This is a genomic window from Faecalimonas umbilicata, assembly GCF_004346095.1.
Taxonomy (GTDB): domain Bacteria; phylum Bacillota; class Clostridia; order Lachnospirales; family Lachnospiraceae; genus Faecalimonas; species Faecalimonas umbilicata.
This window is the reverse complement of the sequence record NZ_SLZV01000028.1, coordinates 1-43,320: the sequence shown is the minus strand read 5'-3', so window position 1 is coordinate 43,320 and position 43,320 is coordinate 1. Positions and strand designations below refer to the sequence as shown.

Annotated in this window: 43 protein-coding genes and 3 pseudogenes; 13 read left to right on the top strand and 33 right to left on the bottom strand. The window is 39.5% G+C overall.

Annotated elements, in window-relative coordinates:
* Positions 1–139: pseudogene (locus EDD74_RS15750) on the bottom strand (IS200/IS605 family transposase); the annotation flags it as partial.
* 88 nt (positions 140–227) lie between these two features.
* Positions 228–1,392 (bottom strand): annotated as a pseudogene (locus EDD74_RS12205) (IS3 family transposase).
* A gap of 327 nt (positions 1,393–1,719) precedes the next feature.
* Between EDD74_RS12205 and EDD74_RS12200 the strand changes: the two are divergent.
* The 9 genes and pseudogenes from EDD74_RS12200 (at position 1,720) to EDD74_RS12165 (ending at position 9,341) form a co-directional block, all read left to right on the top strand.
* Positions 1,720–2,574, top strand: a complete 855-nt coding sequence (locus EDD74_RS12200) for a helix-turn-helix domain-containing protein (protein WP_116442237.1) — start codon at positions 1,720–1,722, stop codon at positions 2,572–2,574.
* The gene (locus EDD74_RS12195; RefSeq protein ID WP_116442236.1) at positions 2,567–3,778 is read left to right on the top strand and encodes an MFS transporter; all 1,212 of its coding nucleotides are present in this window, start codon (positions 2,567–2,569) and stop codon (positions 3,776–3,778) included. Before EDD74_RS12200 ends, EDD74_RS12195 begins: the two co-directional genes overlap by 8 nt.
* Positions 3,779–3,863: 85 nt before the next feature.
* Complete coding sequence (locus tag EDD74_RS15265) at positions 3,864–4,028, top strand: hypothetical protein (RefSeq protein ID WP_008975701.1); 165 nt, start codon at positions 3,864–3,866, stop codon at positions 4,026–4,028.
* Positions 4,029–4,479: 451 nt separating this feature from the next.
* A complete protein-coding gene (locus EDD74_RS12190) occupies positions 4,480–5,208 on the top strand; it encodes a hypothetical protein (protein ID WP_116442234.1) in 729 nt (242 codons plus the stop codon).
* Positions 5,209–5,545: 337 nt separating this feature from the next.
* Positions 5,546–5,674, top strand: a complete 129-nt coding sequence (locus EDD74_RS15510) for a hypothetical protein (protein WP_278320675.1) — start codon at positions 5,546–5,548, stop codon at positions 5,672–5,674.
* Positions 5,675–5,833: 159 nt separating this feature from the next.
* Positions 5,834–6,205: pseudogene (locus EDD74_RS12180) on the top strand (YjdF family protein); the annotation flags it as partial.
* Positions 6,206–6,747: 542 nt separating this feature from the next.
* Entirely contained in the window at positions 6,748–7,344 is a 597-nt protein-coding gene (locus EDD74_RS12175) for a hypothetical protein (RefSeq protein ID WP_242990186.1), read from the top strand.
* A gap of 45 nt (positions 7,345–7,389) precedes the next feature.
* Complete coding sequence (locus tag EDD74_RS12170; protein WP_116442232.1) at positions 7,390–7,863, top strand: DUF6560 family protein; 474 nt, start codon at positions 7,390–7,392, stop codon at positions 7,861–7,863.
* A gap of 182 nt (positions 7,864–8,045) precedes the next feature.
* Positions 8,046–9,341, top strand: coding sequence for a glycoside hydrolase family 1 protein (locus tag EDD74_RS12165; RefSeq protein ID WP_116442231.1), 1,296 nt, complete (start codon positions 8,046–8,048; stop codon positions 9,339–9,341).
* 120 nt (positions 9,342–9,461) lie between these two features.
* Here EDD74_RS12165 and lexA read toward each other — a convergent pair whose 3' ends face one another.
* Positions 9,462–10,079 (bottom strand): transcriptional repressor LexA, encoded by a 618-nt coding sequence (gene lexA, locus EDD74_RS12160; RefSeq protein WP_008975707.1) that lies wholly within the window; start codon positions 10,077–10,079, stop codon positions 9,462–9,464.
* Between the two features lie 201 nt (positions 10,080–10,280).
* Between lexA and EDD74_RS12155 the strand changes: the two genes are divergently transcribed.
* Both EDD74_RS12155 and EDD74_RS12150 read left to right on the top strand, forming a co-directional pair.
* The gene (locus EDD74_RS12155; protein ID WP_116442230.1) at positions 10,281–10,649 is read left to right on the top strand and encodes a hypothetical protein; all 369 of its coding nucleotides are present in this window, start codon (positions 10,281–10,283) and stop codon (positions 10,647–10,649) included.
* A 183-nt stretch (positions 10,650–10,832) separates the two neighbouring features.
* Positions 10,833–11,897: a tyrosine-type recombinase/integrase gene (locus EDD74_RS12150; protein WP_116442229.1), complete on the top strand. Its 1,065-nt coding sequence runs from the start codon at positions 10,833–10,835 to the stop codon at positions 11,895–11,897.
* A 117-nt stretch (positions 11,898–12,014) separates the two neighbouring features.
* Here EDD74_RS12150 and dtd read toward each other — a convergent pair whose 3' ends face one another.
* Complete coding sequence (gene dtd / locus EDD74_RS12145) at positions 12,015–12,461, bottom strand: D-aminoacyl-tRNA deacylase (RefSeq protein WP_008975710.1); 447 nt, start codon at positions 12,459–12,461, stop codon at positions 12,015–12,017.
* Positions 12,462–12,606: 145 nt separating this feature from the next.
* Here dtd and EDD74_RS12140 point away from each other — a divergent pair, with 145 nt between their 5' ends.
* On the top strand, positions 12,607–13,341 hold the full coding sequence (locus tag EDD74_RS12140) for a tRNA 2-thiocytidine(32) synthetase TtcA (protein WP_008975711.1): 735 nt from the start codon (positions 12,607–12,609) through the stop codon (positions 13,339–13,341).
* A gap of 98 nt (positions 13,342–13,439) precedes the next feature.
* On the opposite strand, the gene EDD74_RS12135 is transcribed toward EDD74_RS12140, so the two are convergent.
* From EDD74_RS12135 to mnmL, 8 genes are all read right to left on the bottom strand, one after another.
* Positions 13,440–14,087 (bottom strand): cytidylate kinase-like family protein, encoded by a 648-nt coding sequence (locus EDD74_RS12135; protein WP_008975712.1) that lies wholly within the window; start codon positions 14,085–14,087, stop codon positions 13,440–13,442.
* 90 nt (positions 14,088–14,177) lie between these two features.
* Entirely contained in the window at positions 14,178–15,083 is a 906-nt protein-coding gene (locus EDD74_RS12130; RefSeq protein ID WP_116442228.1) for an RluA family pseudouridine synthase, read from the bottom strand.
* A 3-nt stretch (positions 15,084–15,086) separates the two neighbouring features.
* Positions 15,087–15,626 carry a signal peptidase II gene (lspA, locus tag EDD74_RS12125; RefSeq protein ID WP_008975714.1) on the bottom strand — a complete coding sequence of 180 codons (540 nt, stop codon included), beginning with the start codon at positions 15,624–15,626 and terminating at the stop codon, positions 15,087–15,089.
* A gap of 17 nt (positions 15,627–15,643) precedes the next feature.
* Complete coding sequence (locus EDD74_RS12120) at positions 15,644–16,414, bottom strand: YlmH/Sll1252 family protein (RefSeq protein WP_116442227.1); 771 nt, start codon at positions 16,412–16,414, stop codon at positions 15,644–15,646.
* A gap of 7 nt (positions 16,415–16,421) precedes the next feature.
* On the bottom strand, positions 16,422–16,946 hold the full coding sequence (locus tag EDD74_RS12115; RefSeq protein WP_009261855.1) for a cell division protein SepF: 525 nt from the start codon (positions 16,944–16,946) through the stop codon (positions 16,422–16,424).
* 13 nt (positions 16,947–16,959) lie between these two features.
* Entirely contained in the window at positions 16,960–17,661 is a 702-nt protein-coding gene (locus tag EDD74_RS12110; protein ID WP_008975718.1) for a YggS family pyridoxal phosphate-dependent enzyme, read from the bottom strand.
* A gap of 61 nt (positions 17,662–17,722) precedes the next feature.
* The gene (locus EDD74_RS12105; RefSeq protein ID WP_116442226.1) at positions 17,723–19,111 is read right to left on the bottom strand and encodes a biotin/lipoyl attachment domain-containing protein; all 1,389 of its coding nucleotides are present in this window, start codon (positions 19,109–19,111) and stop codon (positions 17,723–17,725) included.
* A 15-nt stretch (positions 19,112–19,126) separates the two neighbouring features.
* A complete protein-coding gene (gene mnmL / locus EDD74_RS12100; protein ID WP_116442225.1) occupies positions 19,127–20,071 on the bottom strand; it encodes a tRNA modification radical SAM protein MnmL/YtqA in 945 nt (314 codons plus the stop codon).
* 72 nt (positions 20,072–20,143) lie between these two features.
* On the opposite strand from mnmL, the gene EDD74_RS12095 reads away from it, so the two are divergent.
* Entirely contained in the window at positions 20,144–20,350 is a 207-nt protein-coding gene (locus EDD74_RS12095; protein WP_008975721.1) for a DUF378 domain-containing protein, read from the top strand.
* 83 nt (positions 20,351–20,433) lie between these two features.
* On the opposite strand, the gene EDD74_RS12090 is transcribed toward EDD74_RS12095, so the two are convergent.
* The 21 genes from EDD74_RS12090 to EDD74_RS15710 form a co-directional block, all read right to left on the bottom strand.
* Positions 20,434–21,405, bottom strand: coding sequence for a D-alanyl-D-alanine carboxypeptidase family protein (locus tag EDD74_RS12090; protein WP_116442224.1), 972 nt, complete (start codon positions 21,403–21,405; stop codon positions 20,434–20,436).
* Positions 21,389–21,784 carry a methylglyoxal synthase gene (locus EDD74_RS12085; RefSeq protein ID WP_008975723.1) on the bottom strand — a complete coding sequence of 132 codons (396 nt, stop codon included), beginning with the start codon at positions 21,782–21,784 and terminating at the stop codon, positions 21,389–21,391. The genes EDD74_RS12090 and EDD74_RS12085 overlap by 17 nt, the downstream gene beginning before the upstream one ends.
* A 15-nt stretch (positions 21,785–21,799) precedes the next feature.
* A complete protein-coding gene (locus tag EDD74_RS12080; protein ID WP_116442223.1) occupies positions 21,800–22,915 on the bottom strand; it encodes an FtsW/RodA/SpoVE family cell cycle protein in 1,116 nt (371 codons plus the stop codon).
* On the bottom strand, positions 22,912–23,142 hold the full coding sequence (gene minE / locus EDD74_RS12075; protein ID WP_116442222.1) for a cell division topological specificity factor MinE: 231 nt from the start codon (positions 23,140–23,142) through the stop codon (positions 22,912–22,914). Before minE ends, EDD74_RS12080 begins: the two co-directional genes overlap by 4 nt.
* Before the next feature lie 15 nt (positions 23,143–23,157).
* A complete protein-coding gene (gene minD, locus EDD74_RS12070; protein ID WP_008975726.1) occupies positions 23,158–23,946 on the bottom strand; it encodes a septum site-determining protein MinD in 789 nt (262 codons plus the stop codon).
* Positions 23,947–23,987: 41 nt separating this feature from the next.
* On the bottom strand, positions 23,988–26,900 hold the full coding sequence (locus EDD74_RS12065; protein WP_116442221.1) for a penicillin-binding transpeptidase domain-containing protein: 2,913 nt from the start codon (positions 26,898–26,900) through the stop codon (positions 23,988–23,990).
* Positions 26,893–27,411 (bottom strand): rod shape-determining protein MreD, encoded by a 519-nt coding sequence (mreD, locus tag EDD74_RS12060; RefSeq protein ID WP_008975729.1) that lies wholly within the window; start codon positions 27,409–27,411, stop codon positions 26,893–26,895. Before mreD ends, EDD74_RS12065 begins: the two co-directional genes overlap by 8 nt.
* Before the next feature lie 14 nt (positions 27,412–27,425).
* Complete coding sequence (mreC, locus tag EDD74_RS12055; protein WP_116442220.1) at positions 27,426–28,298, bottom strand: rod shape-determining protein MreC; 873 nt, start codon at positions 28,296–28,298, stop codon at positions 27,426–27,428.
* Positions 28,295–29,317: a rod shape-determining protein gene (locus EDD74_RS12050; protein ID WP_016438952.1), complete on the bottom strand. Its 1,023-nt coding sequence runs from the start codon at positions 29,315–29,317 to the stop codon at positions 28,295–28,297. Before EDD74_RS12050 ends, mreC begins: the two co-directional genes overlap by 4 nt.
* 17 nt (positions 29,318–29,334) lie before the next feature.
* A complete protein-coding gene (gene radC, locus EDD74_RS12045; protein WP_008975732.1) occupies positions 29,335–30,030 on the bottom strand; it encodes a RadC family protein in 696 nt (231 codons plus the stop codon).
* 35 nt (positions 30,031–30,065) lie between these two features.
* On the bottom strand, positions 30,066–30,326 hold the full coding sequence (locus EDD74_RS12040) for a DUF4321 domain-containing protein (protein ID WP_009261847.1): 261 nt from the start codon (positions 30,324–30,326) through the stop codon (positions 30,066–30,068).
* Between the two features lie 104 nt (positions 30,327–30,430).
* A complete protein-coding gene (locus EDD74_RS12035; protein WP_116442219.1) occupies positions 30,431–32,017 on the bottom strand; it encodes an NAD(P)/FAD-dependent oxidoreductase in 1,587 nt (528 codons plus the stop codon).
* Positions 32,014–33,261, bottom strand: a complete 1,248-nt coding sequence (locus EDD74_RS12030) for a BaiN/RdsA family NAD(P)/FAD-dependent oxidoreductase (protein WP_016440499.1) — start codon at positions 33,259–33,261, stop codon at positions 32,014–32,016. Before EDD74_RS12030 ends, EDD74_RS12035 begins: the two co-directional genes overlap by 4 nt.
* A 90-nt stretch (positions 33,262–33,351) precedes the next feature.
* Positions 33,352–34,647, bottom strand: coding sequence for a methionine gamma-lyase family protein (locus tag EDD74_RS12025; protein ID WP_008975736.1), 1,296 nt, complete (start codon positions 34,645–34,647; stop codon positions 33,352–33,354).
* A complete protein-coding gene (gene miaA, locus EDD74_RS12020; protein ID WP_116442218.1) occupies positions 34,641–35,603 on the bottom strand; it encodes a tRNA (adenosine(37)-N6)-dimethylallyltransferase MiaA in 963 nt (320 codons plus the stop codon). Before miaA ends, EDD74_RS12025 begins: the two co-directional genes overlap by 7 nt.
* Before the next feature lie 27 nt (positions 35,604–35,630).
* Positions 35,631–36,596 (bottom strand): MraY family glycosyltransferase, encoded by a 966-nt coding sequence (locus EDD74_RS12015; RefSeq protein ID WP_009261844.1) that lies wholly within the window; start codon positions 36,594–36,596, stop codon positions 35,631–35,633.
* Between the two features lie 49 nt (positions 36,597–36,645).
* A complete protein-coding gene (mutL, locus tag EDD74_RS12010; RefSeq protein ID WP_116442217.1) occupies positions 36,646–38,721 on the bottom strand; it encodes a DNA mismatch repair endonuclease MutL in 2,076 nt (691 codons plus the stop codon).
* A gap of 18 nt (positions 38,722–38,739) precedes the next feature.
* Positions 38,740–41,397 carry a DNA mismatch repair protein MutS gene (gene mutS / locus EDD74_RS12005; RefSeq protein ID WP_116442216.1) on the bottom strand — a complete coding sequence of 886 codons (2,658 nt, stop codon included), beginning with the start codon at positions 41,395–41,397 and terminating at the stop codon, positions 38,740–38,742.
* 197 nt (positions 41,398–41,594) lie between these two features.
* Positions 41,595–42,071, bottom strand: coding sequence for a tyrosine-type recombinase/integrase (locus tag EDD74_RS15505; protein ID WP_165851615.1), 477 nt, complete (start codon positions 42,069–42,071; stop codon positions 41,595–41,597).
* A 37-nt stretch (positions 42,072–42,108) separates the two neighbouring features.
* On the bottom strand, positions 42,109–42,840 hold the full coding sequence (locus tag EDD74_RS15500; protein ID WP_116442214.1) for a tyrosine-type recombinase/integrase: 732 nt from the start codon (positions 42,838–42,840) through the stop codon (positions 42,109–42,111).
* A 120-nt stretch (positions 42,841–42,960) separates the two neighbouring features.
* Entirely contained in the window at positions 42,961–43,146 is a 186-nt protein-coding gene (locus tag EDD74_RS15710; protein ID WP_116442213.1) for a helix-turn-helix domain-containing protein, read from the bottom strand.
* Positions 43,147–43,320: the final 174 nt, after the last annotated feature.

Here is a 43,320-nt window from a genome sequence, read left to right as displayed (position 1 = left end):
TGGTCTTTGTCTGTTTCCATAGCAATTATTTCGTAGCCACGAGTATTGGCTATATCAAAAATCTTTTGCTTAACATCGTCAGCAATAGAACCTTTAGGCTGTATTTTCGTCTGTTATGACGATTATATCTATTGTTCATAGGTTACCTCTGATAATTATTGACTTTCACTTTCTATGTTGTGGTCAAGCTTTTTTGTAACACCACAACCTAATTTCTGCCACAGGAGTCATACAACCCCGTAGCGTGCCTCGTAAGGCGTTTTGTAGTTATTGTAAGAATGCGGTCGTACATGATTATATTGTACATACGCAAATTCTTCGATTGCTGTGTAGAGTTCTTTCTCTGTGCGATAATAATGCTGGTAAATAAGATCATTTTTCAAGGTATTGAAATATCTTCCATAGGAGCATTATCATAGGGATAGCCTGCTTTACTCATGCTCTGAGTGATTCCAAGATCCTCACAAAATTCTGTGAACTCTTTTGACGTATACTGGCTTCCCTGATCCGAATGCACCAGAAGCTTGCGCTTGCTTAAGTCAATTCCTGGTTGAGAATGAATTGCTTTTTCTAGCGTTCTTTTCGCTAAATCAGCGGTTATGTTTCTGTCTGTTATACTTGCAATAACGCTTCGGTCATGTAAGTCTATGATCGTGCAATTATAACGCTTGCTGCCGTCTGTCAGGAAAAGATACGTAAAATCTGTACACCACTTTTGATTGATTTCATCTGCCCGAAAATTCTGATTCAGTTTGTTTTCGTATACTTTGTGAGCGACGCCATGTTCATACGTTGGTTTCTTTTTTCTTGATATTGAGAACAACTGCATTTCAGTATTCATATATTTGTGAACCGTTAAGCGGCTGATATCGTATCCTTTGCGAATAAGATACGCATGTATGGTTCTATATCCATCAATTCCGCCATGAGAATGATAGATTTCTCGAATAGAATCTTTGATTTTATCCTTCTGTTGATGATAATCAGCTTTTCGATTTTTTAAATAATTGTAATAAGCATTCGGACAGATGTTAAACTTTCTGAGAAGCCATCTGAGTCCAAAGTCTTTGTTGTATTTCTGAATGAATCGATAAGCCTCTAATCGATTTCCTTCGCAAAGAATGCCGCTGCTTTTTTTAAGAAGTCATTTTCCTTTTGGAGTTCTGCAAGCTGCTTTTTGAGCTGAAGATTCTCCTTCATGTAATCATAATCGGCTTGGGCTTCGTCGTTTGTTTGGCATTCTTCACGAAATTGTTTGGTCCAAATAGAAATGCTTGCTTTTGATACACCGTATTCTTCAGCAAGACCTTTGAGAGTTCTTCCCTCTTTAAGATGAAGATGGACTATCTTCTTCTTGAATTCTGGTTCATAGTATTGACTCATTTGTAACATACCTCGTTTCCTCCTAAGATTATATCTCATTAGGTCGAGTTGTTACAACTATGTTATATCACAACATGGTATCCATTACTATATCCATTCTTATACTCTTGCTGGTATGTTATTTCCTAAGTACCTGGATATTATTTCGAAGATCTATCACGGAATAGGCTCCAATAGGTACCTATCTGATAAATCAGGTAACTATAATAAAAGGAACTAGATGCTTGGCAATTCAATCACTGAGTAGTTCACAGAGGATTTTCAAAATTCGCAATAATTATTAAAACAATCTTCTTTGATTTTGTTATTATGCTTGATGGAAAGGAGGGAACATAAATGGGCAATCAATCAGTCATCAGCATAGAGGCAGTCATTGACTATATCGAAAGTCATCTTGACGGAAAGCTGGAATTAGAAACGGTTGCGGAGGCGGTTCACTATTCAAAATATCACTTACACCGACTATTTACCAAAACCGTAGGAATGACAATTCATGATTATGTGCAACGCCGCCAGCTTACAGAGGCGGCAAAACTTCTGGTCTTTTCGGATAAACCTATTATCGAAATTGCTTTTATCTGTGGATACGAGAGCCAGCAATCGTTTTCATTAGCTTTTAAGGCCATGTATAAATCGCCGCCTGCGGAGTATCGTGAAGAACGGAACTTTTATCCTTTGCAGTTGCGGTTCATTTTACATCGAGGAACGATGGCTATGGAATTTACAATACAGGATATTCGGTTAGCAGAAAAGAAAGATATTGTCGATTGGATGAACTTAATGCGGCTTGTTATTGATGGGTATCCCGTAATGGATGAAGATGACTACTTAGCTAAGTTGGAAGAAAGTATTGACGAAAAGCGTGCGCTTGTGCTAAGGGATGGAGATATTCTCATTGGAGCGATGGCATTTACCTATTCTTCGGGCAGTATAGAATTTCTTGGCGTACATCCGCAATATCGAAATAGCGGACTTCAAAAGTTATTCTTGGATGCCTTATTGGAAACATATCTTCCAGGGCAGGAAATCAGCACGACAACCTTTCGAGAACAGGACAAGGCCGATACAGGGCATCGAGATATGCTATTGCAACTTGGTTTTGCCGAAAAAGAATTGCTGACAGAGTTTGGCTATCCCACGCAGCGCTTTGTGCTCCCTCCTAAAAAACAGGAGGATATACAACATGGATGACACGCAACGCACCGGCTGGCAGAAAAGAATACTCCTTTTCTTAACCAGTCAATGTATCACACTCTTTGGCTCTACACTTGTTCAAATGGCGCTCGTTTGGTATGCAACCATGCAAACATCCAGCGGCGTGTGGGTGGCTGCATTTACAGTCTGTTCCTATCTGCCGCAATTTCTCATTTCATTTATAGGCGGCGTATGGGCAGACCGATACCACAGGAAAAAATTGATTATAGGCGCAGATCTGTTGATTGCATTTGTCACTTTCGTAATGGTATTGGCAATTCCGCATATTTCATCGGAGCCTGCTTTGCTCGGCAGTTTGCTTGTTATGTCGGTCATACGCTCCTTGGGGGCAGGAATACAAACTCCAGCGGTCAATGCCGTTATCCCACAGCTTATCCCGGAAGATCAGCTTATGCGGTACAACGGCATCAATGTAACAATGCAGTCTATTGTTAATTTTGCGGCTCCGGCGGTAGCAGGTGCAGTTTTTGCAATCAGCACATTGAGAACGACGCTTATGATAGACATTGTAACGGCGGTCTTGGGAACGGGCCTATTGTCCTGCTTGGCACTTCCGAAACAAAATACTTCCATTGAGAAGGTCAGTGTTTTTTCTGATATGAAAATTGGTGTCAAATACGCTTTTGCAGACAAACTAATTGGAAAACTTTTAATCATCTACGGACTATTTACTTTTTTTTGTGTTCCAGCAGGCTATCTCGCAGGACTTCTTGTTCGGCGAGTATTTGGTGATACTTACTGGTATCTTACCGCAGTGGAAGTAGTAGGGTTCGCAGGTATGATGGCAGGTGGAATTATTATGAGTACATGGGGAGGTTTTAAGCATCGAGGAAAAACTTTGGCAGTTGGACTTTTTGCGTTTGGCTCTTTTGCAATCGGAATGAGCTTTTCAAAGAATTTTATTTTTTACCTTGGCCTAATGGTATGTTATGGAGTCGCATTAACAATGGTGCAAACAGCAATTACCACTATGTTACAAGAAAAAGCGGACACCTCTATGCAGGGGCGTGTATTTGGATTACTTGGCACGATGTATGCTGGCTTTTTACCGATTGGTATGGCTATGTTTGGCCCTTTGGCCGATATTCTTCCCTTGCAGTGGATTATGATTGGATCAGGTATAGCCCTTATTGTAATTGCAGGTATAGCTTATTATAATCGGGAACTCAAAGCGATTTAAAGATTTGTTCTTTGTTGGTATCAGAGATTGCGTTAAGACATCAAAAAAATATGTCTCTTATTGAACTCTTAAGGAGGTGACACATATGATGCTACCTTTTGAGCAAGTGTCTGATATTGAAACCATGACAATGGAGGAAGAACAGCGGTTTGAACAGGAACTATCGGAACATTTTTTGCAGGAAGAAGAAAAGCATGGGATTTGCTGTCATAAGAATGAGCAGAAAAATTCTATTTTTGCAGGCCCCTGAAATCAATTGGAATGCGAATGTATGGTTTTTGGAACTCTTCCATTTTTCTAAGGAACGGATGAACCCCAGCAAACCTATAGAACTGGTATCTTTTAAAGAAGTGACAAATGCATGTCCACCATGACCGTAGTGTGCCGGAAAGAATCTATACGGAAATTTTATCGAAACTGGCAGAGTTTCCGGAACATCTGCGTTTGATGTTCCTGCAAATCTTCACAGCTGTGCTAAGCAGGAAATCTGAAAAGGCTCCTACTTTTTTGTACCTAAAATTGAATATGGAACTATAAGGCACTTGCTGTTTTCGCTTTGAAAATGACAGGTGCTTTTTGCTTTAGATGAACAAGAAAAAATCTTCTGTTTTTTAGGTTGATGAAGTATAATGTTAGTAACAAATATTGCTAATGTAGAAGTCAAACAAAAAATAACCATATAGCAGAGGAGATTGTGTAATATGAAGGAACAAAAGAAATCTTCCTGGGGAGCGGCTATGGTGTCGTTTTTTAAGGAATATCTATTTAACTTTTCAGGTCCAGGTCATCTTTATTATGATGAAAATTTAACCAATGAAGGAAAAAGAAAGAAAAATTATATTTGGAGAGTGCTTCTACTAGTGACTGCGGTAGGAGTAGCCTTGCTTCCTTTTATAGCTTGGAATATGTTTGTTCCAGATGTACTATGGGCAAAAATAGTTGCCGTTGTAGTGTGTGAAGGCTATGTTGTTTTTATAATAAGTATGGAGATTATCCAAATAAAGGATGAGCTAAAGGAAGATATGTTAAAAATAGGGGGATATAAAATTACTCCCAAAGGAAGTATTTCCCTATTTAAAGAAATTGATTTTAAGATTGTTCAAACAGAGTATTCTTATACAATATTGATTTCTAAGAAACCTTTAAAATGGCTTTATAAGAAGTTTTATGTTACAATCTATGGAAGACATGGAAAAGTAAAAAAGATTGAATTGGTTCGAGCAGACAAAAAGTATTCTACGAAATATGAGACAATGAATGATACAGTCTTAGAAAAGTTGCAAGAAGAAAATAATAGGTTTTTAAGGAAATGCTTAGGCATTCCCAGTAAAAAGAGTATGTCAGGCGTCGAATATCATTATGAGTGGGGACAAATACAATCGTTCTATGATAATCGTTCTTGTCGAATAGGAATTGTAATTATGTTTTAAAATAAGGAAATTAAATTTTCATAGTTTTATTGAGCAGGAAATCTGAAAAGGTCTCCTGCAAAGCAATAAGCTGGCAGGAAACAATTTCTTACATGAAAGATAGTTTGTGTCCGGATCTATGATCCATTCTAAATGGACAAGATGCAACCTATGAGAACTTATATACTTTGTTTGTTGAATATTGCAACAGAATTGATGGACAGATTCATCTGGTTGATCTTTCGTTAGGTGGAATCATATCGATGAATTGTGCATTGGATTTTGCGGAGAGAAGGATCGTGCGAATAAAAAGTCCGTATACTATTTTTCAGAAAATAAAGAAAATGTGGCATTGTGTATGATAGAAAAAACAGGACATGTTGTAAACGAAGAAAATCCAAAAGAATTAGCGAGAATTCTGAATGAATACTACGATGGAAAATGGAAGCGACGTGTATATTTACAGAGTGGAATGATTTCTTTATAATTAGAACTACGATATAAAAGCAAAGATAAAAACGCAACGCATGTAGTGATATATGCCAGAGCTGGTAGGTAGCCCAGCCGTCCTGTTTATCAGGGTAAGTAACCTTCCCCTCCGGGTTGTCCATTTTTTGCTTATGTCAATCATTAAGGAGGGATTGTCATGAGTACAAGGATAGGGAAACTGACAGTATTTTTTGAAGAACCATTTGGGGTAGGCGTTTTTGAGCAAATTGAAGACGGAAAACTTTCGGTTTCGAAAGTAACATTTGGAGCTGAACCAAAGGACTGTGAGATTTATGAGTATGTTTTAAAATACTATAACAGCTTACATTTTAGTCCGGCAATAGAAACTGTTGTGAAAGAAGAAGTTAAAAATCCGAAGAAACGTCAGAAAGAAATTCATAAGCAAATGTCTGCCAAGGGTATTGGAACAAAATCTTAGCAGGCTCTAAATCTACAGCGCGAACAATATAAAAAGCAACGTAAAATTAAGAGCAGAGAAGAAAAACTAGCAGAAGAAAAGCGGTTGTTTTTTAACTTCCAATGTTCCAAATCTGCTTTTGATTGGAATTATGGTATTGAATGTTGTGATTGCGGTGGCAGCAGTAATGTTCCCGGCTTGGAAGATGGGAAGAGAAAATATCATTGATGAGATTAGGGGATAATATCCTCTATTAGTTTTTATTTTTTGCCTCGTGTTTTCGGAAAAATATATACAAAAATCGCCTAACAATATATAATACTACTATAAATTATAAACAAAGAAAGGCTGTAACATTATTATTTATCATATGTAGGAATGAGGATGACTACAACATGAAGTTTTAGCGATGAAGTAAAAAATAAGCAGCAAAATGATACTATATTTAATAATAAAAAATTTTTAAGATTACTTGAAGATTTGATAATTTTGAAAATTTGGAAAACTAGCCAAAAGGTCTGCTATAAGGAAAGTAGATGTGATAAAAAGAAAGGTAATCTATGATTATGAAAAGGATTTTGACATTAGTTGTATCTGCATTGCTGTCCTTAACTGGATACAGTCTAAAAAGTAATTCATTAGGAGGAGAAGCTATGCAAAAGACTTATAAAGAGCTTGCTGAAATTTTTGATAAATATGATATAAAGGGAACGACTGATCAAATGATAGACGATCTGGAACAGGACTATAGAGCAATGCCGCCGGAAGTGGAATTAAATAAAGCTGCGACACTGCTGATTGTACTGGGGCAGGGGGAGTACGATTACGAAAACATGACATGGACTCCTTATGCAAACGGTGTGTACACCTTTGATGTGGAATTCTTCAATGTAGAGAAAATGTATACCGACTTTCTAATAGGTGTTTCGTCACTGGATGAAGAAGAACTTGATTTCAAAAATATACAGGAGGACACCCGCCAGGTAAACTGGGAAGAAGGAACAGGAAAAAGAACAGTTAGTTTTGAATGGAAACACCGGCAATTTACATTGGAAGCAGAAGTGTATGATGACTGGTTTGATGTAAATGTTGCAAATGAATTGAATAAGATTATTAAAGGATATGGAAATGAAAAACAGTTATTCTTTACCAGCGACGGATATCAGGAAGGGATTGTTTTTTATCGTGATAAAGAGTGGGCAGAAGGATTCCAACTGGAAACCGGGTTGGAGCTTGTGGAATTCAATTAGACGATTAAAAAAGTAACTTTAAAACCTACAGGAGAAAGGAATCTCATGAAAAAAGCCAGAAATCAAGTCCAAATTGGAAGAGAACCGTTGTCTCATTATGTTATCCGTTCGGAAATCTATCTGAGTTGGCTGTTTACTTTTTTTGCAATATGCAGTACAGGTTTATTGATTTATAGTATTGTTATAGAGGAAGCTTTATGGGCGATCCTGTTTCTGCTGCTTGTTTCTATAGTGATGGCGATTGCAGCTTTTAATATCGGCTTATGGAAAGTAGAAGTAAACGATATGGAAATTACGTATCGTTCTACATTTGGCCGCGTAAGAAAGTATTATTTTGCAGATATCACAAAGGGTGTGTATAAAAAGAGCGGAGCTTTTCGGGTTTACATAGACGAAAAAAGAATATTTACTTTTGATGATAATATGGACAATTCATTGTTTATCGAACAAATGGGCAGACTGCATATTCCTATTTGGAGTTATAGTTTTTCTCTCAAAATGAAAAAGAAATCTAAATGACCAAAAAATATTTTAATAGGAATATGGACAGATGCAATTTTTAAGAGAATCAACAATATCATAATTACTATTGTAATGACAATCGATCTGTTTTCTTAGATGGATATCATATAATGAAGACACTGTACAATACGCATGATATAATAAGGACATAGAAAAGCAAATGATCAGGAGGACTTCTTATGGGAAAATTTCAAAAAGGATTTTTTGTCGGTGCTGCGACGGCTGCACATCAAGTAGAGGGAAATAACATTTACAGCGATTGCTGGGCACAGGAGCAGTTGAAATATTCTATTTTTCAAGAACCAAGTTTAGATGCGGTTGACCATTACAATCGGTATCAAGAAGACATAGAATATATGGCAGATGCTGGATTGAATGCCTATCGGTTTAGTATTGAATGGGCGCGCATTGAGCCGGAACAAGGGAAATTCGTGGAAACAGAGATTGAACATTACCGCAATGTTATTCGCTGCTGTAGGGAAAAGGGACTGGAACCTTTCGTTACTCTTCATCATTTTTCCAGCCCGCTTTGGGTGATCCAAAAAGGTGGTTGGGAGTCAGAGGATGTCATACAATATTTTGCGGAGTATGTCGAATATGTGATGAAAAAGCTTGGCAATGAGATTAAGTATGTCTGTACGATCAACGAGGCAAATATGGGGCTTCAAATCGCAGCTATTATGGAACGGCAAAAGAGACAGGAAAAAGCAAATACCAGTCGAAGGAAAGAAGAAGGGCAGCAGGTGCAGTTAGGAATGGATTCTGAAAAGATGGAAGAAAACGAACGCCTTGGAGCTGAAGAAAATGAAAGAGTCTTTTATACTGCAACCCCTCAGACATTTTGCAGCAGCCGTACAGAACAGGGAGATTTCATTGTCATGAAGGCGCATCAGAAGGCGGTACATATCATTAAAGAACTTTATCCGGAGATAAAAACAGGATTAACGCTTTCGCTTCATGATATCCAGCCACAACCAGGAGGAGAAGAGCGTGCAAAAGCAGAGTGGGAGAAGGAATTTACGCATTATCTTCCTTATATCGAACAAGATAATTTCCTTGGGGTACAAAATTACAGCCGTTCAAGAATAAGGGCTGACGGAATCGTTCCAGCGCCGGAACATGCTGAGCTGACACAAATGAATTATGAATACTATCCAGAGGCATTAGAACATGTGATTCGAGCGGTTTCTAAACAATTTCATGGTGATTTATATGTGACGGAAAATGGGATTGCCACAGCAGATGATACACGACGGATTGCTTTTATCGAAAAAGCAACTGACGGTGTTGCTTCCTGTATTGCCGACGATATTCCGGTGAAAGGATATTTCTATTGGAGTCTTTTAGATAATTTTGAATGGCATAGAGGATACACAATGACATTTGGGCTGATACAGGTAGACAGAAAACATGGAATGAAAAGACAAGTAAAGCCAAGTCTTGCCTATCTTGGACAGTTATGTCCGGATAAATAAATTGTGCAGGTACAATAGGCTGACAGATGTAAGAACAAAAAATTGATAGGAGTGGGGAAGGACAAATCCGAAAGTGGTTTTATTCTTCCCCATCAAAATGTGTGACAGAAGTATTTTACATTATTTCATAAACCGGAATACACCGATTACTTTTCCGAGAATTTCTACACTTTCTACAATGATCGGATCCATAAAATCATTCTCCGGCTGAAGTCGATAAACGCCTTCTTCTTTAAAAAATCGCTTTACCGTTGCGCCATCCTCAACGAGTGCAACAACCATATCTCCATTCTCAGCATTTGATTGCTGTTTAATAAGTACATAATCTCCATCTAAAATTCCCGCATTGATCATACTTTCTCCTTTGACAGAAAGAAGGAATGTTTTTTCATTTGGCATAAATTCCATCGGGATTGGAAAATAATTTTCAATATTCTCTTCTGCAAGAATTGGTGCTCCGGCAGCAACACGACCGATAACAGGCACATTCACGACTTCTCTTCGTGTAAGATTAAACGTATCATCCATGATCTCGATTGCACGCGGTTTTGTAGGGTCTCGGCGAATATAACCATTTTTCTCCAATGTCTCCAGATGAGAGTGAACAGAAGAGGTAGATTTCAAATGGACTGCTTCGCAGATCTCACGGACTGCCGGTGGATATCCTTTTGATAATAATTCCGATTTAATATACTCTAAAATTTCTTCTTGTTTTTTACTGATCTTTCCTAGTGGCATAAAAAAGCCTCCCTTTTGTATTCTGCAATTATTTTATCATATGAAAAAGGAAAAAGCAAACAAATGTTTAGAAAGTATGTTCACCTTATTGACAAACGTTTGTTCGTGTTATATAATCTGCATAAAGAACATTTGTTCGCAACATTTGTTCGAAAAAGCGAATAGACAGCGTTATGATTTCAGAAAGAGGAAGTGGGAGAGATGAGTAAGCACAGAGCATATGCAGTGAAGATCAGGAAACAACGAGCGATGAGAAGGAGATGTATTGTTTCTCTTTTTTCAATTTTAGCAGCATTTTATATCAGTGCAGTTGGCAGCATTTTGTTTACCAATGCACATGGAAATGCATCTGAAGAACCTGTTGTTGGGAAGTATTATAAAAGTATTCAGATTCAGAAAGGTGACACTTTACAGAGTCTTGCAGACACTTATGCAAAAGATTCTGACAGAAAGACAATTGCCAGATACATTAAGGAAGTAAAGAAATTAAATGGGATGTGGCTGAATGATTTATGTGCGGGAGATTATCTATTAATCATTTATTATGATTCTGTACCGGAAGTAATGTGAGAGAGATTCTTTTCAAAACATTAAAAATCTACTGAAAGGCAGAAAACTGCCTTTCTAAAAGAGAAGTTAATCTATACGACAAATACCGATTTTTCCAAAAGATATAGACTAAAAAGTCTACTTATGCTATAATTACCTACAAAATCAGGTTAATTCGTAACTATTTTAAGGAGGTACTTTTCTATGGCAAAAGATATAAAAACTTATCACGAACAGACTTTTATTGAAGATACTTTACGGCTGAGGGAAATTCTGACAACACTTCCTGCCTTTGCAAAAGATTATTTTCGCGCAATGGAGCCAACAACTTCTGCAAAAACAAGAATTTCTTATGCTTATGACATCCGAACATTTTTCTACTTTTTGGTGGAATGCAATCCTCTGTATCGCGATCGCTCCACAACACAATTCACCCTTGAAGATCTCGATCAGTTAAGTTCAGTAGATATTGAAGAATATTTAGAATATCTGAAAGTATACGAATCTTCTGAAAACAAACAGATCACAAACAGCGAACAAGGGCTTGCGAGAAAAATGTCTGCACTCAGAAGCTTCTACGGATATTTCTTTAAACGACAGGCAATTGAGAAAAATCCGACATTGCTCGTAGACATGCCAAAACTCCACGAAAAAGCGATCGTACGTTTGGATACTGATGAAGTCGCAATTCTGCTTGATTATATAGAAACATGCGGAAGTCAGCTGACAGGACAAAAGAAAGTTTATTATGAAAAAACAAAATATCGGGATCTAGCGATCATTACTCTCCTGCTCGGAACAGGAATCCGTATTTCAGAATGTGTTGGGCTGGATATCAATGATGTTGATTTCAAAAATAATGGGGTCAAAGTTACAAGAAAAGGTGGAAACGAAATGGTTGTCTATTTTGGAAGGGAAGTCGAAAAAGCTCTTAGAGATTACCTGGAACTGACAAGAAAAAATATTACTCCCCTGCCAGATCATGAAAATGCCCTCTTCCTCTCTACCCAGCGAAAGCGAATGGGGGTACAGGCAGTGGAAAATATGGTCAAAAAATATGCAAAGCAAGTGACACCAAATAAAAAGATTACACCTCATAAACTTCGAAGCACTTACGGTACCTCTTTATATAAAGAAACCGGTGATATTTATCTCGTAGCTGATGTTCTAGGGCATAAAGATGTCAATACAACAAAGAAACATTATGCAGCAATCGATGAAAGCAGGCGCAGGCAAGCAGCTTCTGCAGTAAAATTGCGGGAAGAATAGTACTCTACAGTTATAGAGAGCCCTACTCTCCTTTTGCTGAACCACTTAGGAAAGCAATGGGCATCGCCACAGTTACTGTATCAATAACGGTGCAATGCCCTGTGTTCCTCTTCTGCTTTATAATTTTTCTGAATCAAGTATGATTGTAAATGGTCCATCATTGATTAGCTGAACTTTCATATCAGCGCCAAATTTTCCTCGTTCTACTATCGGGACTTGTTTCTGGCATTCTGAAATAATATATTCATACAACTGCTCTGCTTTGTCCGGTGCTCCGGCTTCAATAAAACTTGGACGGTTTCCTTTCCGACAGTTGGCATAGAGTGTAAACTGAGAAATCAGCAAAAGAGATCCTTTTACATCTGCAAGAGAAAGATTTGTCTTACCGTTCTCATCCTCAAAAATCCGAAGACCAACCATTTTTTTGATCATTTTATCTGCAATCTCTTTTGTATCTTCATTGCCGACACCAATCAACACCATATATCCTTTTCCAATTTTTCCAATTGTTTCTCCATCAACAGAAACAGATGATTCTAATACACGCTGTACTATAAATTTCATATATTTTTCCCTCCAATTTTTATGACTATTTCCTTTTATATTAGCTTCTTTTTTTAAAATAATCAAGTTTTCTCTTGTCAGGAAAAAGGAAATCAGATAAGATATTGAATGAATCGATAGAGAATAACGAGAAAGGAATATACATATGAAATTACAGCAGCTGCTAAGTTATACGAGAAAAGCCGTGGATGAGTATCAAATGATTGAAGAGGGAGACCATATTGCAGTTGGTATCTCTGGAGGGAAAGACAGTCTGACACTCCTATATGCACTTCATGGATTGAAACGATTTTATCCTAAAAAATTTGAATTGAGTGCAATTACTGTAGATCTCGGATATGAGGAATTTCATCTGGAGCCAATCGAAAAACTTTGTGCCCAGCTTGAGGTACCTTATAAGATTGTCCGGACGGATATTGCTCACATCCTTTTTGAGGAACGAAAAGAATCAAACCCATGTTCTCTCTGTGCAAAGATGCGAAAAGGTGCCTTAAACGATGCTGTCAAAGATATGGGATGCAATAAAGTTGCATACGCACATCATAAAGATGACATTATTGAAACTATGCTACTCTCCCTTATTTTTGAAGGACGTTTTCATTCATTCTCTCCAAAGACTTATCTTGACCGGATGGATCTGACTGTGATTCGACCAATGATGTTTGTCGACGAGATGGATGTGATTGGATTTAAGAATAAATATGATCTTCCTGTAGTCAAAAGTAAGTGTCCGGTAGATGGACATACAAAGAGGCAATATGCCAAAGAACTTGTAAGGCAGTTAAATCAAGAACATCCAGGAGCAAAAGAGCGTATGTTTACTGCAATTTTAAATGGAAAGATCAATGGATGGCCGGAAAGAACATTACAAAAACGTTAATTTTCATCCGAATAAACGTATATAAAATAGAAAGAGGCAGAATCTTGTGTTGTACAAGTCCTGCCTCTTTTTCAATCAACTAAAATCAGATGGCTCTTCTATAACTGAGGAGCCTTCGTCAATGCTTCTTTTGTTGCAATATAAGATTTGATTACTTCAACAGCGCCGTCTACTCCAAGATCGGAACTGGAAATACATAAATCATAGCTGTCTACATCAGACCATTTTTTATTAGAATAGTAATTATAATAGTTTGCACGTTTCTTATCTGTTTTTAAGATCATGTCTTTCGCCTTTGCATCTGTCAGATCATAAAGCCTTGCGACACGCCTGATCCGGGCATTCAAATCTGCATGAATAAACACATTCACACAATTATCATACTCTTCCAATGCATAGTCTGCACAGCGTCCGACCAACACACAAGGTCCTTCATCTGCAATTTTTTTAATTGCATCAAACTGAGCAAGAAAAACTTTATGATTCAGCGGCATATCCGAATATCCACCGGCAGGATAGCCCATAGAGTAAGTATCCATCACCAAGGAGTAGAGGAAGCTATTTGTAGGCTTTTCGTCTTGTGATTCAAAGAGTTCTTTGCAGATACCGCTCTCTTTTGCTGCAACTGCGAGCATCTCTTTGTCATACAGTTTAATTCCGTAATATTCTGCAAGCTTTGTCCCGATTTCATGTCCACCGCTTCCAAACTGTCTTCCGATTGTAATAATTGTGTTTGTTTTTGTCATAACTGTCACGCTCCTTTATGTAAATCCATCTGAGAATCAGATTTGATATATAACATATTATACATCAAATCTGATGAAATGTACACAACTTTACAAAATTTCCAGAAGGTGTTTGAAATAATCTGGCAATTCTGCATTAAATTCCATATACTGACTGGTACGTGGGTGGATAATGCCGAGAATTTTTGCATGAAGTGTCTGCCCTTGAAGCTTCATTGGAGATTTTGCCGGACCATAGACAGCATCTCCAAGAAGAGGATGACGAATACTTGCCATGTGTACCCGAATCTGGTGTGTTCTTCCCGTCTCCAACTGACATTCTACATATGTAAATTTTTCAAAACGCTTTAATACCCGATAGTGCGTGACAGCATGCTTCCCATTCTTATAGTTTACACTCATTTTCTTTCGTTCAACAGGATGTCTGCCGATGGGAGCATCAATAGTACCATTGTCCTCCTTTAACACTCCATGAACAATTGCATGATATTTCCTTGTAATCGTATGGTCTTTTAACTGCTCAGCCAGAGACTGATGTGCAAAATCATTTTTGCAGACGATCAGAGAACCAGTTGTATCCATGTCAATACGATGCACAATTCCCGGGCGCATTACGCCATTGATGCCAGAGAGTTGATCTTTGCAATGAAACATCAGTGCATTGACTAAAGTTCCACTATAATGTCCTGCAGAAGGATGAACGACCATTCCTTTTGGTTTATTCACAACAAGGATATCTTCATCTTCATAGAGAATATCAAGCGGAATCTGTTCTGGAAGAATATCAGGTTCTTTCAATTCTGGAATCGTCACTGAAATATGATCCTCCAAAGAAAGCTTATAGTTTGCTTTTACCGGTTGCCCATTTACAAGAACTTCTTTTTCTTTGATCAGCTTTTGGAGATAAGAGCGAGAAAGATCTGGAAGTTTTTCGGATAAAAATTTATCAATTCGCATCAGATCATTTTTCTCTGCGGTATATCGTCTTTCTTCCATAATTTACTCCTGTTCTTCTGGATCCTGCACTGACTTTTTCCCACGGAAGGTAAAATATTGATAATCTTCCTCTTTAAAATAGAAAAACGCCAGATAGCAGAACAGACACATTGCCAAAACTACATAAATATCTGCGACATTGAAAACTGGAAAATCAATCAATTCAAAATAGAAAAAATCTGTCACATAATTGTTGCAGAGTCTATCGATCATATTTCCGATTCCACCAGCCGCCACAAGAACTGTGCAGATGCGAAACGCAGCAAAACGCTTTGTATACGGCAATCGGATATAAAAGTAAAGTGCTGCGGAAAGTAACAGTAAGGTGGTAATAATAAAGAATGTTTTCTGTCCTTGAAAAATTCCAAATGCCGCTCCTCTGTTTTCCAGATAATGCAGACAAAATACATTTTTGATCAGAACAATATCTTCTTTTCCTTTCAGGTATGTGGTCGCAAGAAACTTTGTCCACTGGTCAAGTACAATTCCAAAAACCAGTGCAACTAAACCACCTAAATACCATAGAAATCGTTTCTTTTTCATACTCTATCGTTTCTCCTTTAAATCAATTTGTGAATTTCCACGAGAAGCCTCCCCTTTTTTGTCTGGGAAATTACTTTTCGATAGATGAACTTACCATAGCCGCGAACAGAGATCACATCATCTTCTTTCACATTATATCCATTAGATGAAATAAGTTTACCATTGACAAACACCTTCCCAGCCTCGATCAATGGACTGAGGCGGCTTCTTGAAGATGAAAATGCAAGAGAAAGAAGGGTATCCAGTCTTACGGAAGCTACTGTACCTGTAATTTTTTCATACTTTTGTGTATAGTGAAACGCAGAAAAAGATTCTTCACAGACAATCACCTGAGTCCGACGTATCTGTGTCATTTCTTTACACACATAGGATAAAAGTTTGTCTGAGACAAATACAAACGCACCTTGCTCTTCTACGATAATATCTCCGATTTTTGAACGCTCAATTCCAAGACTCAGAAGTGCTCCCAAATAATCTCTGTGAGATAGCTGCTCGGAGAACTTTTGACTGCGCGGCAGGATATGGATAATTCCCATCGGATATGCAAGATCTTCTATTTCTGAACGTAAACAAAGAGCATCAGGAAGAAATGCTGCAATCTGACGCTCTGAAGAAGCATAGCCGCCAAAAGTTCTGTACGGAGTGTACAGAGTATCTTTTGGCAACGTATGTAAAATATTCAGTTCATTAAGATTTAGAAAATCTGTGTAAGTAATAAAATTGCGATGATATGCAATCTTTGATAACTCAATCAGTCTTTTTCTTAATAATTCTTCTTCTTTTTGCATAGTACTCCTAGAATCTTGTGTTGATGGACGGCATGTCAAAAGAAGTATTCAGCAAATCCTGTAAATCTCCGGAAATATCTACATTGGTAGGTGTTACGAGGAAGATGTAAGTAGATATCTTCTGAAGATTTCCATTGATCGCAAATGCTGCACCGGAAATAAAGTCGATAATTCTCTGTGCAACCTCCAGATCAAGTCCCTCTAAATTCAGGATAACAGTACGTCCGCTTAAAAGAGATTCTGTAATTGCGCGTGCATCATCAACAGATGTCGGACGAATCACACATACTTCCATTCCTGGCGCTCTTCTCTGTCCACTTGGACGCATTGGAGTTACTTTATTTGTAGATTTTGAAGTGCTTTTTGACTTTTCCTGCATATCAAAATCATCATACTCTTCTTTTTCTTTTTTAAATGGATTTTTGCTTGTCTTTTCCGGATATTCATCTACTTCATCATCGAAGAAATCATCCTCATAATCATCTTCGTCACTCAGTTTCATAATGTCCAAAAACTTGTCAAATACTCCCATAGTTACACTCCTATCATTCGTTTGTTATATTATAGTTTCTTTCACCAAAAATACCAGTGCCGACACGAACCATGGTGGCACCTTCTTCTATCGCGACTTCATAGTCATTTGTCATACCCATTGAAAGAATACGCATACTAACATTATCAATGTTTTTTGCCGCAATGTCAACAGATAATTTTCTTAAATTGGCAAAATGTATACGATTTTCTTCTGGATTTTCGACAAATGGAGCAATCGTCATCAAGCCTTTAATCTTTATATGACGAAAACGGGCGATTTGTTCGACCAATGGAAGCACTTCTTCTGGCGAAATGCCAAACTTGCTCTCTTCACCGGCGACATTAACTTCAATCAAGACATCCACCAAACAGTTCTTTTTTGCTGCTTCTGCCTCGATTGCTTCTGCAAGTCTAAGAGAATCAACGGAATGAATCAGTGTTGTTTTTCCAATCAGATACTTAACTTTATTTCTTTGAAGATGGCCGATCATATGCCATGAAATATCTTTTGGAAGTTTTTCATATTTGTCAGTGAGTTCCTGTACTTTGTTCTCGCCGAACTGCCGGATACCAAGGTCATAAATTTCCTGCAGCATCGAAACCGGCTTCGTTTTGCTCACTGCAATCAATGTAACATCTTCCGGATGTCTGCCACTTCTTTTGCAGGCATCTTTCACCTTGTCCTGTATAGATTTCAAATTTTTTTCCAGCATATTCTTCACTCCTCGTCTTTGCTGTTTTATCATTTGATTTATTACGAATGTGCTCCGGGGCTTACCGGAACACAACTTCGTCCTCTTTTATTCCTTTGCCATCCAGCGCAATGCGATCATAATTTGTCAACCCATACGACGTATTTTCTTCTACAATATAATATTCTTCACTTTCTGCAAGAATATTAATCTGCCGAAAGACAGCATATCCACGGTTAATATTGTAAACCCCTTCTAAAGTTCCTTTTTCGTTCAATGCCATTGTATCATTGCTGTCCTCACACAGCAGTGTATCGCCCTTTTTCAATTCTTCAGAGGCGATATAGCTTTTTCCATCTTTTTGTGCATAGACAGTTGCTTTTACAAATTCTGTAGATCCATTGCGTTTTTTCCTGATGACACCTGCTTCTTTGCTGTTGCCGCCGACGGTTACATATTCCTCCGGCACCAAAAAGAACTCCTTTTCTACTTTAGCCGTTTTAGGAATCTTCAATCCGGTTTCATCTTCCAGAATCAATTCAAGATCCAGATAACGCTCTTCTGCGTAACGCACCATCGAATTGTTAAAGGAAAGAATACCATAATAATGGTCATCCTTACTTACGACACTGACATTGGCCCACAGATATTCATCGTCCTTTAGAAAACGAACTTTGACAGAGTTCATCTCAGAGAGTTCTGCTGAGAACTCTTTATCTATTTCGATGGCCACAGACCATTTCTCACTTGTCACAAGCTTATAGGCAGGAGAACCCGCAGTAATCTTTTGATTGTTCAGCAGTTCTGTCTTCTGATAATCTGTTTTATTGAGTAAATCTGATGTAAGCGTATCTTTTGTAATGCCTTCCAGCCCATCTACAGAGTATATGATAATACCGTCTCTTGGTGATGCGCATAATCTTAATCCGGCAGAATTTCCGGAAGCGATAATGGAATCCAGTTCGTTGATGCGAGTTTGATTTTGGATCCCAAGCATCACACTGTCGATATTTGTGCGGAGATTGTAAGTGTTATGAAACTGTTCATCCTGAAATGTTTCATTAAATTTCTGTGTCTTTAATACAATCTGGTTCAGATCTCCTTCAGAGAGTTCCACAGCTGCGGCATCTCCAGATGCCTCTGTGTGTTCCATCTTTTCATTGCTCAATGTATATACATTGGAAGCTGCGGATACCTTACTCCCTTCAGAAGTATAATAATTGATGTAGCCGTCTCCTTCAGACTCCACGATCATTTCTTCACGAATCGCAAGCCCCGTATATTCATAATCATTCAAAATGCTTCCTTCTCTTACTTCATAGGAAGTAATATGAGGGGAAGTTAGGTACAGAATAATTGTAACAATCAGATAAAAGAAAATGATTCCAAAAATGATGATTCCGACATTGAAAGGAATTTTCTTTTTTGTTTTGTATGCGTTTAAATCGATAAACTTGTCTTGTTGTGCCAAAAATATGACCTCCTACTATAATTTCTGAAGTGCAGCACCATTTAGGTAGCTGCATCGTATGCCCTGTCTGCTGTTTCGTCTCTGCATTTCCTGCTCAAATTCTTCCTGAAGCTTCCACCAGCTAGTTCCCCAGTTGGAAAATACAGCATCTTCTTCCGGAACCCTGCTGAACAGTCTTTCTACTACAATGTCAGGTGAAAGATATTCTAAGAAATCAGCAAGTCTCTGTAAGTATTCTTCTTTTGAGCACACCGCTATTGTACCATTTTCATACGCATTGCACAACAAAGTATTTTTTGCAATATAAAGAGAATGAATCTTTACAATCGGTATGCGAAGGGCAGATAAGATTTTTGCAGTTTCAATAGCATCTCTTCGCGTATCTCCCGGAAGATTTAAAATCACATGGGTGCAGATCGTAAAATCATACATCTGAATACAGCGGACCGCATCTAAATATTCCGCAAGACCATGACCTCTCTGAATGTCATCCAGTGTATGATAATTGACCGTCTGCAATCCTAATTCCAACGTAATTTCCACAGAATAAGTTTCCTTGATCTGTTTCAATACTTCCATATAATCTTTACGGATACAGTCCGGCCTTGTAGAAATAGAAATTTCTACAATATCCCTTTGGCTGGCAGCTTCTTTCATATAATTTTGAAAATCAGAAAGCGGCATAAAGGTATTTGTATAATTTTGAAAATAGGCAATAAATTTCTCTGCCTTATACTTTTTAGAAATAAATGTTTTATTTTCGTTCAACTGCTGTGTGACAGTTTTTTGATTGGAAAGGCTTTCAAATCCGGTGCCGACTTCCGCACAGAAGGTGCAGCCACCGCCATTGATCCTGTTTGGACAAGTGATCGGAAGATTGATGGGAAGTTTATAAACCTTTGTTCCATATTTTTTCTTTAAGTATTCAGAATATTTATTATAGTAACTTTGTGTTTCCATAGTTTTTCCTTTAACGTATAAATTCTCATTTCATGGCAATTCTATTATTATCTTAAAAAAGGAGGAATTCACATGAAATGGTTTGATAATACAGCATTGACACTTGTAATCATAGGTGCTGTTAACTGGTTGCTTGTTGGTATTTTTAAATTCGACCTCGTTGCTTTTCTGTTAGGAGATTTGTCGTGGCTGTCACGTATCATCTACACAGTCATCGGTCTTTGTGGCCTTTACTTGATCAGTCTCTTTGGACGAATCAACGAGATCTCAGAGTCTTAACAGCACATGGAATATTTGTACATGTAACTGTGTATATTTAAATTTTAAAAAGTGTGCTGCCGCATCAGACATGCAGCGGCACACTAAGAAGCCGGAATCGCTGAAATCAGCGAAGTCATATCATTATAAAGAACCGTTTTGTCAGGTGCTCCCATTACGATAGAAATATAAGGATTTCCTGAAAGGTCCTTTTCTAAAAGAATCAGGCAGGATCCTGCCAAATCTTCTGTTCCTGTCTTTCCACCTACAATCACTGCATTCTGTGGAGGAATTGCGAGACCTTGCGCATAAAAATGGGACGGTGTCCATGTCAGCTGTCTTGTTCCAGAAGTAGGATTCTGTACTGTTGCAGCATAGGATGACTGTGAAATCATCGTCAAAAATGTCTCATTTTTCATACATTCATTAAAAATCAAATACAGATCATATGCTGTAGTATAATGATCTGCTTCATGCAATCCATGTGGATTTGTAAAGTGTGTGTTTGTTGCGCCGAGTTTTCTCGCCTCTTCATTCATTAACTCTACAAAAGCTTCCACACTGCCAGAAATATGCTCTGCAATTGCAATGGCATTATCATTTCCGGAATGAAGTAATAATCCATAGAGGAGTGCTTCCATCGTAATCTGGTCATTTTCTTGCAGTCCACAGACAGAGGCATCCACATCAAAGGTCACTGCACGTCGGCTCACAGTCACAATATCTGACAGATTTCCATATTTCAAAGCAACATAAGCAGTCAATACCTTTGTTGTGCTTGCCGGATAAAGTTTGTTATGAAGATTCTGTGCATAGAGCACCTGTTCCTGATTTACACCAAACAGTCCGGCAGCATGTAATTGCTGGTCTGTCGTATAACCTGGAAGTTCGATATTTTCCACCGCCACACAGAGATTTTCTGCATACAAATCTGCACGATATAAATCCCGATTGTATTCTGATTTCTCATAGGTGGCAATGATGGATTCTTTTTTTGCGCATCCTGCTATGAGAAACATACCAATCAAAAGAAAACTTCCAAAGAAAAATCTCTTTCTTCTATCTGTACATCTCACGCCACTCTAAATCTCCTCTGTCGATCGCTAAGATTAATACTTCTGCAGTTGCTACATTGGTCGCCATTGGAATGTTATGCATATCACAGAGGCGCACAACATCATTGACATTTGGCTCATTGGATTTTGGAGCAAGAGGATCCCTTAGGAAAATCACTGCATCTATTTGATTCTGATCGATCTGTGCTCCCATCTGCTGAGAACCTCCAAGTGGACCTGCCAGATATTTATGAATGGAAAGGTTGGTCACTTCCTCTATCAGGCGTCCTGTTGTTCCTGTTGCATATAATTCATGTTTACTTAAAATTCCTCTGTATGCAATACAGAAATTCTGCATTAACATCTTCTTAGCATCATGTGCTATTAATCCTATTCTCATCGTGTGCTCACTCTCCTATTGGTATTTTTTCGGTTGTAATCCTACATTTAATACAACCCCTATTCCGCTGAACAGGCTGACTATGGAAGAAAGTCCATAGCTTACAAAAGGCAATGAAATACCTGTGTTCGGAAAAATTCCGGTTGCCACACTGATGTTGATAAAACTCTGTATTCCTATCAGTGCGGCTACCCCCCCGCAGATGATCTGTCCTGCAAGATCCTGCGCTCTTAATCCGATTATAATACATTGGACAATAATTAACAATAATAAAATAATTACAATACAGCATCCAATAAATCCAAGTTCTTCCCCAATAATTGCGAAGATAAAATCTGTCTGAGGCTCTGAAATAAAGTTTCCGTTTTTCACAGATGTTGTTGTATTGTTGTCATACCCCTTCCCTTTCAGTTGCCCAGACCCGATTGCCATAATAGAATTCATCTGTTGATATGCTGTGGAAGAGGCATATTTCTGCGGTTCCAGCCATGCAAGGATTCGCTGCCGTTGATAGTCTTTTAAGAACGGTACATTGGAATGTACAACAAGACTTAAAAAGATCAGACAGACTGGAATCACAACCGCCAACACAGTGCCGATAAACTTATAGCTAAGTCCACCCAGATACAAGAGGACACAAAACAGCGCTGCAAGGCAAATGGTGGTAGACAAGTTCGGCTGCTTGTAAATCAAATACAAAGAGGGAAGGATCAAAGCAATCGCTTCCATGATCATGACCGGATGATTTAATTTTTTTCTATGTTTCGTTAAAAATTGAGCAAAGAATAAAATCATCAGAATCTTTGTTGGATCAGAAGGCTGAAACCGGATAAATCCAAAATCAAGCCATCTGACTGCGTTGTTTGCCTCTGCTCCAAAAAAATGAACAAGCAGAAGTAGAATCAGATTGACAGCATACAAAATCCAGTAAAACCGCAAGATCCATTTGTAGTCGATGATAGAAAACAAAAGCATCACAAGCAGACCAAGGATCACTCCGAAGATCTGTTTACCTTGCATAGATTTCTGTGCACTTCCAACGGCCATGATTCCGATAATCGAAAGTGCTGTGACAAACGTCACCAGTATGAAGTTAAAATTTTTCAAATGATATCGTTTTAAAAATTTCACTTTTTCTCTCCTGCTAATAGAATATGTATATCAGATTGTGTAATTTGAACAGTAAAGTTTTCGGGTGTAATTTCGATATATTTTGAGACGGTCAGAAATAATTCCTCTGCGATCCGTTCCATATATTCCGGAGTACTGTTTACGCGGTCAGACGACAAGATCAACCGCAGTCGTTCTTTTGCAATTGTTACCGAAGTACGTTTCTTTTTCCATCCAAATTTCTGCATCTGATTCCCTCCCTGTTACTTTTTGAATACTTTTGTCAGTCTTGAAAACAATCCATCCTGCTTTTCAAAATTCAAGAAAGGGACTTCTTCTCCAGTCAGCCTTTTACAAATATTTTTATATGCCGCGCCTGCTTTGGAACTTAGACTAATGACAGGCTCTCCCTGATTTGTACCGATTACAACTTGTTCATCATCAGGAATGACACCGATCAGGCGTATTCCAAGGATTTCTGTCACATCTTCCACGGACATCATCTCTCCTCTTTTTACCATATCCATTCTAAGTCGATTGATGATCAGCTCGGACTGGGCGATTCCTCCTTGCTCCAAAAGACCAATGATTCGATCTGCATCACGGATTGCGGAGACTTCTGGTGTTGTGACGACAACTGCACGGTCCGCTCCCGCGATTGCATTTTGAAATCCTTGTTCAATTCCTGCCGGACAGTCGAGGATAACATAATCAAACAATTCTTTTAGTTCTGCTGTCAGCTTTTTCATCTGTTCCGGAGTTACCGCTGACTTATCTTTTGTCTGTGCCGATGGAAGCAAGTATAATTCCGGATAGCGCTTGTCCTTGATCAGCGCCTGTTTTAGCCTGCAGCTTCCCGTAATGACATCGACCAGATTGTAAACAATCCGATTTTCAAGACCTAGCACAACATCGAGATTGCGAAGTCCTAAGTCAGTATCGATCACAATCACTTTTTTCCCCATCTGTGCAAGTCCGACTCCGATATTCGCCGTTGTTGTTGTCTTTCCGACACCGCCTTTGCCAGATGTGATTACAATTACTTCACCCATACAAAATTCCTCCATTTCATTTCTTTTTTGTCTTTTGTATTTTAATCTCCGGCACCGGCAACACCAAGCATGCTGGCGCTTCCTGTGACGATATCTTCTGTATCTCCAAGATGATATTTATATTTTACAATATCTCTTCCAATTTCTGCTGTGTAACTGGAATTATAGCCATTGGCAATTCTTACGCTCACGGCAATTTCCGGATTTTCGCTTGGGGCATAACCGACAAATAGTGCATGATCCGGATGGGTCTCACTCTGCTGAGCCGTACCGGTCTTGCCTGCCATCTGAAAACCTTCCAGGCGGAGAGAATCAAATGTTCCAGTTGTTGATACCATATCTTCCATTCCCTGTTGCACTGCATTCCAGGTGCTGTCTGAAACTTCGGTAATTTCATTTCTCAGTTCCGGTTGATAGTCTTTTACAACATTTCCCTTTTTATCCACCGTCTTGTCGAGAAGGGAAAGCTGAAAGACTTTTCCACGGTTTGCAACAGCTGTCACATAGCGTGCGAGCTGGCTTGTCGTATAGTTGTTTGTTCCCTGACCAATAGCAGAAAGTACGGAGTCTGTATCGGAAATCTGAGGTTTCGATTCTGAAATTTCTAATCCGGACTTTTCATTTAACCCAAACATCTCTGCATATTTTGTCAGTTTCTCAATACCGAGATCACTGGAATACGTTTTCGCAGGCTTTCCATCCTCTCCCTTTTTATCCCCTGATTCTGTCACTCCCAACTCATATCCCATTTCATAATAGAAAATATTACAAGAGTGCTGAAGAGCGCCTGTGACGTCAAGCCAACCATGAGCTCCCGGCGAAATCCAGCACTTTGGATTTGGAAATACTTTCTCAAATATTCCTTCACATACAACTCCATCAGATGGTGTAATGATTCCTTCTGTCAAAGCTGCAACGGATGTCAACATTTTATACGTAGATCCCGGTGCAGTCCGCTCCTGAGTAGCAGTATTATAAAAAGGACTGGAGAGATCATTTGCAAGCTTATTATAGTAAGCAGAATCCATTGTATTGGCCAGCCTATTATTATCATAGCCCGGATAGGATACACATGCAAGCACCTCCCCGGTATTTACATCGGTCACAACTGCAGAACCGGAACAAGGTTCCAGTGCAAGTTGGGCTGGTGTAATTTCAAGAGAACTGATTTTTCCGACAAGAAAACTATATGGGTCAATCTGACCGCTTTCCAGTCCCTGATATTGCCCTTCGTCAAAGGAAATTACATTCTGTTCGTATAAAATTCTGCAAATATCTTTTCCCTTCAGTTCATTCACTTTGATCATATAGCGATAAACAAGCTTTTCGAATGTGCTGTCCGAAGGAAGCGTTTGCTCGAGGTAAGTTAAAATCTGTCCGTAAATTTCATTGAGATCCGAATATTTCTCCTGCTCAGTTTCTGCCTGCGGAATCCCTGAAAGATTTATCCAGTTTTTGGATATCGCATAGTTCAGATATTCGTAAAGGCTGATGGTTTCATCCTTTGTCCATGCGATATAGGTTTTATCGCTTGTATCTATCGCATCGGAAGATAGGATTCCTGCCTGGTCCATCAGAAGATCGTCTGCAATATAATTCATATATGCCTGCATTTCTTTGGAAAGTGATTTGTAAGAAGCAGCCGCTGGATCCCGTAGTTGGGACATAACTTCCGCAATGCAGGAAGCTTTCTTTTCCGCGACAAGAGCTGCCACCTTTTTTTCTGTCTCTTTTGCATCCGTCGATGAAAAATGTTTTGTGTCGATCACTTCATTTGCAAATAGCGCATGATAAACATCATCAATCGGTATGATGATCTTGCTGGAGTCTCCTGCGGAAGCCGGATCATAATTCATGATATTTTGAATGCGTGACACGAGAATTCCGGCAAGTTTTTCTTCAATGATCTGATAGGTTGCCTCCTGAAGATTTTTATCAATTGTCAGATAGAGATCGTTCCCGGCAACGGCATCAGTTTTTTTCTCTGTCTCAATTACATTCCCGACACTGTCCACATAGACAATTTCTTTTCCTTTTGTTCCTTGCAGTTCTTCATCCATGGTCTGTTCTAATCCGGATTTTCCAACAATATCAGTCAATGTATATTCTTTGGAACTTTCCTTTTTCTCATTGTATTCTTCTTGGGAAATCTTACCGGTATATCCGATCAACGAAGCAAAATATTTACTGTCGGTATAACGTCTGAGAGAATCCTCTGCAATATTGACTCCTTGCAGTCTGTCAGAGTTTTCCATAATTTCAGCTACCGTCTCATCGCTGACATTCGATGCGATGGTTGTCGGAATATATTTCTGGAAACTGTTGAGACTGATGGCATAACGGATGTTGACCATTTTTAAAATACGAGACTTTTCCATGGAAGATTGATCGATTCCATATCCATAACGCTCATCTTCACATAGATAATTTATAATGTCATCGGCACTGGCATTTTCCTCTTTGTCTGTCAGTTCATCAATTGTCTGATAACCATAAATATCCGCAAGAAATCTAAGCTTGGACGTCTCATTTTGTGCCGCAAATTCATAATTTCCTGAAGCATTTAAAATGATTCCAAAATCACTGATAACGGTATCACCGTTTGACTCTACAATGTCAATCACTTCTTCGACCGTTTCATTTACAATTTTATTTTTTTCTTTTAGTGTCATGGAAGAGTAATCGCCGTTGTCCTCAATCGTAACAGAATATGCCAATTCATTGTAGGCGAGCAATTCTCCATTCCGGTCATAAATGTTTCCTCTTGTCCCGGGAACTTCTCTTGTTTTCCGAATCTGAAGTTTATAATTATCCAGATAATACTGTCCTTTTACAATCTGCAGATAAAAAACTCTTTGGATCAAAATTGCAAACAGAACACAAAAGGCAATCACTGTTACGAACAGACGAGATTTTATAATTTCCATGATCCATTCTTTGATACGATTAAACAAATTTTCCAGCACTCCTTTTTTCTTCTGCTTCCAATCTTCGATTCAAGGTTAGAATGATCGGATACAATATTAATGTTACAAGTATAGTATAGATCAACTCAGGCAAAATGACATTTCCGAGATAATAAGGGAAATCAAATCGGCTTCGAAGTAAAAACAGGAGAAGATAGATTAACATCCCATAGACAAATTCACTTCCGGAAATCAGGATCAGTGGAAGTTTAATATCTTCTGCATAAAATAATCGTCGAAAAAATCCGTTGAGATATCCGATCACCATATAGAGCAGTGCATAAAATCCAATCAGATTTCCTGAAAAAACATCCATGAACAATCCACAGAAAAATCCAACAAACATTCCCGACTTTTTCCCTCGCATAAATCCGAATGAAGCTGTAAGAATGATCATTAAGTTCGGTGCGATGGAAGCAAGTGCAAGTGTCTGAAAGATGGTTGTCTGAAGCAGGAAACAAAAGAAGATCAGACATCCGGTTACTATTTTTCGTTTCATCAGTTCTCCACTCCTTACTTTACTTCTTTTATCTCTTTCGTTACATCTTCTTTTAAAGTAGTAATGACAAGCACTTCATGAAGATGCTTGAAATCTACAACCGGAGTGAGATAACCGGATCGTGTCAGATTATTGGAATCTACCTTAATATCACTGACAACACCAATTGTAATTCCCTGGAGATATTTGTCACTGATATGAGAAGTCACAATTTCCTCTCCGACCGCAATCTCATTCTTATTATTTTCTAATTGTTCAAACTTGATCTTGCCATCATTCATCAACTTCAAATCACCTTTGACAATACAAGTATCCAGTGTCGAAAGTGTCATGGCACTGATATTGCTGGAATCATCAATAATGGAACGGACACGAGACCATCCCGGGGCTACTTCTGTGATAATACCAACCAATCCAGATCCTGCAATTACATTCATATCCACTGCGAGTCCATCATCACTTCCTTTGTCGATGGTAAAGGTACTAAACCAGTTACCCGGATCCTTCCCGATCACATGAGCTCCCACTTTTTCATAATCTGCATAATTAGAATCTAATTTATACAGTTCCTGAAGACGTTCTAACTCGTATTTTTCTTGTTGGAGCATCTTGTTTTCCAACGTCAGTTCATCTACCTTTTCCTGAAGTGCTTCTTTTTCCTTTCTTGTCAGCTGCAATGTCTCAAAATTATCTGTAATATCTGTTAAAAACATTCCTATTTGATTGATTCCTTTCTGCATCGGAACAACCGTATAATTGGCAAAAATCCGCAAAGGTCCATTGATTTTATCAGAAATCAGAGAAATTCCCATCAAAAGCAGACATACCCCTGAAAGGATTAAAAGCCAGTATTTACTTGCCAGACTATTTTGTTTTTTCTTTCTCATCGTATCCACCTGTCATTTTCCACTGACATCTCATAAGTCAGTTTGTGAAGATTTTTATTGTGTATGATTTTTTCAAGGCCTCTCACTGCACAAATTGCAGGTTGATTTGCCACAGTCACTTTCCATCCGCCGGCATGCGATAAATATCTGTCAAGACCTGAAAGCGATGCCATACCACCGGTCAGAAAGATTCCTTTTTGCTCAATTGCCTGTCGCACTTCCGGAGGAGTTCTTTTTAAAAGCGCCGTCATTTCCTTCACACAGTCTGACAGAGGCTCCCGAAGTGCCGTTTTCACTAACGTTCCGGGAATCTCCTTGTACTTTGGAAGGCCGGTTCCTAATTTTTTGCACGGAACTTGATAAATAGATTCCTGCCTGTTTGGAAACAATCCTGCTTCTTTTCGAAGAAATTCTGCGGTTCGCCCGGAGATTAATATTTGGTACCGATTTTTAACCAGCTGGATGATCTCACGGTCTAAATGCATTCCACCAATCTTAAGCAGGCGGTTCAATACGATTCCTCCATAGGAAAGCACAGACAATTCCATCGTAGATGCCCCAAAATTAACTAAAAAAATCCCTGGTTCTCGCTCCACGGCAATTCCGGCACCAACTGCATCTGCAATGCCGCGTGCCACGATTCGCACCGATTTTGCTCTCGCAGTTGAATGAAGGACAAGGTCGCAGAATGCCCGCTTTTCCAGTTCCGTTACATCTGTCGGAACAGCAATCACATACTCGGACCCATAAGCAAATTGGTGCCCTCGTTTTAGAAGATTTTGTAATAAATATTGCATATCGGTGATTCCGGAAATCACGCCTTCCTTCATCGGAAATACAACGCGGATGTGATCGGGTGTTTTCCCATACATCTCATATGCCTCATCTCCGACTGCAAAAATTTCCTTTTCATCCGCAAATGCAATCGCATTTTTTTCACGCCAGATTGTTTTTTGTTTTTTATCATATACTTTGATCTCATAACTGCCAAGATCAAGACCATATATATTTCTAGACAACCGACATCGATTCCTCTCTAAATAAGTTCTTGTTCGGCAAAGCTGATATAACAATTGTTCCCAATAATAATATGGTCTAACAGTTCAATTCCAATCAGACTTCCTGCCTCTTTAATTCTTTTTGTAATCAGAAGATCTTCTCGGCTTGGTGTCGGATCCCCGCTTGGGTGATTATGAAGCAGTATGATAGAAACAGCATTTTTCTGCAGTGCTTCAATGAACAATTCCCGCGGAGTCAATAAAGACGCGTTGACCGTCCCTTTTGAGATTGTCGTTTCACCGAGAAGCTTTGCCTTTGTATTTAACATCAAAAGCTTCATATGCTCCTGCGTACGATGACGCATATCCTCCATATAATACTCAGCAATGGAGGACGGAGTCCGAAAATCAAGTCCCTGGTACGCATCTGCTTTTGAGAGACGCTTTGCAAGCTCCGACAGGCACAGAATCTGAATCGCTTTAATCTTTCCAATTCCTTTGATCTGCATCAGTTGTTCCATCGTCCAGTGATGAATATTTAAAATTCCATCCTGCCAATAAACCGGATACAAAATCTTTCTGGCCAGTTCCAGCACGCTGTGCCCTTTTGTCCCTGTGCGCAGAAGAATCGCAAGCAATTCAACATCGGTCAGATTGCCTGCGCCATACTGTTCACATTTCTCGTAAGGACGTTCCTCTGATATAATTTCTCTTATGGTACAATTTTGATTCATGTGTTCTTTAGACTCTTGTGCTACAAGTAAAGATGCTATAATAAGCGGTATATAATAATAGATATCACAACTCCAAGAATACTTGCAATTGTAATTTTGATATTCAGGCCGAAAGTAATGACTAATAAGCCGAGATTCAGCACAATCGGATTGTCAAACCCAAATGTCTGGCCATATGACAGCCAGCTCAGTGCCGGCACTCCCTCTGCCAGCATACCTATAAACCCGCCAAGCACAATTCCTGCCAAAAGCAGTAAAAAAAGTGCCCACGTGTTTTTTCCTGCGTGTCCTTTCATCTTTACTCCACCTCTTCTTCTCACAAACTCTGTTTATTTTATCATACTTTAAAAAAAGTGTATATAGAAAAGACATTAATTTTTTGTGAAGATTGTTTGTCTTTCTATCTGAGTTCACCTGCCACAGCTTCTGCCATACGAATCCCATCCATTGCGGCGGAAGTGATTCCACCGGCATATCCGGCCCCTTCTCCACACGGATATAACCCTTTTACACTTCCTTCCATAGTAGAAGGATCCCTGGAAATTCTGACCGGAGAAGATGTTCTGCTTTCCACGCCAGATAAGAGTGCATCTGGGTCAGCAAATCCTTGTAGTTTCTGATCAAAGCAACGGATGCCTTCTTCGATAGATGTTGCCACAATCTCCGGCAGGATTTCTCTGACATTGGCAGGCGCATAGTTTCCTTTCATGGAAGGGTGAACCGTTCCAAAACTGTCTGTTGCCCGGTTTTTACAAAAATCTTCATAGCGCTGCACAGGAATTTTGCCCTGTGCCAGATGAAATGCCTTTTCTTCCAATTTCCTTTGAAACTCCATTCCAGCTAGTGGATGGTCACTGCCATAATCTTTTGGTGTCACGGTCACGATAATGGCACTGTTTGCATTTTCTCCTGCTCTGCTATGGTAGCTCATTCCGTTTACTGCAAGTCGCCCTTCTTCCGATGAAGCATTGACCACATAACCACCTGGACACATACAGAAGGAATAAACACCTCTTCCATTTGAAAGTTGTGCTGTCACCTTGTAAGATGCCGCTGGAAGTGTTTTGGGCAGTTCCAGCTGATATTGTGCATAGTTGATCAATTTCTGTGGATGTTCGACGCGCACACCGACAGCAAATGATTTTGCTTCCATGCAAATCTGTTTTTCCCAAAGCATCTCAAAGGTATCTCTCGCACTGTGTCCAATTGCCAATATCACCGATTTCGCAGGAAGAAATTGCTCTTTATTTATTACAACGCCACAGATCTTTCCGTCAGTTATACAAAGCTCAGTCACTTTGCTTTCAAACCGAACCTCTCCACCGTTGCTTTGGATCGTCTTCCGCATATTCTTTACAACATTCATCAGAAGATCTGTCCCAATATGTGGTTTATTTACATATAAGATTTCCTCCGGTGCACCTTCTTTTACAAAGATTTCTAACACTTTCCGATTTCTTCCGGAAGGATCTTTGACAAGTGTATTTAGCTTACCATCAGAAAAAGTTCCGGCGCCTCCCTCTCCAAACTGAACATTGGATTCTGGATTCAGTTTGCCCGTCTCCCAAAAGGAATCTACATCTTTCTTCCGCTCTTCTATTGCTTTGCCGCGCTCCAGAAGTATTGGGGCAAAGCCATGTTCTGCCAACATGTATGCACAGAACAGTCCTGCAGGTCCACTTCCGATGATCACCGGTCGATCTGCCGGTATGCTTTCCGCATGAAACGGGAATTGATATACTTTCTTTTCCACGATGGTGATATTTTTGCTGTGAACTTTTTTAAACACCTTTTTCTCCTGCAAAACGGAAGCATGAATCGTATAGACATAAAATATCTGTGGTTTTTTGCGCGCGTCAATTGATTGCTTTTCAATCGAATATTCTATCAGCTCCTCAGGACGGATCCGAAGTGTTCTCTCAATCTTTTCTCTCAATTCCTGCTGTGTATGTGTGCAGGGCAATTTCAATTGGCTAATCTGAATCATATTCTTTTTTCCCTTTCTCCTATACTGCTTTGCGCAGCACATTTTCCTGCAACAAACCCACTGGACCATGCCCACTGAAGGTTATATCCTCCGCAAATCCCATCTACATCGAGGAGCTCTCCCGCAAAATACAACCCCGATACATAATGGGATTCCATTGTTTTTGGATCAACTTCCTCTGTCCTGACACCGCCCGCACAAATTTGTGCCTGATCAAAATCATTTGTGCCCTTGATCGTAATGCGAAGTGATTTTAACAGTCGACATAAAATCATAATTTCCCGCTCGGATAGTTCCTGGCAGCTTTTCTTTTTATCAATTTTGCTAAGCCTTAAAATAGTTTGAGAAAATTTCTGGTGGTACATGCCCGTGAAAAACTCTGTCATTTTGCGTTCCGGATGCCTCCGGATCCGAAGTCTGAGGATATCGTCCATCTCCTTTTCTGTCACATTCGGTGCCAGATCCAAGACTGCAATGACCTCTTTTTTTCTGTAAAGGCCTTCCGATGCGTAACGACTTACTTGAAATACCGGAATGCCGGAAATTCCATATTTGGTAAGTTGAAGCTCCCCGGTATCTTCTGCACATTTTGTTCCATCTACGAAAAGTGTTACTTTCCCCTGGATGCGGACACCAGCTAACGCAGCAAAAAAATTTTCCTTTGCATGCAATGCCACAAGCGCGGGGAGGACCGGAGCAATCGTATGCCCCAGATCCTTCGCGTATTGATATCCACTTCCATCAGATCCGGTTACCGGAGATGCTTTTGACCCCGTGGCAAGAATTAGTTTTTGGCAATGGTATCTCTTTGTGGCGGTGCGGATTTCAAACTGTTCTTTCTTCTTCACAATCCCACAAATCTGCACACCATATTCTACCGGTATCTGCAGTCGCTCTACCTCCATCTGAAGTACTTCCAAAACAGAGGCTGCCTGATCAGACCCCGGATAAAGGTATCCGCCCCGGTCTCTGGTACAGATGCCGAGTTCTTCAAAAAAAGCAATGGTCTTTTCTGCCGGAAACTGTTCGATCACCTGCCATGGAAAATTTCTCTGGCTACTTCTATAACAAGAAGGTTCCTGCAGACGATTTGAAAAATTACACCGTCCATTCCCAGTGGCAAGAATTTTCTTTCCTAATTTCTCATTGTGTTCTAAAATGCAGACACTGGCTCCTGATTTTGCTGCCGAGATTGCAGCCATCAGCCCGGAGGCTCCTCCTCCGACTACAATTACATTCTTCATAGTATCCTCTCCCCAGATCTGCCTAAATTCTTTATGAAATCAGATGTTTCTCCAGATTGTGAGACAGATTTTCTTTTCCTTATATGCTTCTTATAGTGTAACAAGACCTTTGTCTACCATTTTCTGAAGCGACATTAAAATTCCAAATTTTGCATGTTCCCATGTAAGCCCCCCTTGGAAATAAACTGCATATGGTGGCTTGATCGGACCGTCAGCACTCAATTCAATAGAAGATCCCTGCACAAAAGCGCCGGCAGCCATGATCACATCACTGTCATATCCAGGCATTGCCCATGGCTCAGGTGTGACATAACTGTCTACAGGGGCAGCTGCCTGAATTCCCTGACAAAATGCGATCACACCTTCCGGTGTCCCAAGAGTCACAGCTTGTATAATATCATGTCTGCTCTCACTTCCGTTTGGAACAACTGAAAATCCAAGTTTTTCATAAATATTGGCAGCAAACACAGCTCCCTTTAAAGCACCTTTTACAACTGTTGGTGCAAGGAAAAATCCTTGATAAAAGTCTTTCATCACCCCAAGGGAAGCTCCTACTTCTTTCCCAAGTCCCGGAGAAGTTAAGCGGTACGCACACTGATCAATATATTCCTGCTTTCCGACAACATATCCGCCGATCGGAGCAAGTCCGCCCCCTGGATTTTTAATCAGAGATCCTACCATCAGATCCGCGCCGACATCACTTGGTTCCATCCGCTCCACAAACTCTCCATAACAGTTATCTACCATACAGATTACATCTGGTTTGATCCCCTTGACAAATGCGATCAGCTCTCCGATCTGTTTTACTGAAAAACTCGGGCGGGTCTGATACCCTTTGGAGCGCTGAATGGTGACCAGTTTTGTCTTCTCATTGATTGCAGCTTTGATTGCCGGATAATCAAAGGTTCCATCTGAGAGCAGATCTACCTGGCGGTATGTAACTCCATATTCCGCAAGAGAACCTTTGGATGGACGGATTCCAATTACTTCTTCCAGCGTATCATATGGTTTCCCGACAGGGGAAAGCAATTCGTCTCCTGGTCTCAGATTTGCACTTAAAGTCAATGCAAGCGCATGCGTTCCACAAGTAATCTGCGGACGGACAAGCGCCGCTTCTGTATGGAATGTATGTGCATAGACTTCCTCCAGCGTATCCCTTCCCTGATCATTGTATCCATATCCACTTACATAGTTAAAGCACCCTTCACTGACTCTGCATTCCTGCATCGCCTGTACCACTTTCAACTGATTATATTCTGCTGTCTGATCAATTTCTTCAAACCGCTCCTGTAATGTTTTTTCAATTTCACTGCCAAATGCATAGACTTCTCTGGAAATCCCCAGTGTCTCATAAATAGCAGCCACTGTCTGTTTTTCTTCTAACATGGAAGATTCATCCTTTCTTTGATACTTTCTAGCAAATTTTGTAATAATTTTTCGTCATCATAATTCAACTCATCTTTCTGAACCCAGATTACATCACGCTCTCTCTTAAACCAAGTCAGCTGTCTTTTTGCGAAGTGTCTTGTATCCCGCTTAATAATATAGACAGCCTCCTCAAGAGAACAGTCCCCCTCCAGATACGAAAAGATTTCTTTATATCCAAGCCCCTGCATCGAGACCATCTGTTTTGTACAGCCTCTCTCTTTTAACGTCTGTACTTCCTGAACAAGACCGTTTCGGATCATCTGATCCACCCGTTGGTCAATCCGTTCATATAGACATTCTCGTCGGTCATTTAAAACAAAGTAACAGAACTGATAAGGAGACTCTTTTTGTCTTTCCCGCTCATTGTGTTCGGAAATCTTCTGTCCTGTCTGGTGATAAAATTCCAGTGCACGGATCACGCGCTTTATATTATTCGCATGGATTTCTTCTGCTGATTTCGGGTCGACCATGGCAAGTTGTCCATGGAGATATGCGGCTCCTTTTTCCTTTGCAAGTGCCTCCAGCTTCTCTCGATATACACTGTCTCCTTCATTTTCAGTGAAATCAATGTCATATAAAAGTGCCTGGATGTAAAATCCGGTTCCACCGACAATAATTGGTATTTTGCCTCTGGAATAAATATCTGTCATTGCCGCCTTTGCCATCTGTTGAAACCGTACCACATGAAATTCCTCTTCCGGTTCCAGAACGTCAATCAGATAATGTGGAACATCCGCCATCTCTTCTTTTGTAATTTTTGCAGAACCGATATCCATATGTCGGTAAACCTGCATAGAATCAGCGGAGATAATTTCTCCGCCGATTGCTTTTGCCAGTCCGATCGATGCCTTCGTTTTTCCGACAGCAGTCGGACCGGTCAATATGATCAATGGTTTTTTTTCTGTATCTATCATAGCCACCTCATAATCTACTCCTGTTGATTACAACATAAGCATGTAAATTGTTGCCACAGAAATTACGATTTGAATGATTCCAAACCGGAAAACAGTCTGTGTGTTCGACCAGTCCCACACTTTTCGCACATGATCATGCAGGGGAGTTCGAACATTTGTTAAGATCTTGATCTTTAAGAAACGAAGCAATGCTACTTTGACAATCCCGATTCCTCCATCTGCGATCAGCACGAATGCAGCGAAAATATATAAAAATGGACTTTCTGTCTTTAACGCTGCGATTGCAATAAAAATTCCCATCGCTCGGGATCCTGCATCCCCCATCATCAGATGGCTCGGAGCAGCATTGTACCACAAATACCCAAGCAAACAGATTACAAACAGCAAGATCAAATAAGAGAAGTTGTCTGTTGTCCCTTTCATTCCTTTTACAATATAAAGTGTGATTAACGTGATGATCGTCAACGTAGCAGAAAGGCCGTCTACTCCATCAGAGCAGTTTGTCACGTTGATAGACACCCAGATCAAAACGATCGAGAGCAGACAAAATACAACCGGAGGAATTGTCACAGAGATTCCTGGAATTGCAAATTCAATCGTGCTGGAATTGTAGTGCATAAAGGTAAGCGAAAGCACTACAGCAACCAAAAGATCGAGTAACCCTTTCTTATACTCATTCCACGGCTTTTCTGAGGCGTCATCCAGATAGCCAGTCAGCATCTCCGCAATGACAAGCACAATGTAAATGACGATCTCGACAGAAAGTTCCGAGAACAGTAGTGCCGCTGCCGCAAATACAAGAATAAAAATGATCCCGGCTCCTCTTGGTTTTCCTGCAGAAAGCTTTCCATCATGGGCAAAATCTCTGCCGGCATCTTTTGGAAGTAAATAGTTAAATTTGGTAATGCAGACACAAGTCATCAAAAATGCTGCCATAAGACCGATTCCTGCAAATAAAGAATAAAAATTTTCACTGATTATAAAGTTTATCATTTGTCCTTCCCCTGTTTCCTATACTATAATATTTTTACAAAATAAGATGCTATACGATTCTTTTAAATTTTTTCTCCAGCTCGCGTTTGGTCATCGCAATGATCGTTGGTCTTCCATGTGGACAATGATATGGGTTGTCCAGTTCTAAAAGTTCTCCGATCAGCGCATCCACTTCTCTGCCAGAAAGCCTGGAGTTCCCTTTTACCGCAGCCTTACACGACATCGAAGCAATTTTCTCCAGAACAATATCCGGTGCAAGATTTGTAGAAATACTGTCTGACAGGCTGTCTAACATTTCGATCAGCAGATCTTTTTTTGCAATACTGAACAGATTGTCTGGAACTGCACGGACTGCATAGGAATCTCCTCCAAAAGGCTCGATCTCAAATCCAATCTTTGTAAAATTTTCCATATGTTCTGATAAAAGCTGTTCCTCCTGCATCGACAGATTCAGAACGATTGGCGGACTGATCCGCTGCGAAGTGAACTGCTTTTCCTTCATCCGTTTCAAAGTCCGTTCATACAGCACACGTTCATGAGCGGCATGTTGATCGATAATATACATCTGATCTCGGTATTCTACAATCCAATATGTTTCAAACACTTGTCCTACTAAAGTATATTCCTGTTTTGCTTCTTTTGACAATAGCTTTTGATCAAAAAAATTTAGTTGTGTATCCTCTTCCGCCTCTTTCGGTGTTTGCAACCGTGCGATTTCTTGTGGCGTTTCTTGTAGGTTTTCCCTTTTCTCTTCTTTTCTATATATTTTTTCCTGCACTTTTTCAGACTGTCCGAATTGCTTTTTTTGTTCTGCCCGGTATGCCGCAGCCTCTTTGATCCTATCAGTGGATAATTGATTTCTATAAAGCCCTCCTCGGTCTTTCACTTCTGCCTGAGAGCTCTGATTGTGATAGGCAGTGACACGTTCCCGCATCTTCTTCATAAAATAATCTAGATTTTTCTCTTCAGAAGGAGCTTCTGCATACCGTGCTTCCTGCGGAAGTTTCTCCACAAAAACTTTTTCATTTTTTTTGTCCGGCAAAACGTCTGGAACAGATGGCGAGACCGCTTTTTCTAAGAAAGCACTCTTTTGGGAAACCGGTTCCGCCACCGATAATTCCACCCTTGGAATCAATTCTTTTTCGCTCAAAGCATCCTTCAGTGTATTGTAAATAAAATTATACACTTCCTGTTGTTTGCTAAAACGGACTTCCATTTTTGTTGGATGGACATTTACATCCAGATCTGTCCCGTCTATCGTGAAGTGTAACACAGTAAACGGATACTTATGCTGCATCGTAAACCCCTTATAGGCATCTTCGATTGCTTTTGCAATTATGCTGCTCTTTACATATCTTCCGTTGATATAGTAATTTTCATAATTTCTGTTTCCTCTGGAAATCAGAGGTTTTCCAATATATCCCCGGATTGCAACTCCGTTTGCCTTTGCATTGATTTCGAGCAGGTTTCCGGTAATATCCCTTCCATAAATATGGTAAATAACATCCTTCAGCCTGCCGTTTCCGGATGTGTGAAGTTTTGGCTGCCCGTTTGTGAGAAATTGAAACGAGATTTCCGGATGAGACAGCGCCAATCGCGTGATCAATTCACTGACATGGCTTGCTTCTGTCATCGGAGTTTTCAGAAACTTCCGCCGTGCCGGCGTGTTGAAAAAAATCTGACGGACAAAAAAAGTCGTTCCATCTGGCATTCCGATTTCTTCCAATGATTTTTCTGATCCGCCTTCAATTCGGTACTGTATACCCGCATCTGCCTCCTTCACCTTTGTACGAAGCTCCACTTGCGCGATCGCCGCAATGCTCGAAAGCGCTTCTCCGCGAAAACCAAGGGAAGCAATTCCAGTCAAGTCCTCCACAGAGCGTATTTTACTTGTCGAATGCCTTAAAAAGGCAAGCGGAACTTCTTCCTTTGGAATTCCACATCCATTGTCTGCAATGCGGATCAGAGAGATTCCGCCGTCTTTGATCTCCACGGTAATGGCAGTGGCTTTCGCATCAATTGCATTTTCCACCAGTTCTTTTACAATCGATGCCGGGCGTTCGATCACCTCTCCCGCCGCAATCTTATCGATCGTAACCTGATCTAAGACTTGAATATTTGGCATATCTGCTCCTTTCTCCGACTATTTCCACCGGTTCTTCAATTTATTCTGCAACCGGTAAATGGTATTTAAAGCATCCATCGGCGTCAGATTCGACACATCAATTTCTTTTAGTTCTTCTAATACATCGTCATCCTTGACCGTATCAAACAATGAGATTTGTGCCAGATCTACTTCATCATATTTTTTCTGGCGTGCTTTCGTCTCGCTTCCTTGCGCAGAAATCTCACGCACCTTTGTCGTAATATCTGCCTCACTTAATTCTCCGACAATTTCTTTTGCACGTGCAATGACGGATTCCGGTACCCCCGCAAGTTTTGCAACCTGGATCCCATAACTCTTATCCGCACCACCTTTTACAATCTTTCTCAAGAAGACAATATCATCTCCTTGCTCTTTGACTGCAATACAATAATTGTTCACGCTGTCAAGCTTTCCTTCCAGTTCCGTCAGTTCATGGTAATGTGTCGCAAACAAGGTTTTAGCTCCAAGTAGTTTTTTATTACTGATATGTTCTACAACTGCCCATGCGATGCTCAATCCGTCAAACGTACTCGTTCCCCGTCCGATTTCATCTAAGATCAACAGGCTGCTGCTTGTAGCATTTCGAAGAATATTTGCAACTTCGGTCATTTCAACCATAAAAGTACTCTGTCCGGACGCAAGGTCATCTGATGCGCCGACTCTCGTAAAAATACGGTCACAGATTCCGATATTGGCACTGTCTGCCGGAACAAATGACCCGATCTGTGCCATCAAAACAATCAGCGCAGACTGGCGCATATATGTAGATTTTCCTGCCATATTCGGACCAGTGATGATGGAAACACGATTTTTCTTATCATCCAACAGTGTATCATTTGCGATAAACATATTGTCCGGTGTCATTTTCTCCACAACCGGGTGTCTGCCGCCCTTGATGTCAATCAGTCCTTTCTCGTTGATCTTCGGTCGGACATAATTGTTCCGCTCTGCCACAAGAGCAAGAGACGTAAATACATCAATTTTTGCGACGGCCTTCGCTGTTTTCTGGACACGAAGCACTTCAGATGCAATTCGGTCGCGCACTTTACAATACAGAGTATATTCAAGCGCATACAGCTTGTCTTCTGCACCGAGGATTGTATCTTCCAATTCTTTTAATCTTGGAGTAATGAAACGCTCCGCATTGGCAAGTGTCTGCTTTCTCGTATAATAATCTGGTACCAGTTCTTTGTAAGCGTTTGTGACTTCCAAATAGTATCCAAATACTTTGTTATATTTCACTTTCAAATTCCGAATGCCAGTCTTCTCTCGCTCTTCCTCTTCCAGCTGTGCAAGCCAGTTCTTTCCTTCTGTTTTTGCCTGTCGTAGCATATCCACATCCGCATCATATCCATCTTTGATAATACCGCCTTCTTTCATCGCAAGCGGGGGTTCTTCCATGATGGATTCATTCAAAAGCTGATAAAGATCTTCCAACGTATCCAATTCTTCACAAATCTGCTGTAAAAGTTCTCCGTGCATTTCTGTTAAAATGTATTTGATATGCGGCAACATTTCCAGAGAATTGCGGAAAGAAATCAAATCTCTTGGATTCGCAGACTGATATGTCACACGGCTGATCAGACGTTCCAGATCATAAACCGGAGATAAATATTCACGGATCTCCTCACGAGAAATTGCTTTGTCTTTTAATTCTTCTACCGCCTCCAGCCTCTGTTCAATCTCATGCCGGTCAATCAGCGGCTGTTCAATATAACTTCTAAGCATTCTGGCGCCCATAGCCGTTTTCGTCTTATCCAGCACCCATAAAAGAGAGCCTCTTTTTTGTTTTTCACGCAATGTCTCACACAACTCCAGGTTTCTTCGGGAAGAGCTGTCCAATAACATATATCTCCCTGTCGCATATCCTGTAATATGTGTGATATGAGAAAGCGATGTCTTCTGAGTCTCATAGAGATATTTCAAAAGAGCTCCTGCTGCGATCACACCACAGTTATAATCTCCAAGTCCCATGCCTTCCAGCGAAGCTGCATGAAAATGTTCTTTTAAAATACGTGCACACATTTCATCATCAAAGAAATGCGTATCGATCGAATAGATCATCATTCCAAGACGATGTCTCAAATCGTCCAGATCAAGTCCGCTCATATAGAAGGATTCATTGCAAATAATCTCAGAAGGTGAAAATTTATGAATCTCATCCAAAAGCTTCCGTCCACTGTCAAGTTCTGTCACAAAATAATCCCCGGTAGACACATCTGCCACCGCCAGTCCATAGCGATCGGCGATATATACAATACACATGATATAATTATTCTTTGTCTCATCGAGTGCCTGCGCATTCATATTAGTGCCTGCAGTTACAACACGCACAACTTCTCGCTTGACAATGCCCTTCGCCTGTTGCGGATCTTCTACTTGTTCACAGATTGCAACCTTATATCCCTTTTCCACAAGCCGGTTCAGATAACTATCCACAGAGTGATACGGAACACCGCACATCGGCGCACGCTCCTCTAATCCACAGTTTTTTCCGGTCAGTGTAATTTCCAGTTCCTTGGACGCCGTAATGGCATCGTCAAAAAACATTTCATAAAAGTCACCAAGTCTGTAAAATAAAATACAGTCAGAATATTGTTTCTTCGTCTCCATATACTGCTGCATCATTGGTGTTAATGTAATAGTTTTGTTCATTTTTCCCTCTATTTCAAGCTTTTTTACATGTTAGTCAACGCTTACTACACCCTTTTTACACCCTTTTTACGTCTAATACCATGTCTTTTGCCACTTGCGAACTTGTATTTCGTATGAATATACATGGTTTTTGTATGTTTATTAGCGTATAAAGATGTTTTTTTAATATTTTTGAATATTTATTACATAGGGAAAATTTAAAGCAAATCTTCGTATTTTTTAAATTCTCTATGCATAAATTCGGTTTCAGGGTGTGTATAATGATTTGTCATTTGTGGATTTGAATGTCCCACAATATCTATTAAAACTCTAGTATCCATTTTCTGCTGATAGCAATTTGTAACGAATGTATGTCGAAACATATGTGGATGAATTTTGAGCGGCTCGTAAACTATATGTTCTTCTTTTGCGGAACGTTCTTTCTTAGAGTTTATTTTATCTACAAGCCTTTTACACTCCTGTTCGACATAACTTGTCAGAAAACAATTCCCCTTTTTTGTAGTTAAAACTAAACCAGGGTACTCTGTGATGATCTCGTTTTTTGAGCTCCATTCTTTATTTCTAATTTTATCATTTTCTTGAAGTTCCTTTAATTTTAAAAATGCTTCTATGACACCATCTGTCAACGGAACAATTCGATTGCTTGCATTTCTTTTCGGTGTTGTGATTTGCACACTTGATATTGATTCCGTAAGTCGTTCTCCCTGTTCATCAAAATAGCATTTTGTTTATCGTTTTGTAAACATGAAGTTCTTTCTTAACGAAGTCGATATCTTTCCACTGTAATGCGCATAATTCACCAACACGTAAACCGGTATGCAATAAAATGTAAAAGTAAAAACGTGAACGTGATTTTTTTGCTGCTTCAAAAAAGAGATCTAACGTATCTTTGGCAATGTATTTCATTTCTTCCTCCTGTTTTTTCGGTGTAAAATTCCTTTCTTTGCAAGAACGTATAACAACGCGCTTACATGGATTGTTTGAGATAATTAAATTCATTTCTGCGTATTCCAAGCAAGCACTTAATGCGTTTAAGGAACTTTTGACAGTGGAGGGTTTATATTTTTTAGAAATCTCATTAGTTGCCATTTGAATATGACTCTGAGTTAAGTCAATTAATTTGAGTTTTTCTATGCTACCTTTGATTCGATTATAATTATTATGGTAATTTCGAATCGTTGTGTTTTTTAATTTTACAGCACAAACAGTTTCCATCCAGTAATTAAACCATTCATCTAATGTAAATAATGATTGAGCTGATAATGAATCCTTCAACTTAACTTGTTCAAGATGTTTCTTTTTAGCTCTTAATGAATTGAGATTAGAATCATAAATGTAGATTGGCTTTGGAGTCATTTTCAAATAGATTTTTGCCTGATACAGTCCATCTTTTCTTTGACAAATCCCACGACCTATACTTTTCCCTTTTAAGTTTTTACCCATATAAACATCCTCCTTATTTCTGATCAACCTCACTAGAAACAAGGATACAAATTTATATTTAGTTATATATTATCAAATCTTTTCTTTTTATTCAAGGACAAATCATAATCTGTACCCCTGCTATTTCACTTGATCGTCAATCCATTTTTCCAACTTTTTTCTATGAATTAATATTCGTTTACCTATACGAACTTGCATGTTTTGTTCATATGTAAAAACGCGTGCTTTCCCATACGAAATACCAAGCAGTTCGCTTACTTCTCTAAGTGAGAGTAAAATCTTTTTGTCTCTTAGTTCTTTCAACATAGCTATTACCCTTTCTTTTATGAAATGTTTTCAATAAGAATATGGTAGAATTTTCGTAAAATAACAGGAATCAAATAGTGGGGCTGTTGCAAAATAGATGAGTAATCATCTATAGAGCAATAGCTCCCTTTTTTATGCCTAAAAGCAGAAAACGGACTCCGAAGAGTCCGCAAT

What these genes read in the sequence shown, in the direction of transcription:
- EDD74_RS12195 (WP_116442236.1), top strand. Translation starts at nt 2,567, where the DNA reads ATGGATGACACGCAACGCACCGGCTGGCAGAAAAGAATACTCCTTTTC.
- radC (WP_008975732.1), bottom strand. Translation starts at nt 30,030, where the DNA reads ATGAATCAAAATTGTACCATAAGAGAAATTATATCAGAGGAACGTCCT.
- EDD74_RS12030 (WP_016440499.1), bottom strand. Translation starts at nt 33,261, where the DNA reads ATGAAGAATGTAATTGTAGTCGGAGGAGGAGCCTCCGGGCTGATGGCT.
- minD (WP_008975726.1), bottom strand. Translation starts at nt 23,946, where the DNA reads ATGGGTGAAGTAATTGTAATCACATCTGGCAAAGGCGGTGTCGGAAAG.
- EDD74_RS12015 (WP_009261844.1), bottom strand. Translation starts at nt 36,596, where the DNA reads ATGATAAACTTTATAATCAGTGAAAATTTTTATTCTTTATTTGCAGGA.
- EDD74_RS12085 (WP_008975723.1), bottom strand. Translation starts at nt 21,784, where the DNA reads ATGAGAATAGGATTAATAGCACATGATGCTAAGAAGATGTTAATGCAG.
- EDD74_RS12170 (WP_116442232.1), top strand. Translation starts at nt 7,390, where the DNA reads ATGAAAAAAGCCAGAAATCAAGTCCAAATTGGAAGAGAACCGTTGTCT.
- mnmL (WP_116442225.1), bottom strand. Translation starts at nt 20,071, where the DNA reads ATGGAAACACAAAGTTACTATAATAAATATTCTGAATACTTAAAGAAA.
- EDD74_RS12095 (WP_008975721.1), top strand. Translation starts at nt 20,144, where the DNA reads ATGAAATGGTTTGATAATACAGCATTGACACTTGTAATCATAGGTGCT.
- EDD74_RS12120 (WP_116442227.1), bottom strand. Translation starts at nt 16,414, where the DNA reads ATGCAAAAAGAAGAAGAATTATTAAGAAAAAGACTGATTGAGTTATCA.
- EDD74_RS12165 (WP_116442231.1), top strand. Translation starts at nt 8,046, where the DNA reads ATGGGAAAATTTCAAAAAGGATTTTTTGTCGGTGCTGCGACGGCTGCA.
- EDD74_RS12035 (WP_116442219.1), bottom strand. Translation starts at nt 32,017, where the DNA reads ATGATTCAGATTAGCCAATTGAAATTGCCCTGCACACATACACAGCAG.
- lspA (WP_008975714.1), bottom strand. Translation starts at nt 15,626, where the DNA reads ATGAAAAAGAAACGATTTCTATGGTATTTAGGTGGTTTAGTTGCACTG.
- mreD (WP_008975729.1), bottom strand. Translation starts at nt 27,411, where the DNA reads ATGAAACGAAAAATAGTAACCGGATGTCTGATCTTCTTTTGTTTCCTG.
- EDD74_RS12190 (WP_116442234.1), top strand. Translation starts at nt 4,480, where the DNA reads ATGAAGGAACAAAAGAAATCTTCCTGGGGAGCGGCTATGGTGTCGTTT.
- EDD74_RS12150 (WP_116442229.1), top strand. Translation starts at nt 10,833, where the DNA reads ATGGCAAAAGATATAAAAACTTATCACGAACAGACTTTTATTGAAGAT.
- miaA (WP_116442218.1), bottom strand. Translation starts at nt 35,603, where the DNA reads ATGATAGATACAGAAAAAAAACCATTGATCATATTGACCGGTCCGACT.
- EDD74_RS12025 (WP_008975736.1), bottom strand. Translation starts at nt 34,647, where the DNA reads ATGTTAGAAGAAAAACAGACAGTGGCTGCTATTTATGAGACACTGGGG.
- EDD74_RS12130 (WP_116442228.1), bottom strand. Translation starts at nt 15,083, where the DNA reads ATGGAAGAAAGACGATATACCGCAGAGAAAAATGATCTGATGCGAATT.
- mutL (WP_116442217.1), bottom strand. Translation starts at nt 38,721, where the DNA reads ATGCCAAATATTCAAGTCTTAGATCAGGTTACGATCGATAAGATTGCG.
- EDD74_RS15265 (WP_008975701.1), top strand. Translation starts at nt 3,864, where the DNA reads ATGATGCTACCTTTTGAGCAAGTGTCTGATATTGAAACCATGACAATG.
- EDD74_RS12135 (WP_008975712.1), bottom strand. Translation starts at nt 14,087, where the DNA reads ATGACAAAAACAAACACAATTATTACAATCGGAAGACAGTTTGGAAGC.
- EDD74_RS12175 (WP_242990186.1), top strand. Translation starts at nt 6,748, where the DNA reads ATGCAAAAGACTTATAAAGAGCTTGCTGAAATTTTTGATAAATATGAT.
- mreC (WP_116442220.1), bottom strand. Translation starts at nt 28,298, where the DNA reads ATGAGAAAGAAAAAACAAAATAGTCTGGCAAGTAAATACTGGCTTTTA.
- lexA (WP_008975707.1), bottom strand. Translation starts at nt 10,079, where the DNA reads ATGCCACTAGGAAAGATCAGTAAAAAACAAGAAGAAATTTTAGAGTAT.
- EDD74_RS12040 (WP_009261847.1), bottom strand. Translation starts at nt 30,326, where the DNA reads ATGAAAGGACACGCAGGAAAAAACACGTGGGCACTTTTTTTACTGCTT.
- minE (WP_116442222.1), bottom strand. Translation starts at nt 23,142, where the DNA reads ATGCAGAAATTTGGATGGAAAAAGAAACGTACTTCGGTAACAATTGCA.
- EDD74_RS12110 (WP_008975718.1), bottom strand. Translation starts at nt 17,661, where the DNA reads ATGCTGGAAAAAAATTTGAAATCTATACAGGACAAGGTGAAAGATGCC.
- EDD74_RS12115 (WP_009261855.1), bottom strand. Translation starts at nt 16,946, where the DNA reads ATGGGAGTATTTGACAAGTTTTTGGACATTATGAAACTGAGTGACGAA.
- EDD74_RS12140 (WP_008975711.1), top strand. Translation starts at nt 12,607, where the DNA reads ATGAAATTACAGCAGCTGCTAAGTTATACGAGAAAAGCCGTGGATGAG.
- dtd (WP_008975710.1), bottom strand. Translation starts at nt 12,461, where the DNA reads ATGAAATTTATAGTACAGCGTGTATTAGAATCATCTGTTTCTGTTGAT.
- EDD74_RS15510 (WP_278320675.1), top strand. Translation starts at nt 5,546, where the DNA reads ATGATAGAAAAAACAGGACATGTTGTAAACGAAGAAAATCCAAAAGAA.
- EDD74_RS15500 (WP_116442214.1), bottom strand. Translation starts at nt 42,840, where the DNA reads ATGGGTAAAAACTTAAAAGGGAAAAGTATAGGTCGTGGGATTTGTCAA.
- EDD74_RS15710 (WP_116442213.1), bottom strand. Translation starts at nt 43,146, where the DNA reads ATGTTGAAAGAACTAAGAGACAAAAAGATTTTACTCTCACTTAGAGAA.
- EDD74_RS12155 (WP_116442230.1), top strand. Translation starts at nt 10,281, where the DNA reads ATGAGTAAGCACAGAGCATATGCAGTGAAGATCAGGAAACAACGAGCG.
- mutS (WP_116442216.1), bottom strand. Translation starts at nt 41,397, where the DNA reads ATGAACAAAACTATTACATTAACACCAATGATGCAGCAGTATATGGAG.
- EDD74_RS12200 (WP_116442237.1), top strand. Translation starts at nt 1,720, where the DNA reads ATGGGCAATCAATCAGTCATCAGCATAGAGGCAGTCATTGACTATATC.